Here is a 57,671-nt window from a genome sequence, read left to right as displayed (position 1 = left end):
CCCGATCAGCAGCAGAAGGACGATACATAATAAAAGATACAAATTTCGCAGGGTTAGCGTGTTTTTCATCGTCATAACGGTATAGCCCCTCTAATCCCATTTTTGAAAATCAGGGTCCGAGCGGTAATGTTCATTATAAATAGCCGATACCCGATCCCGAAGGCCGTTCCACGACAAGCCGGGATTGCGGCGCACGATCTGATACAAGCGGAGGAAGCGGTACCTTGGCAATCCATCCGCATAGCGGCTAATGAAATCAGGAAACGTATCGATATATTTTTTCTTCCGTACCGCTGCTCCGGCAGCGTCGATCATAATCTGCCTGCCATGCTCCATCCGTAAAATGTCAGCTTCATGATTGAGCAGGTACCGAATGGCTTTGCTGTTGATCAGCTCGCGTTTAATTTTGGCGATTTCCCCGATATAGGCGGCCAGGTCCGGATCAAACTCGTCCAGAAGCAGGGGCTCGAGTTCAAGATCCATATCCTTCCGGAGGCTGAAGCTTTGCAGAAGGACGATCTGCTGCAGGCGGATCCGGTCACTCCGAACCAAGGAAGCAATTTCCCTGACGATCTCAAAGCCCAGCTGAGCATCTTCCTTGATGGCGGCGGAGGCCGTCGCTTTGTTCAGATCGAGGCCATCCAGAATCTGTTCTCGATGACTTCTTATAAGCTTGTCCAGAGCGTGCAGGGTCTCGGAATGCAGCATTCGCCGCTGGATCAGCCATAACCATACAAGCAGGATCAGCATGCAGGCAAAGGCGATCGCGATCTGCAAGAAGGTCTGACCGAGAAGCACGGCAGAGAGTCCTATAATGTAGAAAAGAAGACGGTCGCTCTGCATGGAACGTTTGGCCATGCTCCCTGCAAATTCCATAACGGGGACCAGGGACTGGCGTTTGCAGTAAGCGCAGCTATCCTCCCAAAGAATCGTGAAATTGTGGCAATGTTTGCAAATCCTTAACTTTTGGTAGACATATCTCGTTTTAGCATAGGGGCGAAGTTGCACCGGCTTTTTCTTATCCATGCTGTTCCCTCTTGGAGTTGGCCGCTTCAAGCAGAGTCTGTTGCAGCTGCTCCGGCGTCGGGGCGTTCTTCTTACGCTTGGAATAGGCCGTGATCTTGATGATGACAAAAAGAAACAAAATCCCGAGACATCCGTATGTAATCATATGTCGGTTCCTTTCGGTATCGAAATTGGTTCAAAAATAGAGGGTGAGCCTTGTGTCCTAAGTCCGGGTGGCGCGACTGATGATGTTGAACTTTGGCAGGTATAATTATATCATATGGACATAGTGCTGGGATATTTTAGTGACTGGCGTGGTATTTTCTATATAAACACAGTAGGAATATGGATATTTGCGATTATTATTTTAAGCTTCCTTTCATGTGATTTTAAGACTTTTTGCCTACAGTTAGACTAGTCTCTGACGAACGAACCGAGACATCCGCCGATGCTCGACTAAATGGATGAAGGAGTAAATCTATGCAACGTAAAAATAAATGGCTGCTCTCTCTGATGGCAGCGGTGCTGCTGATCATGACCTGGAGCGGAGGAGCCTTGCCTAAGGCAGCGGCTGCCTCCCAAGGCTCCAACATCGATGCCGTACTGGTGATGGACGCCAGCAATTCGATGAAAAATAGCGATCCGGAGCGGATTAGCGGCGAAGCGATGAAGATGTTCATCGACATGCTGGCGACAACCGGCGACAAGGTCGGCATCGTTTCCTATACCGACCGGATTCAGCGGGAGAAAGCCTTGCTTGATATTCAGTCGGAGGCGGACAAAACCGCGCTGAAGGAATTTATCGATCAGCTGGATCGCGGACCGTACACCGATATGTCCGTCGGTCTCGATGAAGCCGTGAAGGTGCTGAAGCAGGGGATGGACCCGGCACATGCGCCGATGATCGTTGTTTTGGCCGACGGTAACAATGATTTGGATCCGAATACGGGCAGGACGAGCAAGGAAGCGTCAGAGCAGTTGAACCAAGCCGTCAAGGAGGCCAAAGGAAGCAGTATTCCGATTTATACGATCGGACTCAATGCCGACGGGAAGCTGAACAAAGAAACGCTGGCTGAACTGGCCAACCAAACGGGGGGCAAATCCTTTACGACCAGTTCGGCGGATGACCTTCCGCAAATATTAAGCGAGATTTTTGCCAGCCACCAGCAGCTCAAGATCGTTCCGGTACAGTCGATTACCGGCAACGGAAGCTATCAGGAGGTTACGGTCCGCGTGCCGAATGCCAACGTGTTGGAGGCGAATATTTCCATTATGTCCTCTAGCCCGGTGGACGTGAAGCTGGTAGATCCCGCCGGTGCCGAGCAGAGCATTCCATCGGCTAGTGTGCTGCGCTCCACGTCCAATTCCTATTCGCTGCTCAAGCTGCTGAAGCCGCAGCAAGGCGACTGGAAGCTGCAGGTGAAGGGCGTATCGAAGGACAAAATCGACATCAACCTCGTGTTCAACTACGATCTGGAGCTGGCTATGGATCCTCCGCCGTCTTCCAAGGTAAAGGAAGGGGATACGATTGACATTAACGCGTACCTCGTCAGCAATGGACAGAAGCTGCAGGACCAAGAACAGTACGGCAATATGACGGCCAAGCTGTTGATCAAGGACCTGAACACCGGGGACGAGTCGGAAGTCGAACTAGAGAACAAAGAAGGCAGCTTTGTAGGGGATTACAAGATTCCGCAGAAGCATGACTACGAGCTGAGGGTGCGTGCGGAGGAGCAGAGCTTCTACCGTGAAAGCCCGCCTGTGAAGATTAGCGCGAAAGCGGCAGCCTCCGGCTCCGGCAATGGCGGGAAGGAGATGACCGGGGGCGAGGATGCGAAACCTTTTCCATTATGGCCCGTAATCATTGGCATCGCGGCGCTGCTCATTGTTGGAGCGGCAGCTTATTTCATTCTCGGCGCGATAAAGAAAGCGAACAGGGGCTTTGTCGGCCAAATCGTGATTGAGATCAGGGATGAGAATACCGGGGAGAAGACGTCCCCGCAATACAAGAAGCTGACTTCCTTCAAAGGGAAGTTCAATCTGCATCAGCTTCTGCAGCTTGCTCCGGAGCTCAAGGAAACGGAGAAAATCCTGTTCATGCCGGGCAAGAACGACCGCCTCATACTTAAGAACCTTTCTTCAGCCGTCATCGAGAAGTCCGGACGGGCTCTGGATGCAACGAACGGGACGGAGCTGAAGAACGGAGACCGGCTGAGAGTTTCCCTTCAGCAGGCGGACAAAACGATATTATTCGAATATTTGGCTTAAAGTGCGAGTTCAAAAAGGTCAATTTATCGAAAGCGGACTTTTTGAACAAACCTTTTAATGCCATGACCTATCAGGAGGGGAAGTTATGAAACCGGTAGTTAGAGAACATATACAACAGCTTGACGTTTCACTCGGAGGCGGCATTGTCAGCGAGAAAATACGGGTGGATACCATCGACAATCCGATCCTCATCATTGGACTTGGAGGGACGGGGATCGATGCGCTGCTGCGCTTGAAATATCAGATTAACCGCCGTTTCAAGCTGCCGGAGGATCCGTTGTCCAAGAAAAGAATGGACAAGCCGGATAACGTGGAGTTTCTGGCTTTTGAGACCAACGAACAGGATAAGAATAAGCGCTACAAGGGGATCGGACTGGATCCGATCAATGAATTCGTGCTTCTCTCCAATGCCGAGATCGGAGGCCTTCTCCAGAACCGCAGCATCCTGGAGCCTTACATTACGGATTGGCTGTCACCCGAGCTGAGCATTACCGACGGCATGAACGGGGCCGCAGGCGTACGCCAGGCGGGCCGCTTGCTCCTGTTCACGAAGATTACCCAAGTGGTGCAGGCGATCGACAAGAAGATCAAAACGCTGTCGGTCGGCACGAACAAAAAGCTGATGGTCTTCCTGCTGACGGGGCTCTCCGGCGGTACGGGCAGCGGCTGCTTCTTGGACATCGCCTATATCGTCCGCGGCATTATCGAACGCGATCACGGCTCTGCCGGCATCGACCGCGTGAACACGCTCGGCTATCTGTTTACGCCGGATATCAATCTGGCGAACAAAAGCTTGAGCGAGCACACGCGCGAGTACATCAAGAAGAACGGTTATGCCGCGCTCAAAGAGCTGGACTACTGGATGAACGTGGATGCCAGAGGCGAACGGTTCAAGCAGCAGTACGGCAACATTCTGAACGTGAACTCTCCGCTGCCTCCATTTAATCTATGTCATCTGATATCCGCTACGAATACGGAAGGCAAGCTGCTGGAGAATGCCTACGATTACTGCATGAACGTTACCGCGGAGAACATCACGAACTTCATGGCCAGCGAGGAAAAACAGTCCGGCGAAGAATTTGCGATCCATGACTATATCAGCAACATCCGCACCAATATTGCGCAGATGAACAAGGCGTATCCTGCCAATTACGACTACAACATCATCGGCGCATCTTCGGCCGTACTGCCGATCGAAGAGATGACGACGTATCTGGCATACCGCGTCTTCGGCAAAATGCAAACCATGTTCGAGAAAGCGCCGAGCCAGGAGGACGTCGAGAAATTTGCGAGCAAGCTGGGCATCGACCTGGACTCGATGACCAAGAACTTCGAATCCCGCGTACCGGAGCCGCTGCCCGGATACCAGAACAGCGAGCGGCTCAGCTACGCGAACGTGGTGAAGAACCAGGTCATTAATATGGACACGGAGCTGGAACAGAATTTTCTGGCTAGAGCCCGCGAGGAATACATCAAAGCGAAGAAGCAGCTGCCGGGCGAGATCGTGGCTCAGTTCAGCGATCAAATCCGCCGGATGTTCCTGCATCCGCAGCAAGGACCGTTTTACGTATCGCGGTTGATCTATACGGAGAAGGGCTTTAGCCTGCTGAAGATGCTGCTGTCCTACATCGAAGCGCTGCGGGAGAATCTGACCCGCATACCGCGGGACATCGAGTCGGCCAGAGAACAGGCGATCGATCGTCTGGGCGATGCAAAGAGCGCTTTTGTCTCGAAGGACAAGAAGAAAAACATTTATATCGAAGCCAAAATCAACGAATATTGGCTGGAAGCCGATGTGGAACGCACCGAGCAGATGATTGAATTTTACGAGGATTTATACGATCTGCTGAACCAGGAGAATAACCGGATTTATAGCGTATACACGGAGATTCTGAATGCGCTGAATTCGATTTTCGCCAAGAACGGCGACATTCTCGTGAACGGGGAAGAACAGCAGGATCATAAAGGGAACAAGACGTATTACTGGAACCTGGTCAGCGTGCCCGACATTTCCGACGTCATCAACAAAATCATGGATCAGAAGGATGTGGATGATCTCATCCGCGATTTCGCCCAGGAGCTGCTGAGTCATGCCAATCGTTGGACCCGGGAGCAGGAGATCGATGTCGTCCGTTCCATTTCGGAGTTTCTTACCGATAAATTTGGCGATCTGATCACCCGTTCGATGGAGGATTTCCTGGTCATGAAATTCGGTCAGGAGGATTCCATCGAAAAATTCGTCGAGCGCAGTATCGCCAGCAAGCTGGATGACGAAGCCGTGCCGGTCTTCCATCTGAGCAACAGCGCAGGCAATCTGTACTTCCCTTCCTGGGGCTTCGTGTCCGTGCCGGTACAGGCACCGAGCATTCTAAAGGGGATTCGCAATTATCAGAACAATTCGGTCGGGAAATCCCATTTCACCGTGAAGGAAAGCGAAGTGAAGAACCGGATCTTCTGGCTGAATACGAAGAACGGCGTGCCGCTGTTCGTCTACACGCCGCTGAAGGTTTATGAGGAAAGTTACGAACGCACGATCATGGACAAGGAAGGCGTTGGACGCCACTTGGTGCAGACGGACCGCAACAATTGGACGTACCTGCCGTCGCCGATTCCCGAAAAATCCTGGGGGGATACCTACGTCAACCCGCGGGTTCAGGAGTACAATGCCCGGGTTCGGTCCGAATTCAGCCAAGCGCTTGAGTATAAGGTCGTCATCCAGAAGGACGTTGACCAGAATACGAGCAGCCGTTATGCGGTCGTGTTTACGAAGCCGTTTGACCTGAATGAGCTGCTTCGCGCTTATGATCTGCAGCTCGATAGTCCCAAGCCTAACCTTGGCGAGGTCAAGCGGGCATGGACCGAGCTGAAGCGATTGATGAACGAGGGGCTGGAGCGGGTAGGCTCCAAGGATATTTTCAACAGCATCAACGAGGAAATGGCCAAGGAGAATTTGATCCGTTCTCCGGAAATGATCCGCATCGTCCGGGAAGAGCTGAAGAAATATGCTGCCATCGCGGCCAAAATCACGGAATTCGAGCTCTTGATCAGCGACAATCAGAATGAAGAGAAGTGGCTTGATCAATTCATCGAGGCGTTGTACACCGGGACGATCACCAAGAAGGGTGCGCTCTTCGTTTATGATCGCGATCCGGAGGAAGATTCCTGGGAGCCGTTTGCCAACCTGCTGAAAAGCGTGAACGACGTGGAGTATGAAGTCTACAAGCACTTCCGTCAGCTGGACGAGAAAAGCCGCAGCACGCTGCTTCGCAAATCCTCCCGCCGCGATCAGGAGCTGACCGCTTCCGAGGATATTACGCCGCTGCTCACGAAGCTGGAAGAATTGGCCGAACGGTTCCTGGAAACGCGCGACCGGCTGGAATACGAGAAGGTGGAGCTTGCGGACGGCGAAGAGCGATACCAGTTCTACAGACAGGTATCTTCGAAATTAAATGACATCCGAAGAAGGTTGAAATAGACGATGAGGGAGATTCTTCGCCAGTATGCTGCCGGCTATGCCAAGTCGGAAGAGCAGCTTACCTTGATGGAGGATGATCAGAGCAGCATCCACTACCCGGAGGTATACTTGTTCATAGGCGACAAGACATCGTCCGCCATCGAACCGATCATGGAAATACAGGACCGCAAATGGGATAACAGCGCCAGCGTCGTTTATTTTCATGTAGGCACGGACCGGAGCGAAGGACGAGGGCCCCAAGGCCCCGGACTCTCCGGTCGGCTTCACAGGTACCACCTGCAGCTGCCGGTGTCAGACGCCGCATCCAAATCGATGCGGAAGGAGCTGTACCAGAGCTTCTATCAGAACCAGCATTATCTGTCCGGGTTGAATCAAGCGATTCGGAAGTTAAGCCACCATATTTCAGACTTTGGACGCAGCTATGCTTCGTTTGACCGGGTTCATCTGTCTGTCATTACACGGGTCGATGACCCGTTTAATGTATTTATCCCGGAAATTTCATTGCTGGCCGAATCCATATTCCAGCAGTCGTTCAAGTCGGTGCAGATGGATTTGTATGCGCTCATTAATGAAAGGGAGCAGATTGAATCCTACGGTTATGCAAGCTCTGTAGGCGTTGCGTTTCTGCGGGAACTGGAGCTGATGCAGAGCAGGGAATACAGCTTCTCCGCGCCGCTGCAGGTAACGGAGGACGGGCTGACGATTCCGGTCGTCCACCCGGCATCCCCATTGTTTGATCTCGTCTATGTGCTGTCCGACAAGAATGAACGCGGCATCTCGGGTTACGCCGGCATGCAGGATATCTACGATATCATCTGCCACCTGGGCCTGCTCAAGAACCGGAAGCAGAAGGACGAGACCTATGACGGGATCCGAGGCATTTACAACAATACGTCATTCAAAAGCAATATCATGACCGAATCCGGCCGCCAAGGCTGTGTCTCCGCCGGCTTTGCCCGGGTGAAGAGGCCCAATGAGCCGATTGCGCTAACGGTCCTTTACCATCTGTGCCGCGGACTGCTGCTTCGCATGAAGAACAGGCCGGAGCCGGAGGTTCATGAATGCCTGGCCTATTTCGGTCTCGACTCGGAGGCCGTAACGGCAAGAGCGGACCGGATGCTGCCGGCCCCCGAGCATCTGGACGGACTGAAAGGCATGATGTCGCATCCCGTCAGTTATGCCGGGCTGAAGCGAATGAATATTCGCGAGGCGGAAGAGGCGCTCTTCGGAGATGGCTGCCGGCAGTTTTTTCGCGACAATTACGAGCTGGCGGCCCGAAAGAGACTGAGCGATATGAGCACCGCAGAAGAACTGCATGATGCGCTGCGCCGCTCTTTGGCGACTCACCCGCAAATCGGTTGTTATCAAATTGCAGCGTGGACGAGCGATAAGGCCGGAGCGGGCATTGTGCTTGAAGCGGTTCGATCCCGGATCCGGGATCTCGGCAGCTTGCTTAAGACCGAGCAGGACGGACTAAACCGCTATTATGAGGAAAGCGTCGAAAGCCAGCCGTTTAAGAAGCTTCCTTTTCGGGATAAACAGAATGTGCGCCATTTCATTCGATATTTCGTGGGCGAGGTCTATCGGCGCAAATATGAGCTGCTGCAGCTGGAAACGGAGCTTGAGCTCTACAGGCTGTATGAGACGGAGCTTGAACGTATTCACCGTCAGTACAAACAGCAGGCAGGCATGCTGGATCAGCTGGAGGCGGAGCTGCTGGAGGCGGCCCGTTCCAGCATCCGTGCCGCAGACGATTATATCGGCCAGAACCTGATGGAGTATTACGGCCTCGTGACGGAGGAGCTGATGCTGGAGCTGGAGAGCAAGCGCGGCGAAGGCGTATTCTTCGAGGAACGGTATGTCGGCAATCTCTCCATCGTTACGCATGAAGGGATCGAACCGATCATGTCGAACATGATCCGGGTCTGTCTGAGGGATCTATTGACGGCAGAGCCGTTCGTGCAGACCTTCGAGGAAGAACTGCTGCGGAGGGCGAACGTCACCATCGACTACCATAACAAGCAGGTGCTGGCCAAGGAAGACCTGTTTAAGGTGTTATACCGGATGCTGGAGGAGAACTCCGTTACGCTGGTCAGGCTGCTTGATTATACGCAGGAGCATCGGTATGAGGAAAAATATTTCTTCGGCGATGCCGACAGCGAATTCGTCCGCTATGCGATCCATGCCGATGAAGCTTTACGGGTGTACAAGCTGGGCATCGTGCACGAGAAGCGCTCCAGCGGGGTCGAGAAGCTGAACCTGATGGGAGGTTTCCATCTGGAGGATCTGATGTATTACCGGAATGGCAGAACCTACTACGAGACCTACACGGCAAATGGTTATGAATTTCATGGCATGGAACCGGCGCAGCTTCCCGAGCTGCGTTAGCGTTCTTCGATTCTGATACAGAGAGTAGGCGTGTATTGTGCAACGAAAATTAAACCCTCTCCTGCTGCTGCTTAGCCTGGTCGGTGGGGGACTCGGATTTGCCATTGGGGAGTTTTTGCTTCGCCAGTGGGGGACAGGGCTTCCTGTCATCGTGGTTACGGGGATTTATTTCGGGATTCTGGCCTTATGCATCGGCTTGGCCTGTTTAATCGCAGAACTGATCTCCCCCCGTTTGAGCGGAAGCTCATGGAGACAGCGGTACACGGGCACATCATGGAAGCTGCTGATTCCATCCACGTTGGTGGCCCTGTTCCTCCTTGGCATGCTGTTTGAATGGGCGTACCAGTTGAACCCGGGCAGCGCCAAGCCCGTGAAGGATATCGTGCTGGTCATTGACAATTCGGGCAGCATGAACGAGACGGACCCGAATCAGGACCGGTACACGGCAGCCAAAAATCTGATCAACCGCATGGATCGGGATAACCGCGTATCCGTGATGGTGTTTGATCATGCAACAACGTTACTGCAGCCGTTCACGCGCGTGAAGAACCAAGAAACCAAGGATGAGATCATTGCGGAAATCGACGGTTTGGCAACGAACGATGGCGGTACGGACATCAGTCTTGCGCTGGAGGATACCATGTCGCATATTCAGGAAAGCCGGGATGCCGGCAGAAGCGCCATGGTCATCATGCTGTCGGACGGATTTAGCGAAACCGACCATGATCGTGTGCTTGCGGAGTACAAACAGCAGCAAATCGCGGTAAATACGATTGGCCTCAGCCTTGTCAACCCGGACGGTGCACAGCTGCTTCAGACGATTGCGGCGGAAACGGGCGGACAATATTACGACGTTCAGCATGCGGAGGATTTGTCTTTCGTTTTCCAGAAAATCTATGACGACGTTGGAGACCGTTCGCTGTTGACGAAACGTACGGGCGCTATGGAAGACAGCGTGTATCATCAGATCGGAAGAATCGCTGCGATGCTGCTCATCGGCGCTGCCATGGGCCTGGCCCTCGGCACGGTGTTTGACAATCGCCATCTTGCGCTGAGCTTCAGCATCGGCGGCGCGGTATCGGGCGTACTGGCAGGCGTGGTTCTGGAATACGGCCTCTCCGGCGAGGAAATCGGGGATGCCTCCGTTCGTCTGATTGCCTGCCTTTTGCTCGCGGGGATCATCGCTTTGTTCACGCTGGTGATTCCGGTTAAGGAGAGCAGCAAGATCATCCGCAACGTGCAGCGGCCGGGCCGAACGGGAAGAGGGCAGCGGCCGAATGATTCAACAAGCCGAGGATTTTAAAGCAGGGGGCGTTCGAGATGCGGTTTAAACATGCGGAGCCCGGAGAATGGGTCATTCAGGGATTAAGCTATCAACTAGACGATGGTTACTGCACGCTCCGCTGGAGCTGGCCGCCGGGTCTTCAAGCGGTATACATCCACCGTGCGATGGACGACGGATTCGGCCAGCCTGCAGGCGATTCGCAGCCAGGCGGGATGCGTCTATACACCCGTGACGAGTATAAGGCGAACAACGGGTACCGCGACCGGCTGGAGGGGATCGGTCAGATCACGTACACGGTCTACGCCTTGTCTTCCGAAGACGGAGAGATGGCGTTAATCAGGCAGGAGGATGAATCGAACCGCATTCGGTTCAGTACCGGCAAAGCGAAACTGGTCTACTCCATTCGCGAAAAAAGCCGCTGGCTGCAGCCCTATAAGACGATCGAAATCCAGGTGACGGCAGAGGTGCCGGTACCGAAGGAAGCTTTATGTTACGTGAAGAAGCAGGGCGCTTATCCGGTCAACAAGGAAGACGGCATCTTGTACCCGTTCGTGACGGATTTTGCTGCCGGACGCAACGAACTGCCTGCGATCGAGGTGGGCAAGAACGATTACGTTCGCCTGTTTTTTACGGACGGCAAGAAATACGGACAACGATATGAGCTGGTGTACAGATAGATAGAGACAAAAAGAACACACGGTTAACCATGTGAGCGCATTCGTGTGTATTTTTTCATAGGGTTCAGAGGGAGGTACGAAAGATGGGCATTTTTGATATATTCAAGAAAAAACCGGAGCCGGAGCCAAGGCCGCTGTTCTATGATATTGTCTGCCCTTACTGTTTCAGTAAGTTTGCTCCGAAGGAGGTCGTCTTCCGGGCTGCCCACGACCGCGAGGATGACGAGGATTATGCGCTTGGGGAAGATGAGGAGCTGAATCGGTACCGTGAACGCTTCGGGCTGGATTCGGTGTATGATATCGAAGCGATCATCCGTCCGAGCGACATCCCGGAGGAGCAGCACATTTATTCGGAGCACGTCCTGGTTGGATTGAATGACCGTTACGGCATCGTCACGCGCAGACGGCTGTGCCCGAAATGCCACAATGAGCTGCCGGTTACCGCCGGGAAGGTGCCAAGCAACATTATCTCGATTATCGGTGCTTCGCAAGTGGGCAAATCGGTTTATATGACTTCGCTGATTCATACGCTTCAGCATACGACGGCAGATCATTTCGATGCGGCCTGCATGCCGCTGAATGCCGAGATCAGCCGCAAGTTCCGCACCGGCTATGAGGAGCCGTTGTTTGAACGCGGGGATTTGCTGGCGTCTACACAGAAGGAGAAAATGCAGGAGCCTTTTATTTTCCAATTCGTGTTCAAGGATGAGTCGAAGCCGCCTTTGACGCTCGTATTTTTTGACGTGGCTGGCGAGGGCATGGTGGATGAGGATTATTTGGGGCTGCACGGACAGCATATCAAGAATTCCGCGGGCATTCTGTTTATGGTGGATCCGCTCCAAATCCGCTCCATTCGGGAAAAAATCCGTTTGAAATTCGGCGATCAGCCCGGGGAGTGGGTATCCCAGTATGATGAGCCGCGGGATGTCGTGCTGACCATGTTCGGCGATTTCATCGCGTATGAGGACAAAGGCAAGACGGATATTCCAACCGCCGTCGTCTTGACCAAGAGCGACATGCTTCACGCGCTTAAGGATGAGGATGGCGAATATGTGAAGCTGAACAGCAATATTTTTAACAATGTGGTGCACCGCAAGTTTTTGAATTTGACCGAGTTTGAAAATATTGACGGCGAAATCCGCCGTTTTATCGAAAAGGTCGACCGTCCGTTCAAAGGGACGATGGATGTGTACTTTTCGAATACCGCCTATTTTGCCGTGTCGGCACTGGGCAGCAACCCTGTCGATCAGAAGCTGCAGAGCGTGGTCAGCCCGATTCGGGTGGATGAACCGTTCATCTGGCTTCTGTACAAGCTGAAGTACATTCAGGGGAGGGAAGACTAGTGCCGGAATTCCCAACCCGAAACATACAGCAGCAGATGTACACCCGTGAGCGGCGAGGCATATTCCGCTCGGCCGAAGGTTTTGACACGGTGGCCCGTTCGTCCGGATTGGAGGCTTCCTTTATTAAAAAGGTACTGCATCCCTTCTGCCAATACGAAGCACCTGCCGAGCTGACGGCGCGCAGTGAACGGGACGCTGCGTCTTATCCGGCTGCCCTTCATCTGTTCCATACCGAATCAGGGGAAACGGTGCTGGGTCGAAGCGTGTTTCAGCCTGCGGATTTCACGGGGCTGCGCAGCGCCTTTTTTACGCATCATTACGTCGTTCCGGAAGGCTTCCATCGAGATGATCATAACGCTTACCGGACATGGCTTCAGGCCGCTTTTGCCGATCATTACGATATCGAAGAGGGCGTCGATCTGCCGCAGCTTCCTGCGATTCCGGTACAGGCCGATTCCCGGGCCGCTGTCTCGTCCGAGAGGACGCCGGCCTTGCTGGAGGAGCTCGGGATCAACGAGAAAGTATTCAAGCAGCTGATCTATGCCTGCATATCCGCGGCTGCCGGGAAGAAAAAGGTATACATCGTTCTGGATGTCCCGGTGGAACAGTTGTCCGCGAAGGCGGAGCAGCTGCTCTTTGTGCTGTTTGGCCGATTGCCCTATGCGCTGCGCCGGGTGCTTGGATTCGTAACTTATGCCAAGGAGCCGCAGAGCAAGAAGGGGCTTCATCTCATGTTCGTGGAGAAGGGCAGCCTGCGCCTGAATGACCGGAGCATCGAGAAGGATTATTTGTTTGAGCTCGCAGCAGGCCGGGTCATCAATGCCGATCTGAAATGGTCCGAGCAGCCTTATCTTGATTTTGCTTGGGATACGCTGCTGGACCCGGATCGGTCCGAACGTTTTTTTGCCTTCGCCGAGCTAATGCTTGCGGACATGGAGCCGATACATCAGATCTCGCTGGACAGCTATGATGATTTATGCATGCTGTTCCAGATCGAAGAAGGCCATGAAGGCCTGTACCATGAGCATAAGCATGCCGTGCTGCGTGCTTCACTGCTCTATCTGCAGCCGGCAGGCGCCCTGGATGCGAAGCAACGTCTGGATCAGCTGTTTCTTGCCCTGTTTGCCAAGGAGTTCGAGCTCGTCAAAGGCGGGCATGTTCCGGATGCCGCGATCGCGGGATTCCTGAAGGATTATCATGGCATCAATCCCCGGCAGCATAACGATTGGATCGTGGAATATTTTATCCGCTCCTTAAATAATGCTTTATCGAAGCAGCGTCAGGATACGACCATGGCGATTTACGAGCTGCTGGAGAGCAGCCCGTCTTTAAGCCGAGCCTTTTATGCGAGGGTGCTGACCAGTCCGGGGCTGCCGGCGCTGATGTTCGATCCCTACATGAAAACGCGCATGAAGCAAGCGGCAACGCCTGCAGACCTCGTGGATTTGATCGGCTTGTGGGTTCGGAATCACCCTCTCCTGCTGGAGCAGGAGAATTATGTCCGGCTTGCGGAAGCCCAGCTTATCGATAAGCTTCAGCAGGATTCGGATCCGGTGAGAACGGTCAATGCCGTACTGGATCAATTGGATGCGCTGGAACGCGATCCGCAAAAGGGAATCGGCCGTTATCAAGGCGGACGTGCCTTTGCGGACCGGATGATCTATGCAGCCAATCTCTTTCTCTTGCGTGAGCTGGAGCCTGAGCAATTAAGCCAGAAGCAGTTGATGGACATCGGGTTCCTGCAAATGCCGAAGGAGTTCAAAGGCTGGGTAGAGCGGTTCGATTCCCGGATTCGGTCCAAAGCCGCGGTCATGCTGGCCCTTCACCAGTGGTCCGGCCATGAAGAGGTTAGAGCGGAAGTGCTGGCGGAACTCTCGGCAGAGGAACGGGAGCGCACCCAGCATATCATGCGGAAGTGGCTGCAGCATCATGTGGAACCGTCCAATTTCGAGAGCATAACCTTGGCTTTCTGCACGGATATCAATTCCAGTGCGGTAGACTATCGGAGCTTGCTGGATTACTTGCACAGATACGGCAAGAGCCCGGACGTGGTATACCAATATATTCAGTGGTCTGCCGAGCAGCCGGTATTCGTTAGACCGCGCGGACTTGTTCCCGCTTATGCCGCCGCCATCATCGATTATTTCAAAATCCACGACCGCGAAGCCTTTAAAAATAAGGATTACGTAAAAACTTATTTCAGTTCGCCTGCACCCATCCTCAAACCGGTGTATGCGCAGGTTAAGGCCGAGTTGGCTTCGCCGTTGGTGCGATGGTTTCGCCGGCATTCGCGGTTCGTAAAAATCACTTCTTCCTTGCTTGTGGTAATCGTTGTTGCTGGCGCTGCCTTCATGATGATCCAAAACGGCAAAGGTCCCGCGGACGGCGATGCCGATCCGAATCCGGCCGTTACGCCGCCGGTTACGGTACCGCCGGCTTCTTCCGAGACCGTAGACGAGCAGCCTTTATTAACGGCGACGGTGGTGGAGGAAGGGGAGCAGGGGGGAAGCACCGATCTGAATTTCCATTTTAAACAGCCGGCGGCTTGCCGGGATTTCAGTGTGGACAAATTACAGATTATAGGCAAGGATGGAAGCACGCTGCTTGAAGCGGCCAGTCCTGAATTATTGCGGGTGTGCGCGGATGAAACCACAGGGGAAGCCGATGCTGCTGATCCGTCAGGATCCGAGACGGATTCATCCGGGAACCAAGCGGATCCGAATAGCGGGACAACAGAAGGGGAAAACACGTCTGATCCTGTTGAAGGTGAGGACGTGGAGTCCTCGGATAACGTCGGTACCACTCCGGCAAACCCGGCTGATACGAGTCAGGTCGTCGTGAAGCTGGATCAACCGCTTGACGTGTCCCTGATCGGGAAGGTCGTTGTGGATGGCGTCTCGTATGAGCTGTCCGACGAAAACTCGCTTTCGGAAGAGCAAGAGCAGACTCCCGAGAATGAGACGGATGAAGGGGTTTGAATTATAGAACGAGCAGACGAATGATTGTCTGCTCGTTTTTTTTCGCGCCACTATGTATGCACGACCACTTATTCATGCTGGCGACAGATTTGTTCTTCTCTTTCGAGGTTTTGTACGGTTGCATAGGTGTTGCCCCATTCACACATGGTATGTAGTACAGGCACGAAGGATTGGCCCAGCTCAGTTAAACTGTATTCTACCTTAGGCGGTACTTCTTTAAATACTTCTCTTCGGACAAGCTCATCTTTTTCCAGCTGCTTTAATTGCTCGGTTAAGACTTTCTGCGTAATGGTCGGCATGAGCAGGTAGAACTCCTTAGTTCTCCTTGGCTTTTGACTCAGAAAGAAGAGAATTAAGCATTTCCACTTTCCTCCTACCGTGTTCATAAAAATATTGATTCCCGTATTGAGGCTGTTCATTATGTAATCCTCCTGAATAGGCACATAAAGGTGGCTAACCCACTTTATTGTGCGTTATTTTCTGCCACTGTACGGTCCATTATAATCGGAATGTGAAGCAAATAAAACATTTGGAGTGAGCACAATGAGTGTGAGAGAGATATTAGAGCAAAGACGTTCTGTCAGGCATTATGACCCCCATTATAAAATGGAATCGGAAACGTTGGCGGCTTTGATTGAAGGAGCCAGTAAATCGCCCAACGGAAACAATATTCAAGCCACACGGTACCTGGTTATCGACGAACCGAATTTAAAAAACGTGTTACTCCCCATTGCCTTTCATCAGCAACAGGTAATAGAAGCGTCGGCTCTAATCGTTGTACTGGGCGATTATCAAGCATTTGAAAAAGAGAATATTATACATATCCATGAAGAAGGATTTCAAAAGGGTTATTTTGACGCATCATTAAGAGATTATTTAGCCAGCGCGGCTATTCAATATTATCTAAATAAATCCAAAGAAGATTTAAAGCTCGAATTAGTAAGAGACGCAAGCCTGGCGTCTATGTCGTTAGTCTTACTGGCGAACGAGGCGGGTCTCCATACGATTACCATGTCCGGGTATGATTCCGAACAATTAAAGTCAGCCTTACAGATTTCTGACAGGTATGAAGATGTGATGCTTATAGCCATTGGGAAAGGAATTAAACAAGGTCATAAAACCGTTAGACACGATGTGGGCAAAATCATGTATACAAACAAAATATAATTCATGGCATGAAATATTGGCTCGCTTGTTGTTTGTTCATGCAGCGGGTGGAACAAAATAGGATAAACATCCGTCTAATAGTTACGCCGTCTCCGACGCATTTCTATTAGGAGGGAATAGAAGGATGAGAAAAGGCCTGGTTGCTGCAGCACTTTTAGCGGTATGGATCGTGTCAGGTTGTTTCGAGAAGGTACAGGCAGTTCCGATCATAGATGAGGCTATGGATGTGATCAGCCAACATGGTGGAGGAGCGGGAGGAGTATAAGCGACGGCCTGCTGTGCAAGGATATTACGAATGAGGACCAGGCGATGTCACTCGGCTGCTAGTTCAACCATCATAAGCAGCCGATCACAATGACCGGCTGCCGTTTTCTTTTAGATTGAGTTTTTCGGTTTGCATAAACTTGCGTTTGAGTCTGATGTTATTTTGAAGAAAGAATGGTGAAACGACTACGGAACATGGTTATCTCCAAAATGTAATCTTGTCAGGCTCTAATCGAACGGACTCATGCCCATCTTCTTTGGCTTTTCCTAATGAAATGACCATGACTGGAGCATAGCGTTCTTCATCTACATCGAATGCTTTTGCTAACTGATCAGCTTCAAAGCCTGCCATTGGATTCGTGTCATACCCATGCGCACGAGCTACTAACATGAACTGCATGGCAAAGAGGCTGCTATCGATTTTTGCAATTTCAACTTTCATTTCTCTTGATAGAGTCGGAAACAGGGATAGAATGGTTTCGAGTTGACGATCTCGTACTTCTGCCGGCATTTTTCCTTGTTCCACAGCTGTATTGTAAATTTCTTCAGCATATAAATAGCTTTGGGTATCGCCAAAAATCAATAACATGGCTGATGAAGTATCATTCTGTAACGTATTGAACCTCACAAGAGGTCTTAGCTTTTCTTTTCCTTCCGGAGTATCGACCACAATTACACGCCAAGGCTGCATATTTGCAGAGGATGGAGCCAAACTGGCTTCCGAAATCATGTCGCTCATCTCTTCTTTCGATATTTTATAGTTCTCATCATAATTGCGGACAGAACGTCGGCCCATAACGATATTGGCGAAATCGTTGTTTTGAATATGGTTAAACATAGAACCTCTCCTTTTTGATAACATCGATTTTTTTGACATTGTGGATGTCGTTCGTTATCATATTTCGTATTATGAACTATGAACCTAGGTTTATAGCAAGAAATAAAAGAGGTCCTATGATGAAAATAAACGAAGTTTCAAATTTAACGGGTCTGCCCATATCAACGTTGAGATTCTATGAACGTAAGAACCTGATTCCGGACACATTTGTTAAACGAGATGCAAATAATTATCGAATTTATTCCGAAGAGATTGTGGAGTTTCTAGATGATGTGAAGGTACTTTTATCGGTAGATTTTTCTATAGAAGAATTAAGTTTGTTAGTCAATCAACAACTTAACTTGTCGTACGAGGCAAAGACGAAAATGGTAGAAGAAAAAATCAAAGAAATTGAAGAGATCCAGAAGCGATTGAAAAAGTCGAAGACATTCTTGAATGCCGTCTTGGAAGGAAAGGCGAATTTTCAAACCAAGTGTTAAAGTAAAAGTATGTGAACGATACGATAAGGGCTGCGATATCTTTAGGGATGCTCGCAGCCCTTTCATGTACACGCGGAATCACTCATGGATGTGCCAAATCATGAACTAACAATCTTCGTAACACCATACATTGATCTGGTTGCCATATGGATCGTAGGTGTGGAACATGACAAGAAACTTCGGATTTCCGGCAAAATCGGTAACCTTCCATCCTTGTTCCCGCAAACGTTTATGAGTCTCAAAAAAGTCCGCCTTCTTCCGTATTACCCAATAAGGCCTTGCAGCTACAGTAAGTGCGTCCTTCGTTCGGTCTGCCCGAACGGTTTCCAGATAGAGCGGTGCGCCCTCGGCGGTGATAATTACGGTCGCGGAGGTTCCATCCTCACTGACCCGTTCGACTCTGCCGCCCAGATTAGCCTCGTACCACGCAATGGCTTCATCCAGCCGGTCAACGCCAAAGCGGGGGATCGCTTGGAACGGAAAGCGTGCGTCCGGTGCTTTAGCAACCAACGCCTCCGTACCTGGCTCCGGTTCGATTGCCGTTAAGCGGTTGCCAGCCGGATCGAAGAAATCGAAGGTACGGTCAAAGGGGCCTTGGGTCACATCGGTCACTTGAATATCCTGTTCGCGAAAATAGGCGTGTGCAGCTTCAAGATTCGTTGCGGTGAAGCAGAAGCGAACATTTCCGTTTTGTCCCCAATCGACTGCAAAATGCGGGTGGTCATGCTCCACCGACTTGATATGTATGCATCCCAGTGCCGGGAAAGTAAGGGTGGCCATTTTTTCGACCGGGTAATCCTCTTCGTATGTCACTTTCAGATCCAAATGCGTGCTATACCATTCGATGAGTTCCTTGAACCGATCCCATGGGGCAATGATAAAACCTCCATCGAAATCATCCAGCCGTAATCCAACCATTCGCTTGATCCTCCTATAAGAAAGTTTTGGAAAATGGAACAATCCCAGTATAAACCTTCAAGTAACTTGAAGGTCAAGAGAAGCGAGTTTGCATGACAGGAATCATGATTTCGAATATAGGAGAATCGGGATAATGCCGCTCCAGCCGCTTGCCCGCAGGTTCGAAACCGAACTTCTGAAGGAAGCGGATCGTTCGCATGCATGCGAAGGTGTCCTCCCATGAGCTGTCCACCGATACGAACAAGGTAGGGGGGATGGACTCCAAATAGGCTTCGGAGGGTGTCTTCGGAGGCGTTGGCTTCCGAGAGGATTCCGTACAAATTTGATATCCGACTTCAATTAGCACCGCGTGCGGGAGGGAGTCCATCACCTTGATCAAGCTGGAGCCTTGCGTGCGAATGTTGAGGTCATGGAGTCTGGCTGCCGCTTGTTTCATTTCCCGCGAATAAGAGTTTACTGGTTTGTCTACCAAAAACGGCTGCCATATCACGGTTAGGGGTTGTTCCCAATTGATGAGATGCAGACTGCCGCGACCCGGTTCCATCCCGTTTAAATATTGACTCGCAATTTGGACGGAGAGTAGACGTGCCTCAGCTTCCCGCCGCCAGCGCGCAAGCAGCTCGGAACGCGTACTTTCCTCGGCTTCAAGGAAACACCGGATATCCCCAAGGCTGATGCCTGATTGACGGAGGCTGTTTACAAGCTTGGCTTCGTGAATTTGGTGAAATCCATAATACCGGTAACCGTTCTCTAGCCGTTCAGCCGGAACCAGAATCCCCTTGGATTCATAGAAACGAAGCGCACTGGGGACCATGCCGGTGCGTTCTGCGAATTGAGCGATGCTCATCATGGGCGTTCACCTGTTATTTTTTGTGAATAAAATTGCCTCCATATCATACCATAAAGATTGCTAGAATCGTGGCGTGGATCCTGAAGAATACGTAGGATATAAGATAGGGAGGTGCGAAACAATGTCATATCAAAAAGCCTTTGAGGCCTACATAGCGGCGACGAATACGCATGATTTTGATCAGGTAGCCCGGCTGCTCGATGAGGGAGCGGTGTATTGGTTCTCGGACCGGAGCTGCTGTTGCCTGGAGGAAATCAGGGCCTATTTCGAGCACGCTTGGGACGTCATCCGGGATGAGGTCTACCGGGCGGAGGACGTGGTGTGGATTGCGACTGATGTACATTCGGCTGTCTGCATTTATACTTATCACTACGAGGGGTATTTTCAGGGGGAATACATGACCGGGAGCGGGAGAGCAACGAACGTATTCGTTCGAGATGCCGACGGAGTATGGAAATTAAAGCATGAGCATCTAAGTTCAATTAGATGAATCGGCCGTCACCTGTTACATAGGAAACAGAAGAAGAGCCTTTCGAGGGCTCTTTTTTTTGGATTGAATTTATTAACAGAATATAAAATTACAAGAATTTATCCCATCTCTATGGAAATGTATCCCTTCTCAATCGATGGCGCAGGTTCCATGATACAACTATATGAATATGGATTGAACAACATGGATTTCATTGAAAGGGGGCCGTAGTAGAGCGATACAGCAAGCAAGTGGTGTAGGTATGGAGCGAAAAGGGGGAGGGGATGAATCTTACATAGTTAAGTTTACCTGGATTGGTAACCGCTTTCAAAAACGAGTGGATTTCGAGCGATATGCGAAGCTGGGCAAGTCATCAAGGATACCACCCGGGTGACACCAAGAGGAACAGACATTCATGGAAATGCTGTATCATTTGCAATCGAAATTTAATCGACAGAGGTGAAAACGGTGATACCCTTTATCACGAAAAGACGCCCGAAATGGGTACTGTGTTTTTTGGCCCTTATTCTCATGTTTACCCCACTGCTTCATGCGCCTGCATCCTTTGCAGCAGAAGGCGCATCTCCTTCAGAAATTACCGCAACGAGCTCCGGCATCGAGCCGGTGACGGTAACAGGCTCGACCTATGGCTCCCAGGATCCGCTAGCACCGCAGAATCTGCGAATTGTGCAAGACTCCATCACGGCCACCGAAGCAACGATACTATGGGATTACGACAAAAATAATCCGCAGCATACGTTTGATATTGATGTCTGGAACGCCGTGGATGATACATGGTATACATGGGGGAACGGCGGAAGCCGGACCCTGGATGATTTGAAACCCAACACAACCTATAAATTATACATTACATGGTATGAGAGACCGTCTCAAGGTCCGGACCAACGGCATAAGAGTAATGTAATCGAGTTTACTACGCTGGATGGCGAGGTTAAGCCTCCAAAAACGTCCGCTCCCCAGAATCTGCGATTAGTGGAGGTAACGCATAACCAGGCTACCTTTGAATGGGATTTCCTCAAGGGAGACAAGAACGATATCGATGTCTGGAATGCAGATACGGATGCTTATATCACGTGGGGAAATTTAACCACGCATGCCGTTACAGGGCTTAAGCCCGAGACAACCTACCGCATATATATTACCTGGTATGACCACAGGCCCTCAAAGGATATGAAGAGCAATATTCTTGAATTCACGACCACCGCGGATCAAACCGTATATGAACAAGCTCCGATTTCAACTCCGAGTTACCTGAAAGTAACGGACGTTTCCGAGAAATCGGTGACCTTAAATTGGGGAGCAAGCTCAGGAGCTACCGGATACGAGCTGTATGTGGACGGGAATAAAGTCGATACCTTGGAAACGGTGACGTCGGTCACGTACTCCCTGGACCCAACAGCCAATCGCGATTATATCTTTGAAGTTACTGCTCAAAAAGCATTGCAGGGACAGAACCCGGAAACTTCGGTGAAGAGTAACGCTGTACATTTAAAATGGGGAGAGCTCGCTGCACCAAAGGGGCTGCAGGCTGTTACAGCTACAAGGTCTACCGTCTCCTTGGGATGGGCTCCGGTTCCGGGAGCAACGGGCTATCATATTTATCAGGACGGAAATAAGGTGGCGACAAGCAGCGAGAACCGGTTTGTGGCTGCCGGATTGCAGGAAGGTAAGACGTATTCGTTCCAGATCATCGCTGTTAACCCTTTATGGACATCGCCGATCAGTCAAGCGATTACGGTTGTACCAGGCAGCAATTATAATAATATTACCTACTACACCTCTTGGTCAGCACTACCGGCCGAACGGAATTTCTATCCGTCCGATCTTGACGTTTCTCAAATCACGCATATCAATTACGCGTTTGCTGATTTGTGTTGGAAGAAGTTCGGAAGCACGGTAAGAGCATGTGAAGACCCAAAGGTTCCGCTGCAAAATCGATACGTGTATGATGGCGAGATGATACTTGGCGATCCCGAAAAGGATTTCGAAAATTTCCAAGCTTTCGAATCCGTGAAAGCCGCTAATCCGCATTTGAAGCTTATGATATCGGTTGGCGGCTGGTCCTGGTCCAATCATTTCTCCAACATGGCCAAGACCGAAGAAACACGCCGGGCCTTTGCGAATTCCGCGGTGGATTTCCTCCGAGAATACAAATTCGATGGTTTGGATATCGATTGGGAGTATCCTGTTGAAGGCGGGGAAGACGACAACTCCCGGGGACCGGAGGATACGGAAAACTTCACATTGTTAATGAAGACCGTTCGCGAGGCGCTGGATGCTGCAGGATCAGAAGACGGGAAGTACTATCTGCTGACGATTGCTTCCGGGCAGGGCGATAATTTCGTTAAAAATGCCGATCTTGCGAATTCCGTGACGTTTCTCGATTTCATCAATATCATGACTTACGATTACAGCGGCAGCTGGGAGACGCTGGGTCACCATAATGCACCGCTGTTCTTTGACCACAAGCATCCAAGAGCCGCCTCCTCCGCTCCGAGAAATCATGTGCTCGGCGGTTTGCTGGGCCATCTGAACGGCGGGGTGCCAACGCACAAGCTGATCGCCGGGGTGCCATATTACGGTAAAGGCTGGGATGATTGCCCGCCTACCGGCCAATATCAGACTTGCAAAGGCGGATCCGCGTTAAAGACATGGGAAGCGGGCGTTTTCGATTTCAGCGATCTCGAGAATAACTACATCGACAAGAACGGTTATAAGAGATACTGGAACGAATCCGCCAAAGTTCCATACCTGTACAATGAGCAAAATAAAGTGTTCATCACTTACAACGATAAGGACACCATGAAATATACGGCTTCCATCGTGAAATCGCTGGATATCGCAGGCGTCATGAGCTGGGATATCAGCGGCGACCGCAATAAGACGCTGACGACCCAACTCGTTCACGATCTGCCGATCAACGGCAAAGTCCATGCATCGGCACTCCCGGCTCCAGGGAATCTGGCCAAGGTAAGCGCCGATTCCGGCTCCATCCAGCTGAAATGGGATGCCGTGACGGGAGCAACGGGATATGAAGTGTACGTGAATCATGCGTTGTCCGGCTCGGTGGCAACGAACGGTTATACCGTGAAGGGCCTCAGCCCCCTAACGAATTACAAGATCCATGTGCTTGCCGTGGATCGAACGGGAGATGAGATCAACCGCGTCTCCAGCGCTTCAAATCAGCTGAGCATCACGACTTCGGGCAACGGCTCCGGTGGCTCTGAAGGCGGAGGAGGCTCCGGCGGATCCGGTTCTACAACGCCATCGACGCCACAGCCGCCTAAAGGCAAGGATCAACTCGAAGCCAACGTTGTGCTTGAAGGAGATAAGGCTCTAGTTACCGTGCCTGCGGCTGCGGCGGTTAACGGCATTAACCAATCGGAATCCTCCAACTTCCAGCTCCATGCAGGTGCCGGCGCGAAGCAGGCGGTGCTGGAAATTCCGCAAGAAGTGATTGCGGCCATTGCGAAAAAAGGGGCCAAAGCCAGTCTGTCCGTTTTCCTAAACGGTACGGAATACCGGATTCCGGCTTCGCTCATCTCGGTTTCCGGGCCGGTGAGAGTCTCGATTGTGGCTCCAGACAATAAGGACGCAGCAAGCCTGGCCGCCTTGCTTCAAGGGAAAGAAACACTGGCGAGTCCGCTGCAGTTCAAGCTTGAGCAAGTACACGCGGATAAAACGGCAACCGAGCTGACACGCTTCGGGAAATCCCATGTCAGCGAGTTTGTTACCTTGGATGCGAAAAAGATAAATATAAAACGTGCGACCGGAGTGGTCTATATACCGGGTACAAACGAGCTTCGATCCGTTCCGACATTGTTTAAAGTGAATACGGACGGCACGGTGACCGTTGAAATCAAGAAAACCGGCAGCAGCGTTTATGCGCTGGTACAGCAGGATATCCGATTTAGTGACGCGATTCCTTCATGGGCACGGGAAGACGTGGCGCAAGCTGCCGCCAAAATGATCGTATCCGGAGAAAATAACGGTTCGTTCGGTGCAAATAAAAACATTACCCGTGCCGAGATCATCTCCATCCTGGTGAAAGCGCTGGGTCTATTGCCTGACGACAAGGATTCCAGCTTCAAGGATGTGGATCCGAAATCCCGATACGCCAGAGAAATCGCGGCTGCCAAAGCTGCAGGACTGGTGAAGGGACGCACAGGCGATATCTTTGATCCCAACAGCTTGATTACGCGCGAGGAATTGGCGGTTATTCTAAGCAATGTGCTGGAGTATGCCGGTAAGAAGAATGAAGCTGACCAAGGCCTGTTAAACAAATTCAAGGATCACTCCAGGGTTTCGTCCTATGCGAAGTCTTCCGTCGCCATTGTCGTAGAACGGAAGATAATGCTGGGGGTGTCTGCTACCAAGCTGGATCCGCAATCTCACGTAACCAAAGCGCAAACGGTCTTAACGGTTATGAGATTACTGCGTGCAGCGGAGTTATCGAACTAATATGACGGTATAAGGGAGCGGAGGCCATTTTGACGGATGTGTTTTTCAAGGAATTGGACGAATAATGGCTTGAACATAGCAAGCGAAAAGAAATGCCATGCCGCTGCCCATGCTAAGATGAATCTATCAAATGGATGAGGTGATCGTAGATGGCATTGAAAATCGATAATATTTTTGTGAATCTTCCGGTTAAGGATCTGGAGAAAACGAAAGACTTTTTCTCGAAAATCGGTTTTGAGTTTAATGAGCAGTTTACGGATAAGAATGCGGCCTGCCTGGTCATAGGCGATAACATCTTTGCCATGCTGCTCACCGAGGATTATTTCAAGACGTTCACCAAGAAAGATCTGTCGAATGCGGCCAACACAACGGAAGTGATTCTGGCGCTGTCGGCAGAAAGCCGGGAGCAGGTGGATGACATCGTGAACGCTGCGCTGGCTGCTGGGGGATCGCCTTCCAACGACCCGGTGGATCACGGGTTTATGTACGGATGGAGCTTCCAGGATCCGGACGGACATCTATGGGAAGTCATGTACATGGATCAGAGCCATGTCGAATAAAGCAGCGTTATCCTAAGCAGGATCGCAACCTGAACGACATATCCTAATAGAATGAAGCGGCAGATGACTCCAAGAGACGGGGGGAAACTGCCGCTTTACTTTTATTTCGAAATCCACTATATTTGTATGTGCAAACAATATGAGGCGTTTCAACATGATGAACTTCAGCCCGAAAGAGGTAACCGTTATGCTCAATACGTATATCAAAGAATGCCTTTACTTCACAGCCAATCGCCTTAGCCGGGTCATGACCAAGATGGCCGAAGACGAGTTTGCCGCAAGCGGATTGTCGCCTACGTATGCATATCTGCTTATGGCTGTATATGAGAAGGAAGGGATCTCGCAGAAGGAATTAGGCGAAATTCTACACCTCCAGCCATCCACCGTAACCCGACTGATTGAGAAGCTGGCCGCTAAAGGACTGGTATACAATCGGGTGGAAGGAAGGATGTCGCTGATCTATACGACCGATAAAGGAAAGGCTCTTGAGAAAGTAATACACGAGTGCTGGAACAATCTGCGTAGTCGATACGGAGATGTTTTAGGCAATGCCGAAGGGGATGAACTATCCCTGCGCCTATACGAGGTTAGCGATCGATTAGAGAATAAGGACTGAACGCAAAAAAGGCCCTTCAAGCCAAACTTGAAGGGCCTTTTCTAAGATTAATTGGCTTGGACTTCCGTCGTGACCTGCCATAACACGCCGAACTTGTCTTCCAGCACCCCGAACAGCGCTCCCCAGAATTGAGTCTTCAGCGCATCAATCACCTTGCCGCCCTCGGCCAAGCGGTCAAAAGCTTCATGGGCTTCGGCATCGCTCTCAAACGACAGGCTCAGATGAATCCCGTTCCCACGCTCCAGGGTTTGGAAGATCGAGTCCGACATAAAGATCGGGATTCCTCCGGCTACCAGACTCAGATGCATGACCTTGTCCTTCAATTCTTCCTTGGTTCCGGGAACCTCGCCATGGGTTTGCACGGATAAGATTTCTCCTCCCAGTGCTTGGGTATAAAACTCAGCCTGCGCTTTTGCATCCTCAGAGAAAATATACGGTGTCAGTTTAGCCACGTTCAACATCCTTCCCAGGTTTTAATATGATGGATTCGTTTTCCTTGGTTTTAGTATAAACGGTCTCTGGCCCTCACATTTCTTCTGGATTGCTAAATGATACGGCAGTATCTCGGGGTTGTCCTATAGAATAGGCGACAGCAGGCGGGAGATGGACTCCTTGAACTTGATCCACCGCGAACGCTCCAGATACTGCTTCATCGTAAGCTGGCTGGATACCCGCAGATCCTGGTGGAAGATGTGGGTCAACTGTTTCGATATATGCTCATCGTACAGGAATGCGTTCACTTCGAAATTCAGCTTGAAGCTTCGAACGTCGATATTCGCCGTGCCCACGGACGAAATCTTCTCATCGATGATGATCGTCTTGGCATGAATAAAGCCATTATTGTAGAGATACACATTAGCCCCGGTACCCAGCATTTCCCCGATATAAGATAAGGTAGCCCAATACACGAAGGGATGATCCGGTTTATCCGGAATCATCAGATGCACCTCTACGCCGGAAAGCGCCGCAATGCGCAGTGCATCCAGGAGGCTGGCATCCGGGATAAAATAAGGCGTCTGAATATGAATCGATTTCTTGGCGGACGAAATCATTTTGATATAACCGTTCTTGATGTGTTCATATCGGGAATCCGGACCGCTGGTAACAATCTGAATCCCGACATTGCCGGGCGAATTGATCTTGGGAAACAGATTCGATTCGTAAGTGATATCGTTATGATGCGAAGCCTGATTCCAGTCCAGAATGAAGCGAACCTGCATCGCATAAACGGCCTCGCCTTGGATGCGCAGATGGGTATCCCGCCAATACCCGAACCTGGAGTTGAGGCCCAGGTACTCGTCCCCGACGTTGAAACCGCCGACATACCCGATATTGCCGTCGATGATCGCCAGCTTTCGGTGATTCCGGTAATTCAGCCGCAGGTTAATGAAGCGCAGCTTGGACGGGAAGAAGGCCTCGGCTTCTCCACCGGCTTCGCGGAATGCCTTGAAGAAGCCTTTGGTTAGTTGACGCGAGCCCAGCTCATCGTATAGAACACGGACCTTCACGCCTTCATTAGCCTTTTGGGTCAACAGGGAGATCAGCTTCTTGCCAAGCTCGTCGCGGCGGATAATGTAGTACTGAATATGTATATAGTCTTTGGCTTCCTCGATATCCTGAAACAACCGTTCAAACTTCCTGCGTCCATCCGTAAAAATTTCAACATGGTTGTCGTCCGTAAGGATCGCCTGGTTCTCATTGATATGCATATGGATCAAATCGCTGTTGTCCGCCGCCGCTTGATTGGTGAACGGGTATTCGCCGTTGTTCATCCCTTCCATTTGGGACAGCAATACTTTCTCGATGCCGGTTTTTTGCAGATCGTCCCAATGAAAGAGACGGATTCTTCTTAAATTCTGGGCGAACAGCAAGTACAGCACAAAGCCCAGAATCGGGATAAAGGACAGCACCAGCAGCCATGCCCAGGTGGAGCCGGCATCCCGCCGTTCCCTGAAAACCACGAACATGGAGAACACGATATTCAGAACGATGATCAGACCGAGAATGATGGATGTAACATGCATGTTTATGATATCCTCCTACACTATAGCCTTGCCCTAGCAATCCTTCATATTATACGTGAGGCGTTAGAAGAAGTATATATCGGCGGCATGGAGTGAAACCGAAAGGTCCTAAAACGTTGGCGGGTAGGGTAAGGTCGCTCGCAACGAATATAGAAGGAGCCATTTGAATCCGTACTCGTTGTCATGATACGATGGTGAAAAAATAGGAGAAGGGGCATGCTTTTTGCTGAAAATGAACAAGTTTTTCAAATTGTGTCTTGCCGTGATCCTGGTGCTGACCATCATTTATTTGGGATCGCTGGTGGATTTTATATTCAGACCCGTACTTTCGTTCTTCTCCATCATCCTCGTGCCGTTGATGCTGTCGGGATTCTTCTATTACCTGCTCAGACCGCTGGTTGATCTCCTGGAAAAACGCAAGCTAAATCGCTCGCTGGCCATCCTGCTCCTGTATGTCGTGTTCGCGGGTATCCTTACCGGCTTTATCCTGGGCGTATGGCCATCGCTGCGCGATCAGATCGTGGCTCTCGTACAGAACGCTCCAGCCTTGTTTGCCAAGCTTGGCGAGCAGCTTCAGGAATTGGAGAATAACGGTTTTTTCCAGGATATTTTTCCGGAGAACGCCAACCCGCTTACACAGCTCACCGATTATTTGAATCAAGGCTTCACGTTCCTGACGAATTATATTATGAATCTGTTCTCGTTCGTGTCGAATTTTGCCATCGTATTGTTTACGTTCCCGATTCTCCTGTATTACATGCTGAAGGAAGGCGGGAAATTCGGGAAGATGGTGGTCAGCTTTTTGCCTGACCGATTCAAGGGCGAGGGAGCCTCGGTGCTGGATGAAATCAACAATGCACTCAAAGGCTTTATCGTAGGCCGGGTTCTCGTCAATTTGGCGCTGGGGGTTCTGATGTATATCGGATTCCTGATTATCGGCCTGCCTTATGCGCTGCTGTTGACGGTCGTGGCGGTCATCGCGAATTTCATACCGTTTATCGGCGCCATTCTATCCTCGATCCCGATCGTGATTATCGGCTTTATTCAGTCCCCGGGAACCGCGATCTGGTCCCTTGTCGTCATTCTGGCGGCCCAGCAGATTCAGGACAACCTGATTGGTCCGTATATCTTCGGCAAACAGCTGGCGATCCATCCCATTACCATCATTATCCTGGTGCTGGTAGGACAGGATCTTGGCGGGATTATCGGAATTCTGCTGATCGTACCGATCTATATGATCATTAAAATTATCGTAACCAGAGTGTACCAGCTGTTCTTTAAGGAGAAATGGCAAAAAGCCTAAGCGTGGGATAGGGAGGCGGCCTTTAGCCGCATATTAAAGCTGCCCAAGAGCGAGGAATCGTTCTTGGCGGCTTTTTATAAATTTGGGGTGAACAGGAGCTTGACAACGATAAGAAAATTATTTAATCTTAAATTAAAGATATTAAATATAAAGATTATTTATGATTTATGGCTCATCCATCATGCAAAACGGATCATGAACGGAAATAACGGGTTTCGACACGAAACGGTGAGGGAGAGATGGGATATGACATTACATACGGCAGGCATTCATCATATTACCGCTTATGCGCAGGATCCGCAGAAGAACGTTGATTTTTATACAGGCGTGCTAGGACTCAGAATGGTAAAGAAAACCGTGAATTACGATGCGCCCGAGGTATATCATCTGTATTTCGGGGATGAAGGAGGACAACCCGGAACGATCATCACTTTCTTCCCTTCCTCCGCTTCGCGAAGAGGGCTGCGTGGAGGAGGACAGGCAGGATATACGACCTTTGCCGTTCCTGTAGGGGCCCTGCCTTATTGGGAACAGCGGCTGCGGAGCTTTGGCGTTCCCGTCATGAAGGCTTTCCGGTTTAACGAACAATATCTTCAATTCTCCGATCGGGACGGACTTTCGCTAGAGTTGGTGGAGCGGGAAGGCGGTCCGAATAACGGCTGGTCCGTGGACGATATAACTCCGGATACAGCCATTAAGGGATTCGGCGGCGCGGTTCTGTTCAGCAGCAAATGGGAGGAAACGAAGAAGGCGCTGGAGAACGTCATGGGACTGACCTACATTGGAGAGGACGTCAATTATGCCCGGTTTCAAGCTGCGGGCCCCTTCGGCAACGTGATTGATCTGCCGATGCGGGATATTCCTTTGGGAGCCGGAGGTGCCGGAACGACCCATCATATCGCATGGCGGGCTCAAGATGATGTGGAGCACGGCAAATGGCATGAATGGGTGAAGGAGCAGGGATTTCGCCCTACGGATATCAGGAACCGTAACTATTTCAAAGCGTTATATTTCAGGGAACGTGGGGGGATCCTGTTTGAGATCGCAACCGATCCGCCCGGATTTACGGTGGACGAAGACCTGCACTCGCTGGGGGAACAATTAAAGCTTCCTGCCTGGTTCGAACCGGAGCGTGCCCGAATCGAGCAGGGGTTGGAGCCTATACAAGTCAAAAATACAGGAGAGGGGCAACTCAAGTGATATCCATTGACCCGAATACCCAAAGCGAACGGGACACATACAAGCTGCTGATTGGAAGCGTCGTTCCGCGTCCGGTCGCTTTCGTTACGACATTATCGGCGGATGGCGTGCTGAATGCGGCGCCGTTCAGTTACTTTTCCATTGCGTCGAGCAATCCCCCTTTGCTGTCGGTTTCCGTTCAGCGAAAGAACGGTGCACCCAAGGACACGGCGAGAAATGCCATGCAGAGCGGCGAGCTTGTCATCCACATCGTGGACGAAGATACCGTTGCAGCCGTGAACGAAACGGCGGCGAATCTGCCTCCGGACGAAAGTGAGCTTGACCGAACCCGTTTAACCCCGGTCGTTAGTGACGTTGTTAAGGTTCCCGGCGTTCTGGAATCCAAGATCCGCATGGAATGCGTGCTGGAGCAGGTCGTCACGTTGGATGGCGCGGATCAGCTGCCTGCCGCTGATCTATTGATTGCCCGCGTCGTCCGATTTCACGTGTCCGAGGAGCTCTACGAGCATGGCCGGATTGACGCCTCGAAGTTGAAACCTGTGAGCCGCATGGCAGGAAATATCTATTCGACCCTGGGAGAGATGTTTACGATTGAGCGTCCGGTCTGACAGGGCTTGAGCTTGAATAGGGTTATTGCTTTGCGACTATTTTTAGCGAACATTCTTTTTCTTCGATAGGTTGCCGGTCATTCATTAGGAAACGGGGTATTGGAATATCATGGTCGGTATTTGCCCATTCTACATGAATGGATAGCCGGTTGATGAATTTACAACATAGGAGTGATCAACGCATGAAATTTGATTCCAAGGTTGTCATCGTGACGGGGGGCGCCAGCGGGATTGGCGAAGCGGCAGTCAGACTTTTTGCGAAAGAGGGAGCCAAGGTCGTTATCGCGGATTATTCCGACCAGGGACAAGCGGTTTCCGACGAATTGAGAGGAGCCGGCTTTGAAGCGCTGTTCGTCAAAACGGATGTAACCCAAGAGCAGGAAGTCGCGAATATGGTGAATCAGACGGTGCAGCATTTTGGCCGTGTCGATGTATTGTTTGCCAACGCAGGCATTGCCCATGATGCTCCTGCCGATCAGTTAACGATGGATAACTGGCAGAGAACGATTGATATTAATCTGACAGGGGTCTTCCTGTGCGATAAATATGTTATTCAGCAAATGCTGTCCCAAGGAACCGGAGGGGCAATCGTAAACTGCGGCTCGATCCATAGCCATGTCGGAAAAGCAGGGGTAACCGCCTATGCTTCGGCCAAGGGAGGCGTCAAGCTGTTAACCCAGTCGCTCAGCGCAGACTATGCCTCCAAAGGAATCCGAATCAATGCCGTGTGTCCGGGATATATCGATACGCCGCTGATCAAGGGAAGAACGGAAGCGATCACGCAGCACCTGGTCGGTCTTCATCCGATGGGCCGTTTGGGACAGCCGGAAGAAGTGGCCAAAGCCGTGTTGTTCCTCGCCAGTGAAGATGCCTCCTTCATTACGGGCACGAGCCTGCTGGTGGATGGCGGCTATACCGCGGTATGATGAGAAAAGCCCTGATGCTAAGCATCGGGGCTTTTTTTTAAGTCATTCCAGGCGTTGTTATCAGACTTATTATGGAGTGTTTCAAAAATTTTTTTTCGGTTCCGTATTTCATACGGGCAGACTTCCTGATCCGGGGCTCATTCATGGCATAAAACATATATGGCATGAACGATTTCCGCAAGACCCGTCAAATGCCTGCTATATAGCGGAAAATGGAGCATGGATTCCATGACCAATCCGGTGTATGGACAGCCTTAAATAAGGTGTTCAAAAGGCTCAATATCCTCGTTGCAAAAACGGTGTTTTTTACTTCTGAATTTCCAGAAAAAGCGGTTAAAGGGGTTTGACTTTTCCTGAGCTTCCCTTTATCATGAACACACGCTTAGTTTCCGGCATACATATTCCGGAAAGCGGGGGAACCAGTTTCACCAGGGGCGAGTCACTTGGAATTCACGAGTGTAGGGTACCATCTTACCCGAGTCCGTCAGCTAACCTCGTCAGCAGTGGATGGGTCTTGCATACATAATGGATGTTCATACAAAAGGCCCTTTATTCTCTATAGGGGCCTTTTCTCTATTTTTTGACCCCCTGCTGGCGGAGCTATGTCTAGATCCCCTGTTTGGTGGCCTTTTTGCATTCAATTACAGAGGAGGGGCAGCGCCTGCAAATGTGGAACGAATTGAATCGGTCAGACGGCATTGGGTCAAAGCGTGCAAGGAAGCGGATGAATCATCTTCCCTGAAGCCTCGTCCCATGCACGGGTATCTGAATGTCTATATATCCAAGTTAACGCATGTGCTAACACGGATAATTTCGTCATGCCGTTTTTTTAAGAAAGTGAAAAGCTATTACGAAAGGTTGTGGAAGGTTTTGAAGAAAGTGGTTGTGCTGGTGTTGTCCGTGATGATGGTGGTATTGCTCGCGGCTTGCGGCGACAAAGGAAGTACGCTGGATCGAGCCATTGAGCAGGGATATATCACCGTAGGGTTTGCGAACGAGAAGCCGTATGCCTACAAAGAAGCCAATGGGGAGCTCACGGGCGAAGCGGTTGAGATTGCCCGCGTTATTCTGGAGCGTCTTGGCATCAAGGAGATGAGAGGGGAGTTAACGGAATTCGGTTCGCTGGTCGCCGGATTGCAGGCCGATCGGTTTGATCTGATCACGGCAGGCATGTTCATTAATCCTGACCGCTGCTCTGCCGTCCTGTTCGCGAATCCGGAGTACAGCATCGGGGAAGCCCTTGCGGTAAAGCAAGGGAATCCGATGGAACTCGGAAGCTATGAGGACATTGCCAAGAATGAGCAGGCCAAGGTGGCCGTCATGACCGGCGCGGTCGAAATCGGCTACATGGAGAAATCGGGCATTCCTGCGGACCGGATCGTACAGGTCCCTGACCAGGCTTCGGCGATCAGCGCCCTCCAGGCCGATCGGGTGCAGGCGATTACCATGACGGGGCCGTCCCTGCAGGCGATGCTGGATTCAGCCAGCGACGACAGCATCGAACGCGTGGCTGATTTCGAGCAGCCGGTCATCGACGGCGAAAGCGTTCGCGGTTACGGGGCTACGGCTTTCCGCCAAGCGGATACCGAGTTCCAGGAGGCTTATAATGCAGAGCTTGAAAAGATGAAGGAGTCGGGCGAGCTGCTGGAAATTTTGCAAGAGTTCGGGTTCACGGAAGAAGAGCTTCCGGGTGAGATGACGGCCGCTGCGCTCTGCGGGGAATAGCATGCCGAATTCTTGGATCGATTTTCTTCCGACGCTGCTCAAAGGAGCAGAGATCACGATTATCGTCGCGTTCTTTTCAGCCATCCTGGCTATCGTGATGTCCTTTGCAGCCGGATTGTGCCGGCTGTCGAAGCTGTGGATCGTCCGCACGGCGACGGCCGTGTATGTCGAAGTCTTTCGGGGAACCTCCTTGCTGGTGCAGCTCTTCTGGTTGTATTTTGCCCTTCCGTTCATCGGCATCGAGCTTCCGAAAATGCTGGCGGCGATTCTCGCGATCGGACTTAACTTCGGCGCATACGGCTCCGAGATTGTTCGCAGCGCGGTGCTTGCCGTTCCGAAAGGACAGTGGGAAGCTGCCGTGGCGCTTAACATGAAGCCTTGGCAGAGGCTGTGGAACGTTATACTACCCCAAGCGTCCCTGCGAATGCTTCCCCCGTTCGGGAATCAACTTGTGGAACTCATCAAATCCACCTCGCTCGTTTATTTCATCACGATGGCGGATTTGACGTATCAGGCGATGGTGCTCCGCAACAATTACATCTCCTGGACGACCGAGATTCTGGTGCTGCTGCTCTTCATGTATTTTGTCATCGCCACGCTCGTCTCGATGGCGGTTCGACTGCTGGAGCGCAAACTGACCGCGGGGAGGCTGTAGCGGATGTGGGATTGGAAATATGTGTTTGAAATACTGCCGCAGCTTCTGAGCGCATTAAAAATGACGGTATGGGTCACGCTCTGTGCTTTTGTGGTGGCATTGATTATCGGACTGCTGCTTGCCTTTGCCGCGCGGAGTACATTTAAGCCCTTGTCGCTCATCACCAAAGGAATCATAGAATTTATTCGCAATACCCCCTTGCTGGTACAGGTGTTCTTCCTGTATTACAGCTTGCCGCTGCTGACGGGCATTTCGATTCCGGCCTTCTATGCGGGCGTCATCGGCCTGGGGCTGCATTACAGCACGTATCTGTCGGAGGTGTACCGTTCCGGCATTGAAGGGGTGCCGAAAGGACAGTGGGAAGCCGCAACCGCGCTGAACTACACGAAATCCCAGACCTGGCGGAGCATTATACTGCCGCAAGCGGTGCCGCCGATCATCCCGGTGCTGGGCAATTATTTGATTGTCATGTTTAAGGAAACGCCGATTCTATGCGCCATAACGCTGGTCGAGATGATGCTGACGGCCAAAAATATCGTGTCGCAATCATTTCGCGCTTTCGAACCGTACACGCTGGTCGGGATTCTGTTCCTGATCATCAGTTATATCGCGTCGTTGCTGGTGCAAAGGCTGGAGAAGCGTTTGAATCTGCAGCGTGGAAAATAAGGAGGGAGTCTATTGAATGCCGTTGTAATCGATGAGCAGGCTGAAGAGGCGAAGAAGCCGGGGCGGGAAAGAAATTCCGTTACGGGCTCACAGCCGATCGTGAAATATGCGGGCGTGACCAAGTCGTATGGCGACCTGCAGGTGCTGAAGGGCATCGATCTGGAGATGAAGCCGGGAGAAAAGGTGGCCGTGATCGGACCGAGCGGATCTGGCAAAACGACGATGGGCCGAATGCTGATGACGCTGGAGGAGCCGACCGAGGGGACCATCGAGGTCGATGGCGAGCTGCTCTGGCATATGGAGGAGAAGGGCAGGCTGGTCCGGGCAAACGAGAAGCATCTGCATCGGATGCGGTGCAACGTCGGCATGGTCTTCCAGCACTTCAATCTGTTCCCGCACATGAATGTGCTTCGCAACGTGACGGAAGCCCCGCGCAAGGTGCTGGGGTTGTCCAAGGAGGAAGCGGAGGAGCGGGCCGTCTCGATGCTGGGCAAGGTCGGTTTGTCCGATAAGCTGAAGATGCACCCGTCCAATTTGTCGGGAGGCCAGAAGCAGCGCGTCGCCATCGCCAGAGCGCTGGTCATGCGGCCGAAGGTGATGGTGTTTGACGAAGTAACCTCGGCGCTGGATCCTGAGCTGGTCGGCGAGGTGCTGGAGGTGATCCGGGAAATCGCCGAAGAAGGCGAAATGGCCATGATGCTGATTACGCACGAGATGGATTTTGCGAAGGAAATCGCGGATCGGGTCATCTTCGGAGCCGACGGCAGGATCGTTGAGCAAGGAACACCCGAGGAAATATTCGATCATCCGAAGAGCGAGCGGCTGCAGAGCTTTCTGCAGCGGTTCCGCTCGAACGGAAATTAGTGCTGGAAAGAGGTGTTTATGTAGATGGCTGTGGATACCGGAACCGAAGTGGTTTACCGAAGACCGGAGGCGCGGGACGGAACCCGGGTATGGGAGCTCATACGCGATACCGGATCGCTTGATCTGAACTCGCCTTATTGCTACATGCTGTTAGGGGATTACTTCAACGATACCTGCATGATCGCGGAGCATGAAGGAGACATCGTCGGTTTTATCTCCGCTTTTCGTTCTCCGCGCAATCCGGAGACGCTTTTTGTATGGCAGGTGGCGGTTGCAAGCTCGCACCGGAGGCAGGGGATCGCGAAGGCGATGCTTACCGGCCTCATGAACCAGAAGGCCTGTCATGGCGTCCGTTTCATCGAAACGACGGTATCGCCCAGCAATATGGCATCACGCCGACTGTTTCTCGGTTATGCCGAGGAGAAATCCATTCCGAGCACCGTAACGGTGGGTTACGGAGCAGAGATGTTTCCGGATGGTACGACACATGAAGATGAGCCGTTATTCGTGATTGGCCCCTTTTTCAATGACATTTAAACAAATGGAGGGAACTATGGACAACCAAGTCATGGAGAAACCGAAGCTTACCGTGTTTAACAAGCTGGAATCGGAAGTGAGAAGTTATTGCCGGAGCTTTCAGACGGTCTTTGACAAAGCCCGGAATGCCAAGCTGTGGGATACGCAGGGCAATGAATACATTGATTTTTTTGCCGGCGCCGGCGCCTTGAATTACGGGCACAACAATGAGAGGATTCGCGAAAAGCTGGTCGACTACATCCTGCAGGACGGCGTTACGCACAGCCTGGACATGGCTACGGGAGCGAAGGAAACGTTTCTGACCCGCTTTCAGGAGATTATCCTGAAGCCTCGCGGGTGGGATCACAAGGTGATGTTTCCCGGACCGACCGGCACCAATGCCGTGGAGGCCGCGCTCAAAATCGCCAGAAAAGTGACGGGGCGCAGCACCGTTCTGTGCTTTACGAATGCCTTTCACGGCATGTCGCTGGGATCGCTGGCGGTGACCGGCAATGCCTTCAAGCGCCAGGGCGCCGGCGTGGATCTGAGCCACTCGGTATTTATGCCGTATGACGGTTACTTTGGCAGCGACGTGGATACGATGGCATATATGGAGAAGCTTCTGGATGATCCGGGAAGCGGCATTCCGCTGCCGGCAGCGGTCATCGTCGAGGCGGTTCAGGGGGAAGGCGGATTGAACGCCGCCAGCCGCCAATGGCTGCAGAAGCTGGCGCGCATCTGCAAGGATAAGGGGATGCTGCTCATTCTGGACGATATCCAGATGGGCTGCGGCAGAACCGGTTCGTTCTTCAGCTTCGATGATGCGGGCATCGAGCCGGACATCGTGTGCCTCTCGAAATCGATCGGCGGCTTCGGCTTGCCGATGGCCATCACGCTGATCAAGCCGGAGATCGACATCTGGGAGCCGGGAGAGCATAACGGCACCTTCCGGGGCAACAATCTCGGATTCGTTGCCGCTGCCGAAGCGCTGAGTTATTGGAAGACGGAGGATTTTCAGCTCGATATCGGCATTCGCGAACATCGGATTCGCCAATCGCTCGAAGACGTCATGAGGGATTATCCCCGGCTTAAGGGCGAAATCCGCGGCAGGGGCATGATCCAGGGGGTAGCCTTTGATAAGCCGGAGCACGCAGGAAGGCTATCCGAAATCGCCTTTGAGCAAGGACTGATTATGGAAACGTCAGGACCGCATAGCGAAGTTGCCAAGCTGATGCCGCCGCTGACCATTGAAATGAACACGCTGGCAGAGGGACTGGGGATTTTTGAGAACAGCATGAAACAATTAGCTGCAGAGGAGAGGTTGTCATGATCGTTAAACATTTGGAAGAAATCGTGGATACGAAAGACGACATCGATACAACGACATGGAATTCGAGAAGGCTTCTGCTGACCAAAGACGGCATGGGCTTCTCTCTTAACGACACCCTGATCAAGGCCGGAACGGAGACGCTGATCTGGTACAAAAACCACGTCGAGGCCGTGTACTGCATCGAAGGGGAGGGAGAAATCGAGGTTGTCGGCGGCGAGACCTATCCCATCACCCCTGGCATGATGTATGCGCTGGACGGACACGAGAAGCATTATTTGAGAGCCCGTTCGCAGATGCGGATGGTCTGCGTATTCAATCCGCCGTTAACCGGCGCGGAAGTTCACGATGAGGAAGGAACCTACCCGCTGCTTGCCCCCATTACGGATTAAGGAGATGATATGCGATGAGTAAACATCATGCGTCGGCCCTTCAGGAAAAAGAAATGGACGTTTACCCTTCAAGAATGCATGCGGAGCCCCGGATCTTAAAAAGGCAGGATCCGGTCGTACATTCGGAGTGGACGCCGGATGCGCCGCTAACGCAGGAGCAATCCGACTTCTACGAGCGCAACGGTTATTTATTTCTGGAAGGCTTTTTTGATCGGGAGGAGCTTTCGCGATATCAGGAGGAGGCCCGCAGGCTGCAGATAACGGCACGGGACTCCGAGAAGGACGAGGTGATCCGGGAGCCCGGCGGAGACGAAGTGCGGTCGGTATTCGCGGTGCATGAGAGCCACGAAGTGTTCAAGAAGCTGTCCCAGCATCCTAGACTCCTGGCGATCATGGAATATCTCTTGGGAAGCGAGACGTATATCCATCAATCCCGAATTAATTACAAGCCGGGCTTTACGGGCAAGGAGTTCTACTGGCACTCCGATTTCGAAACGTGGCATGTCGAGGACGGCATGCCGCGCATGAGAGCGCTAAGCTGTTCCATTGCCCTGGAAGATAACTATCCTTATAACGGTCCCCTTATGGTGGTGCCCGGATCGCATAAGGAATTCGTGGCCTGCATCGGTCAAACGCCGGAGGATCATTTCAAGGATTCCCTGCGCAAGCAGGAGTACGGCGTTCCGGATCATGACAGCCTGACGCGGATGGTGAAGGAGGGCGGGATCGACACGCCGGTCGGCAAGGCGGGCTCTATCGTGATTTTTGACTGCAACATTATGCACGGCTCGAACAGCAACATCACCCCGATGCCGCGCAGCAATATATTCATGGTCTATAACAGCGTGGAGAACAAGGTCAAGCAGCCGTATTCGGGCCAGAAGCCAAGACCGGAGTATATCGCTACCCGTGATTCTCTATGATCTCGCTGTCGCTGATCGGCTCCATCATCGGCATCAATGTGGTCTATGTCTCGATTTTTTCATTGCGGCTGATTCTGATGATCAAAGGCAGGAGAGGGATAGCTTCCCTTCTGGCCATGCTGGAGGTATTCGTGTACTTGCTCGGTCTCAATCTCGTCCTGCAAAATCTGGACAATCCCTTTAATATGGCGGCCTACTGCCTGGGCTTTGGCCTGGGCGTGTATGCCGGCAGCCGAATTGAGGAGTATCTGGCACTCGGATACATCGTGGTGCAGGTGATCGTCAATTCCGTTGAGACGAACCTGGCCATGAACCTGCGGGAGAAGGGATACGGCGTGACCGCTTGGGAAGCGGACGGCAAGGATGGCAAGCGGCTGGTGCTTCAAGTGCTCGTGAAACGGAAGAATGAGCGGCGGCTGATGGAGTCACTTTCCAAAATGTCGCCGCAAGCGTTCATTATCTCCCATGAACCGAAAAGCTTCAAAGGCGGCTTCTGGGTGCGATTGACGGAAGGTCGCAAATTGTGACAAGCGTACAAACGGGATGTAGGATAGAAAGCCTGCTTCGGAACCGGGTTCCTGAAGCAGGCTTTTTGGTTTTTGTCGGGCTGAGACCGGCATGGAATTTCAGAGGTCCTGGACTTCCGCCGCTATTCTGAGCGCCATCAGGCGAAGACGGGCTCCGGTTCATTCTGGTACCAAAAAAAAGCGTAATCGGTCATCGCGGAGGAGCTTCCGAGCTGGCGCAGCATGGCGGCAATATTTCCACGATGGTAAGTGCCGTGGTTCACGACATGCAGCATGATCTCGGACAGGCGGGTATCCCGGATGCCGGCATAAGGATTATCCAATCGGATCATCCGCTCCAGGTCAGGCTGCTGGCGGAGAAACGCAGCGTATCGATCCGACAATTCGATAAACCGCAGGTTCAGGTCTTCCAGCGAAATCGCTTCAAGCTCTTCCCGAAGCTGGTAGGCCTCAGCCAATGCAGAGCTCATGTCCTTCCCGGACAAAATGTTCATCCAGCCGAGATCCACCGTGTAGATATGAATCAACGCTTCCGATACGGTCGGAAAGATACTCGTGATGGTCCGATTGTACAATTCGCCCGGAAGTTCCAGCAGACGGTTGAATATGGCCTGGTTGGCCCATACATGGTATTCATACATTTTTACAGGATAGTTCATCGAGATCGTCCCCTTTGGCTTCGTGTTATTTCCTTCTTGGGAACATTGTAAATAAAAAAGTATGACAGCGGACTGTCATACTTTTCCGTACACTTGCAGCATTTTTTCTAATTTGGCTTGCATGCGGATCCTTAAGTCGGCCGGCTCCACAATCTCGATCTCCTCGCCAAAGCTCAGCAGGGTAGACCAGAACCACCAGGAATCCGGATCATTGACCTTGAACGTGAGACGAAGCGAGCCGTCTTCATGAAATTCCCGCTGTACGTCATAGAATTGATCCATCGCTTTGGCCAGGGCCCCGGGGGACACGTGCAGCACGACTTCTACGGCATCGGGCGATGATGCCCAGTTATACCGTTCGCTCCGCCCATATGGATGTTGCTCTTGAAGCTGAGGTCCGTGCGTATGCTCCTCGGAGTGCTGGCGCATAAAGGGCTCGGCGGAGGGGGACAGCTCCGACATTCTCGAGATCCGGAATTCGCGGTAATCGTTCCTCGTTCTGCAGAAGCCGTACAAGTACCAGGATCCGAATTTATACATAAGTCGCAGGGGCTCGACTTTTCGATAAATGCGTTCGTTCTTGGCGCTTATGTATTGAAAGGAGATCACATGCTTGTCCGTAATGGCGCGGCGAAGAAGACGAAGGATTTCGTTGTACGACCGCCAGCTCCCGATATCCATGGACAATCCCTGCGAAGCGGAGTTGGCGGAACGGTCAATGGTCTGCAGGCGCTGAATCGTATCCAGGGCCCGTTCATCCTCGAACACCGTAGACATGCTGTGCAGGATGGTGATCAGGGCGCTGACATCGTAGGAACCGAGCAGGCTTTTATCCATCTTGTATTGCTCCATAATGCCGTATCCGCCGTTGACCCCTTGATAGGATACGACCGGAATGCCGGCGGCGCAGATGGCATCGATGTCGCGGTAGATGGTTCGCTGGGACACGTTATATTTCTCTGCCAAGGCTGACGCGGACAGAATCTCATTGTTCAGCAGCATGTAAATCATGGATATGAGCCGCTCCAGTTTCATCGGTACACTCTCCTATCATAATTGGATCTATTCTCCAATGATTCCGTATTATATCATAGGTTTACGGGAGGGAGAGGATTTACGGATGGGCCGGAACATGAAAAAACTACTATTATTAGGGTTGATCGTATTATCGGTTGTCGGAATGTCCGCTTGCGGCGGCTCGGGCTTGTCGGAGAACGAACGGGAGCAGATCGTGAACCAGGTCGAGAAGCTGGAGACGGCGGAATATAAGCTGCTGCATTTTCAAATGGATTATCCGGAGTATTTGGCCGAGGTGGGCGGGATAGTCAGCGAGTCTTACATGCAGGCTATGAGCGACCGGATTATTTTCGGATATAACGAGAAGGAATATCGTGCAAGCGACATGATAGAGATGTCCGCCGAAGAGTACGAGAAGCATAAGGAGCATATGCGGGGGCTGGTCAAATCTTTGGGAATGAACGAAGAGAAGGCCTCGATTCGCATTTCGGACCCTTATGAGAGTGATCAAAGTGGGGAGGTGTTTGTATATGCATCGGAATCCAGGGAACTGAAAGGAAAAACGCTGACTCAAATGAACCGCAGGTATTCCCTGGATAAAACGGAGGGTTCCTGGGTCATCACCGCCGTAGAACAGGATAAGGTCACGATCGGCAGCGATGAGACGGAGACCGACGCCGAAGCGAAGCTGGATGCACTGAAATACCGGACGCATGAGGGAGTGGATGTCAATTACCGGGATAAGATCCTCACGTTTGAGGGATGGAAATAAACGGGCGTCAAAAGGGTGGGCGGAGTCCCGGCGGCTCCGGTTCCATTCCCTTCGATTTTGCCGTACAATATAGGGAGTTCTATATATAGAAGGAGTGTGAGCCTCATGGCCCGTACCAAAACGCAAAAAGCGCTCCGCAAAGCGGAACGCGCCGGCATATGGTCAGCCGTCTCGATGAGAAAGACCAACGAGGATTATGGCGCGCTGTCACAGCATGTGAGAGTGAAGCCGACGAAACAGGAACAATTGAATAAGGTCAAACATCGAAAGCGGATCGGAGACGATGGCGCTTTTTTTGTTGGTTTCGGAGGATGTGATATAGTACGCTAGAGAGGTTAGTTCCAGGATGGAGGTTTATGATGGCAAAGCAAAAATATTACGTAGTCTGGGTAGGCAAAGTACCCGGAATTTATACAAGCTGGGGCGAATGCCAGCAGCAGGTGAACCAATTTACAGGTGCGAAATTCAAGGCGTTCGAATCCCGAAGCGAAGCGGAACAGGCCTATGCGGCAGGGTATAAAAATTACTGGGGGCAGTCCGGAAGCGGATCAAGCAGCTCGGGCTCCAAGAGCAAGAGCTTTAAGCGCAGCAGCGCCTCCGCGGCCGAGGATCCGGGGGAGATTGATTATGACAGCATCTCCGTGGATGTGGGAACGCGGGGAAACCCGGGACCGGTGGAATATAAAGGCGTGGATACGCAGACGGGAGATATTCTGTTCTCGTGCGGGCCGATCCAGAAGGGGACGAACAATCTCGGCGAGTTCCTGGCGATCGTCCATGCGCTGGCTTATTTGAAGAAGATCGGCAGCACCAAAACGGTGTACAGCGATTCCATGAATGCGCTCAAATGGCTGAAGCAGAAGAAGGTGGTGTCCACGCTGCCGCGCGACGCGTCAACCAAAGAGATATGGGATCTCGTGGATCGGGCCGAGCACTGGCTTCGAACCAATACATACGAGAACAAGGTGCTGAAATGGCAAACGAAGAGCTGGGGAGAGATTAAGGCAGACTACGGGCGCAAATAAAAGAATGATCCTGTCCCGGAATATGCGAAAAAATCCAAATCCCCGGATGTGGATAATTGCATTCTATAAACGGATGGAGTCAGCATGAACTGTGCATAACCTATTCTTACGTTACTTTATACACAGATTTATGAACATCATCCCCATTCATTCAGCGCAAGCTGCATTTTGCTCCCTGATTCCAGGGGAGTTATCCAGCGTTTGTGAACAAATGTGGAGAAGTGCAAGGATAACTTCCTATTAACTTGGAGGGGCGGCGGGTTATCCCCAAGGAAGGAGGGGCGCCCGGAACGTTCGCTATGACTTATCCACGATACGCCAACCATGATGCCGGACGCTGGCCCCCGGTCCCCCGCCTTATTCCTTGTCGCGAACCTGCTTATAGTATTGGTTCGGCGACATGCCGACGTATTTCTTGAACACCTTGCTGAAATAAAAGGGATCATCCAGGCCGGTCAGATATCCGATCTCCCCGAAGCTGAGATGGGTGGCCTCGATTAACTCTTTGGCATGATTGATCCGGACCTGATTCACGTATCGCATGATCGTATGGCCCGTGAGCTTGGCAAACACCCGATTGATATAGTCATAGTTGCATTCGAAGCGCTGTTCGATATCCGAGCTGATGATTTTCTCGGCATAATGTTCGTGGATGTAGTCGAGCAGCGCATGCACTTTCATATAGGACTTGGTGTGCGGGCTGTCCTTCTCCAGTTCATCGAACAGGCTTTCGCGGGACAGCTCGATCAGCATTTCCATGAATTTGAGCGCGGTCAAACTGCGGTTAAAGTGCTTTCTTCTGTAAAGCTGCAGCATTTCACTGAGGGCATGGTACATGTGATGAAGACTTTTTCTCTGGGTTAACGTGCAGGTCTTCGGAAAGTACAGCGGCCTGCCGTCATCCTTGCCTGCCGGCTGATTCTCGCTCATGATCCACTGCTTGGCCAGCAGGGATAAGGGACGTTCGGGCGCCTGCCGAATATCGGGATGCTCAAAATGAATATAGTAGTAGTCGCAGGGATGCTTCTGGGTTCCCTCATGGTCCAGATGCGGCTCAAGCACCAGCATGTCGCCTTTTCGGAGCACATGGGATTCGCCGTTCTCCCGCATATGAAGCTCGCCGCTCTTCACGAAATACAGAATATGCTCGTGGGTGTTCCGTTTGAAATGAATCCAGGGGTTCTTATAGGAGACGAAGCCCATCAGTTTGATTCTAGGCACATAGTCAGCGTTCATCGATAGCACGAGTTCCACCCTCTCTCCTTAAAAAACGCGAAGTCGTTTTTGTACAAAAAGAGTAACTTTCACACATTCCCGTTCATTGTAACACAGCCTATACTTGGGGTGAATGTATAAGAGGTCTTTGGATTTCAATTTAAAGGAGGCCGCCATCCTTGGCTAATATCAATGTAACGGTATGGAACGAATACCGGCACGAAAGACATAATGAACAGATCGCGAAGATTTATCCCGAAGGCATTCACCGGACGATTGCCGATTTTCTGGGGAAGGATGCACAGTTCGTCGTACGCACCGCCGTGCTGGATGATCCGGAACACGGATTGACGGACGACGTGCTCGCTTCAACGGACGTTCTGATCTGGTGGGGGCATGTGGCGCATAGTGAAGTACGGGATGATATCGTGGAAAAAGTGCGCCAGCGCGTATTGGACGGCATGGGGATCATCGTGCTGCATTCCGGCCACGGCTCGAAGATTTTCCAGCGCCTTCTCGGCACGAATACCGGCGCGCTGAAATGGCGCGACGACGGCGAGAAGGAACGGTTGTGGGTCATCGATCCCGGCCATCCGATCGTCAGCGGGCTCGGTGAGTATATCGAGATTCCGCAGGAGGAAATGTACGGGGAGCGTTTTGAGATTCCGGCGCCGGATGAGCTGGTGTTTGTCTCCTGGTTCGAAGGCGGCGAGGTGTTCCGCAGCGGCTGCTGCTACAAGCGCGGACGCGGCAAGCTCTTCTATTTCAGACCGGGTCATGAAGCGTTCCCTACCTATCACCAGCCTGAAATTCAGCAGGTGATTGCCAATGCCGTGGCTTGGGCGGCACCGATTCAAGGTGCGAAGACGTCCTATGGCCGGGTATCTCCGCTCGAATACGTACAGCCGGTATAGGCTCTAAGCTTTTGATGAATTCGTGGGAAGTTTACCTTCATAACGAAGCAGCGTGTCCTGACGGCTGCTTCGTTTTTTATTTGCGTGCAAATTTGGTCAGGGCTTATTTGGCGATCGAGCCCGATACCTGAGTAAACATCAAGTTGCCGGAAGGAACCGTGCTTTCTTCGCGATTTGACGTGTTAGGACCCGTCGCAACAGATGGTGGTTGCACCTTACGGGCTCTTTAGCTATCCTTAGCTAAAGAGTCGTTTATTCGTAAGAGGTGAGCAGATGGCACGGGAACGGAAATTTTCAACGCAGTTATTGTTTCAAACGGGGAAGGACCTGCTGCTGCGGCATGGATATGAAGGGTTCACGTTCGGCATGCTGGCGGACCGGTTGAAGGTAGCCAGGGGAACGATTTATAAATACTACGAGAATAAAGAAGAATTTATTATGGACTATATGGTATATGAAATGCGTCGATTTTTGAAGGATCTGGGGGAATTTGTGAAATCCGAAGGCTTTGAGAAGCAACTAAGGGAACTGCTGGACATCATCCATAAACATAGCAACATCCACCAGATACTTGGTATGAATCAACAGATACCGGCCGAAGCGGGCGATAAGGTCAGATCGAATAAAGAACTGCTGGAGAAACTCCATATGGAGATGTATGGACGATTTCAGGGTTTTATTAAGCAGGGGCGGGACGAAGATCTGCTGAATCCCGGGCTTCCGGATCAGTTGGTCCTGGGGATGATATTCCAAACGATCAACATCCCCAATCATGAGGGCCTCCCCAAAACAGAGTGGCTGGATGCTATTCAGCTGATGATTTGTCACGGAATCTACAAAAATAATTAATTGACACTTGTGTCACTTTGCGGGATACTGTCCATGTGACACAAGGAAGCATGATTTCCATGACGCTCATAAAAGTGACACTTATGTCATATTGGAGTCATTGTCTTCAACGCGGAAATAGAAGCGATTCTATCTCCAAAGTGACACATGTGTCACTTGCAGCTGAATACCACTACTCGATGAAAGTGAGGGTTTCCTAATGTATGAGCTTTCTTATTTTATCCACATTGCAGGAATTATTTTGTGGATAGGGGCTTTTTTTAGCTTTGGTTTACTGTTGACTGGCATGATCAAGAAGGGGGACGCACTTCGAACGGGCGATCAAATCCGCAAAATCGTTAACAGGGTCATTCTTCCCAGCTCCATTATGATTGTACTCAGCGGATCTTACATGATCAGTCAATTTGAAAGGGGCAATCTTCCGTTCTACTTGTCTTTGATGGAGATGGCAGGTTCGATGATTGTGCTGCTCAGCATTACCGTACTCAGTGTGTTGAGCCGCAAAATATCTAAAGCCGTTAATGTTGACAAAAAGTCTTCGTTACTTGGGTATTATCGGACAACGATTATCAGTTCGGCTGTACTCGCCCTCGGAGTCGTTCTGATTACGGCCCTCAGATTGATGTGAAGGAGGAAGATTACCCGTGAAGTCATGGTTAAACTGGCTAACCGACCGCGTGGCGTCAAGACAAGGAATGTGGGTTACCCTGATCATTTGGTTTGCTGCCGCAATGCTGCTGGGTGCCCTTGCTCCAAGCGCCAAAGAATACGAGGTCAGTCGAATAGACTCGCTTCCTAAAGACATGCCGTCTGTAATTGCCAAAGATAAACTTGGTGAATATTTCCCGGACGAAGACAGCATGCCGGCCGTATTCGTCTTTCAATCTAAACAAGGAGAGATTAATCAAGCAGAAATCCAAAAGATGATGGAAGGGATCGAGCATAACCATCAAGAGGCCATACAAGAGTCTGTTCCGCTGGATAAACTGCCGCCGCAGGCATGGGAAAGCCTTTACTCGAAGGATAGGAAGACAGTAGCTATCCCTATGCAGTTTGTCTCTTCTTTGGAATTCAAGGAGCTTAGGGATATCCTTAACCAGATCAAGGATGAGGTTGCGCACAGCTCGAAGCTGGCAATGTACGTTACGGGTCCTGCCGGAATCTCGGCTGATTCACTCGATCTGTTCTCAAGAGCGGATGTGATTCTCCTTCTTTCAACGGTGGGACTGGTGCTGGTTCTCCTGATCATAATTTACCGCTCACCCTTGTTAGCCTTCATCCCGCTGCTGGCCGTCGCTTTTGTTTATGAAGTGGTCAACCAATCGCTTGGGCTATTGGGGAAAGCGGGGCTTCTCCTAAACAATCAATCTTTGTCCATTATGATGATACTGTTGTTCGCGGCCGTCATCGATTATTCGCTGTTTGTGTTTTCCCGGTTCAGGGAGGAACTGAAACGCTGCGACAACAAATATGAAGCGATGAAGTCAGCGATGAGAGAAGTTGGCCTGCCCGTATTTTTCTCGGGCGGCACCGTGCTGGCTGCCATGCTGATCCTCTTTTTCGCGAACTACGGAGAATATCGGAATTTCGCTCCGATTTTCGGGACGGCTATGGTTGTTATCATGCTGGCGTCCGTGACACTGATTCCTGCGTTGTTTACCTTGTTCGGAAGAAGATCATTCTGGCCAAAAATTCCGAAAGTCGGCGATCCGACAGTAGCGCAAAGCTCCGCCTGGGGTAGTATCGGTCGCTTGGTAGTCAAGAGACCTTTACAATCCGTTATTCTTGTGGGCATCATTTTACTATTATCGATTAGCAATCTATTCAATTTGAACTACTCCTTTGACAACATCAAATCCTTTCCAGAGGACATGTCATCGAGAGTAGGCTATGAGGCGTTGGAGAGTGGGTTCGATAAAGGCGATTTAGCTCCTACCACGGTATTGTTCGAATCTGCAGGTCCAATGAAAGAGGACGACATCCGGGAACTGATGGCTATTCTGGAGGGGCAACCGCTTGTCGCAAACATTCGGATGAACGGAATGACGGATTCTGGTGACGCTGTGAGGTACAGCCTTACGTTCGACGAGAGTCCTTACGATACCCGCTCGATGGATGCGTTAAGCGATATTCGTGACCGCGCGGAGGAGTTGGTTAAGCAAAGCGGGATGGAGGGCAAGCTGTACTTTGCCGGGGAAACGGCATCCCAAGTGGATGATCGCTTGGTCAATAACCGGGATCTGGTGGTCATTGTGATCCTTGAGACGCTCATGATTCTGATTCTCCTTATCGTGATGACCCAATCGGTCCGTATCCCCCTTTACATGGTCGGGACGATTCTGGTGTCCTTTCTGGCAGCACTTGGGCTGGGAATGTTTCTTACGCAGATGCTGTTCGGTATCGACTCCATCAGCAACCGGGTTCCGATCTATTCTTTTGTATTTCTGGTCGCACTAGGCATCGATTATAACATCATTCTGATCTCCAGATTTCTGGAAGAGCGCAGGAAATACCCGCTTGCCAAAGCGGTAGAAATTTCGGTTGCGAGCACAGGCGGAGTCATTTCATCCGCCGGTATTATTCTTGCTGCTACCTTTGCGGTTTTAATGACTCAGCCGGTCGAGGTGCTGTTCGTATTCGGATTTATCGTGGCGGTGGGCATTCTTATGGATACGTTTATCATTCGCGGCTTTTTGATGCCGGCATTGCTCGTTCTCCTTGAAAAAAAGAAACCCATCGATCAAGAGAAGCGGCATCCCGCAAAATCAACCGATGTTTAATGGTTCTGTCCATAAGCACGCTGACCATTCATGGAATTAATGCGGCTATCGAAATCCGCAGCATAACGATGTATAATGGACCCAATTCGATTACGACATAATAAAAGTGGGTTGGATCATGGATCAGGATAAACAGCGCCTCAGCATTGAGGCGGCAAGATTGTACTATATGTCGGATTACAGCCAGCAGGATATCGCCACGAGACTCGGCGTTTCCCGCCCTACGGTCTCCAGGCTTCTTCAGCACGCCAAGGAGCAGGGTTATGTGCAGATCAGCATCGTGGACCCTCTCGAGGACCTGGGCGCTTTGGCCGAAAGGGTGAAGAAGGCTTACGGTTTGGAACACGTGCTGGTGAGTTATTCTCCCGTCAACGAATACCGCGAAATCCAGAAGCATATCAGCAAAAAGGCAGCCGATTACCTGCATGAAACGGTCCAGGATGCGGATATCATCGGCGTTACCTGGGGAACGACCATGCATGCCGTGGCGCTTCAGCTGCAGCAAAAGCCCGTTCGGGGCGTCGAGGTCGTGCAGTTGAAGGGCGGCGTCAGCCATTCGCATGTGAACACGTATGCCGCCGAGATCGTCAATCTGTTCGCCGAGGCGTACCACACAATGGCGAGATATTTGCCGCTGCCGGTCATCTTCGACACCACGGAGCTGAAGGAAATGGTGGAGAGGGACCGGCATATCCAGCGGATCATCCAATTAGGCAAACAAGCCAATATTGCCATGTTTACAGTGGGTACCGTTCATGAAGACGCGCTGCTGTTCCGGCTCGGTTATCTGAGCAAGGAAGAACAGAAGCTGCTCCAGCGGATCGGCGCGGGAGATATTTGCTCCCGGTTTTTCGATGCGGAGGGCAGGGTTTGCAGCGAGGATATCAACAATCGTACGGTGGGCATCGATTTGGACGATTTGCGCCACAAGGAGAAATCGATTCTCGTGGCAGGCGGGCAGCGCAAGGTGGAGGCCATCCGAGCTGCGCTGATCGGCAAGTATGCAAACATCCTGGTAACGGACCAGTTTACGGCGCAAGCCTTGCTTCCATGACATGTTCAACATATTGTCCAGTTTTAGTTTTACGGCACCTCGTTCCGGAAGATCGAAGCGGTAATCAGCTTCCTCTTGCCTGGACGGGGTGTTTTTTTGCGTATTGGAAATCGGCTTCCCCAAGCCGTATGGGGCCGATTCTCTGTTTATGTTTACGCTGACAGGGTATAGAGCATAGTAAACGGTGCGAATTGTTAGATTATTCCTGAATGATGAATAGTTCTTCAGCGAACAATGATAAATATCATTGCCATAAATCGGAATGAACATATTTTCAATATATGTTTTACATATGTTCAAGGCTATGATATGATGGTCCCGTCTAAAGGATTGAGCGTTATGATAGCGCTTTTACAAGATTGCATAAAAACAATATAAGGAGTGTTTTAACCAGATGAATATAGCAGGAATGATCGACCACACGCTGTTGAAGGCGGATGCAACCCAGGCTGAGATCACGAAAATTACGGATGAGGCCAAAAAGTACGGATTTGCTTCGGTTTGCGTGAACCCGACTTGGGTATCCTACTGTGCTGAGCAGCTTGCGGGCACGAGCGTCAAAGTATGCACCGTTATCGGCTTCCCGCTGGGGGCTAACACGACGGCTGTAAAGGCTTTTGAAGCGAAGGATGCCATCGATAACGGGGCTACGGAGGTTGATATGGTCATCAACATCGGGGCGCTGAAAGATCGGAACGATGAGCTGGTGCAGCAAGATATTCAGGCTGTCGTGGATGCAGCCAAGGGCAAAGCCCTGGTCAAGGTCATCATTGAGACAAGCCTTCTGACCGAAGAAGAGAAGGTGCGTGCGTGCCAGCTGTCCGTGAAAGCCGGAGCCGATTTTGTCAAAACCTCCACGGGGTTCTCTACAGGCGGAGCTACTCCGGAGGATGTCGCCTTGATGCGCAAGACGGTCGGAGAAAACACGGGCGTTAAGGCTTCCGGCGGCGTGCGCAGCAAGGAAGACATGGATCGCATGATTGAAGCGGGCGCAACGCGTATCGGAGCCAGCTCCGGCGTGAAAATTATGGAGGGCGGCCAATCCAGCTCTTCCTACTAAACCGTTTATTGGGGTATAAGGTTTTCGATAATTCGGTAGCCATGCCATCTATCAAAAAAATTCACCTATGGGGGAACATCGACGATGAAATTTCTAATCGCCATACTAGGTTTGCTGGTCGTATTCGGTCTTGCGTTCCTTATCAGCAATGATAAGCGCAACATTCGTTATCGCCCGCTAGCTGTCATGATTGTGCTGCAGCTGATCCTTGGATTCATACTGCTGAACACCAATGTCGGCGAGTATCTTGTCAAAGGGATAGCGAATACGTTTAAAGCGCTGCTTGACTACGCCGGAGCCGGAATCGAGTTTGTATTTGGCGGCATTGCCAATGAAGGTGCAGGTCCGTTCTTCTTGAATGTCCTGCTGCCAATCGTGTTTATTTCCGCATTGATTGGTATACTTCAATATATTAAGGTACTGCCGTTTATCGTAAGATATATCGGCCTCGTCTTGAGTAAAGTCAACGGCATGGGTAAGCTGGAGTCTTACAATGCGGTAGCTTCCGCGATCCTGGGGCAATCCGAGGTGTTTATCTCGGTCAAAAAACAGATCGCCTTAATTCCGAAGCACCGCATGTATACGCTCTGCGCTTCCGCGATGTCCACGGTATCGATGTCGATCGTCGGCGCATACATGACCATGATCGAGCCGCGGTATGTGGTGACCGCGCTTGTATTGAACCTGTTTGGCGGATTTATCATTGCTTCCATCGTCAATCCCTACAAGGTGGAGAAGGAAGAGGATATTCTGGAGGTGCAGGAGGAGGAGAAGCAATCCTTCTTCGAAATGCTGGGCGAATACATCATGGATGGTTTCAAGGTCGCGATTACCGTTGCGGCGATGCTCCTCGGCTTCGTTGCTTTGATCGCAATGATCAACGGCATTTTTGATATGATTTTCGGAATCACCTTCCAGGAGCTGTTAGGTTACATCTTTGCTCCATTCGCTTTTGTGATGGGCGTGCCTTGGAAAGAGGCGGTGGATGCAGGCAGCATCATGGCTACCAAGCTGGTATCGAATGAGTTCGTCGCGATGCTTGATCTGGCCAACTTCACGAATATGTCCGAACGCACCGTAGGTATCGTATCCGTATTCCTGGTGTCCTTCGCCAACTTCTCCTCGATCGGCATCATTGCCGGCGCGGTCAAAGGCCTGAACGAGAAGCAGGGGAACGTGGTTGCCCGCTTCGGCCTAAAGCTGCTGTACGGGGCGACGCTGGTGAGCGTGCTGTCGGCTACGATTACCGGACTGTTCCTGTAAGCCTGGCAGGAAACGAGCTACTGCAAGCGAGCCTTATGGATAGTTTGATTTAAAAACTCATAAATGAGGGGGAGCACTTGGATATGGAACGTTTTGACCGAATTCACTTGATCGTATTGGACTCCGTTGGCATCGGGGAAGCACCGGATGCGGCTGATTTTGACGACATCGGCTCCGACACGCTGGGGCATATCGCCCGCGAATGCGGCGGGCTGAACATGCCGAACATGGCAGCGCTCGGGCTGTCCAACATCCGGGAGATCGAGGGCGTCCCTGCAACGGATCAACCTCGGGCTTACTATACGAAGATGCAGGAAGCTTCGAATGGCAAAGACACCATGACAGGCCATTGGGAGATCATGGGCTTGTATATCGATACGCCATTTCGCGTATTCCCGGACGGGTTCCCGGACGAGCTGATTCAGCGCATCGAAGAGAAAACCGGACGCAAGGTTATCGGCAACAAGCCGGCCAGCGGAACGGAGATTATCGAAGAGCTTGGCGAAGAGCATGTAAAAACAGGGGCTTTGATCATCTATACCTCTGCCGATTCCGTGCTTCAAATCGCTGCGCATGAGGATGTGGTTCCTCTCAAGGAGCTGTACGAGATTTGCGAGTTCTGCCGCGAAATTACGCTGGAAGATCCGTATATGCTCGGCCGGATTATCGCCCGTCCTTTCATTGGCGAGGCGGGGAGCTTCAAGCGTACGGCGAATCGGCATGACTATGCCTTGAAGCCTTTCGGACGTACGACGATGAACGAGATGAAGGATGCCGGTCTTGACGTCATCGCCCTCGGTAAAATCTCCGATATTTACGACGGGGAAGGTATTACGAAGGCAGTCAGAACCGTATCGAACATGGACGGCATGGACAAAATGGTGCAAACCCTGGATGAATCCTTCAAGGGGCTGAGCTTCCTGAATCTCGTGGATTTCGATGCCGTGTACGGACACCGCCGCGACCCGAAAGGATACGGCCAAGCGCTGGAGGATTACGATCGGCGCCTGCCGGAGGTATTCGAGAAAATGACGGAGAACGATCTCCTGATCATCACGGCCGACCACGGGAATGATCCTACTTACAAGGGCACGGACCATACGCGAGAATACGTGCCGCTGCTTGTATATTCCCCTCGCTTCGCGGAAGGCAAGGAACTGCCGCTTCGCAAGACCTTTGCCGACATCGGCGCCACGGTTGCCGACAACTTCGGCGTGAAGCTGCCGAAGCACGGAACCAGCTTTTTGAATGACTTGAAATAATCGAATAAGTGGAGGAATGGGACATGAGTACACATATTGGAGCGAAACCGGGAGATATCGCGGAGTCGATTCTTCTGCCAGGCGACCCGCTGCGGGCTAAATTCATTGCCGAGACGTATTTGGAGGACGTGACCTGCTACAACGAAGTGCGGGGGATGCTTGGATTTACGGGAACCTATAAAGGAAAACGCATTTCCGTGCAGGGTTCGGGCATGGGCGTGCCTTCCATCGGGATCTATGTCAATGAACTCATTCGGGAATATGGCGTCAAAAACCTGTTCCGCGTCGGAACCTGCGGCGCGATGCAGGAGCACGTCCGGGTGCGCGACGTCATCCTGGCCCAGGCGGCTTGCTCGGATTCCGGCATGAACCGTCACCACTTCAACGGTTATGATTTCTCCCCGATTGCCAGCTTCCCGCTGCTGCTCGGCGCGTATGAGCGTGGCAAGGAGAAAGGCCTGAAGATGCATGTCGGCAACGTGTTCACGTCCGATGTGTTCTACCGCGAGGACAAATCCGTCGTGGAGAAGCTGATGCAGCATGGCGTGCTTGGCGTGGAAATGGAGACGACGGCGCTCTATACGATCGCGGCACGATTCGGCGTGAACGCCCTGACGATCCTGACCGTTAGCGATCACTTGCTCACAGGAGAAGAGACTTCTTCCGAGGAGCGGCAAACGACGTTTAACGAGATGATGGAAGTCGCGCTGGATACGGCGATTTCATTGTAAGGAAACTGCCCTGAGCGCAGAAGGCGGAATTGTTTTGGAGAAGCGACCAGGTCGCCTTTGCCCACGGATTCCAATAATAAGGAGTCTGGGGGCAGCGGCGATCGAAAGAACAGTCCGTATTTGTAGTGATTCCCGTGGAAGGAATACAATCATCGCAAACAGTGAGGAGAATGTACGATGAGAATGGTTGATTTAATTGCGAAGAAACGCGACGGCAAGGAACTGACAACAGAAGAGATCAATTTCTTTATCGACGGATATACCAAGGGAGATATTCCCGACTATCAGGTGAGCGCCATGAACATGGCGATTTATTTCCAGGACATGTCCGACCGGGAACGGGCGGACTTGACGATGGCGATGGTAAACTCCGGCGAAACGATTGATCTGTCCGCAATTGAGGGAATCAAGGTCGATAAGCATTCCACCGGGGGCGTAGGCGACACGACGACGCTGGTGCTGGCTCCGCTTGTAGCGGCTCTGGATATTCCGGTAGCGAAGATGTCGGGACGCGGCCTCGGCCATACCGGAGGAACGATCGACAAGCTGGAATCCATCGAAGGCTTCCATGTGGAGATCAGCAAAGACGAATTTGTGAACCTTGTGAATCAACATAAAATCGCCGTCATCGGCCAAACCGGAAACCTCACGCCGGCGGACAAAAAACTGTACGCGCTCCGGGATGTGACGGCCACCGTCAATTCCATTCCGCTGATTGCAAGCTCGATCATGAGCAAGAAGATTGCCGCCGGTTCGGATGCGATTGTGCTGGACGTTAAAACCGGCGCTGGCGCGTTCATGAAAACGGTGGAGGATGCCAAGGAACTGGCACACGCCATGGTCAGCATCGGCAACAACGTCGGCCGTAAAACGATGGCGGTCATCTCCGATATGAGCCAACCGCTTGGGGCCGCGATCGGCAATTCGCTGGAAGTGCAGGAAGCGATCGATGCGCTTCGCGGCGAGGGTCCGAAGGATCTGGAAGAGCTGTGCCTGGCGCTGGGCAGACAGATGGTGTACCTGGCCCGGAAGGCCGACTCGCTTGAAGATGCCGAAGAGAAGCTAAAAGAGGTGATTCGCAACGGCAAGGCACTGGAGAAGTTCAAGGAATTCATCCAGAACCAGGGCGGAGATTCGTCCGTGGTGGATCATCCTGACCGTCTGCCGAAGGCACAGTATCTCATTGAGCTTCCCGCGCAGCAGGACGGCGTTGTCGCCGAGCTGGTAGCGGATGAGATCGGTACGGCGGCGATGCTGCTCGGGGCCGGCCGCGCGACGAAGGAATCTGAAATTGATTTGGCGGTAGGCCTGATGCTGAACAAGAAGGTCGGCGATGCCGTGAAGAAGGGGGATTCCCTTGTCACGATCCATGCCAACCGCGAGAACGTGGACGACGTGAAGCAGAAGCTGTATGAAAGCATTCGAATCGCTGATCATGCAGATGCGCCTATATTGATCTATGACATCGTGACGGAATAAGGTGAATCCCGATCCGAAGCGAGCCATTAAACGCTGGCGCTGTTTGGAATGAGTGCCTCGTACGCTGTCCGGAATGAGTACCTCGTACCCCGTGCGCTGCCTCTTCCCCCGTGCCTGCGCGATATGCAAACCTGCCCTCGAAAGTTATCTGAACGAGGGCAGTTTTTTTGGCGGTCATCGTCATAAACGGGGGATGAACCCTCATAGGATGGTAATGGGGAAAACGTAAGGCATTTAACGGGAGAGGGAGATGCGTAGTCCGGCAAGAGCCATCCTGCCATTCAAGGAGGCTTTTGGCCATGACCATCGATCAGTTGATTGCTTTGCTGGCACTTATCGTTATGATCATTGGGCTTGCGGTGAAGAAGGAGTCTTAACCGATGAGTCCGAAAAGGGCTGCTGCTAAGTAGAAATTCTACGGATGCGGCGGTCTTTTTCTTTTTGATAGGTTGATAGGATTCGCTATAAGTCATATACTTAGATTGCAATGTTCTCCATTATTCATCATTCATTGGGAGGAAACCATGCTCTATTTTGCAGCGTTTGTCATATCCATGGTGCTGGTGTTGGTATTGATTCCGCCATTTCGCAAACTTGCGATCAAGATTGATTTTGTGGACAAGCCAAGGCCGGACAGCGAGCGGAAAATACACCGCGAGCCGATACCGCTGACGGCGGGAGTCGCCATATTCATCGGATTTTTCATCACTTATTTTGCGCTTACAGGTACCATCTCAAGGGAAGTGGTAGGTATCTTTATCGGTAGCGCGTTGATTCTTGGGATCGGCCTCGTGGACGATTGGTATAAGTCCCAGGGCAAGGAGCTGGCATCGCTGCCGAAGCTCATTGTACAGGTCAGCGCAGCCGTCGTTGTATACAGCTACGGCATCGCGTTCGAAGGATTCAACAATCCGTTTACGGGTCACTATATTAACTTGCCGGAATGGCTGCAGCTGATCTTAACGATTCTGTGGATCTTCGGCGTTACGACGGTTATTAACTTCTCGGACGGCATCGACGGGCTGGCAGGAGGGCTCTCCGCCATATCCGGAGGTACGCTGTTTGTTGTCGCGATTACGATGGGCCGAGGCGAATCCGCCTTGCTCGCCGTCATACTCGTAGGAGCCGCGCTGGGATATTTAAGGTACAACAAGCCGCCGGCCAGAGTGTTCATGGGGGATGCCGGCGCTACCTTCCTCGGGTTCATCCTTGGGATTATTGCTCTGGACGGCGCGTTTAAGGGTGCAACCCTGGCGTCCTTGTTCGTTCCCATCTTTGCGCTGGGCGTGCCGATCTTCGATAATATCATCGTGGTCATCCGCCGAATGCTTCAATCCAAGCCGATCTATCAGGCCGATGCTTCCCAGGCCCATTATCGTTTGCTGGCAACGGGGCTCAACCAGAAGCAGACGCTGGTATTCCTATGCCTGCTGAACCTGTGCTTCGGACTGGCTGCGATCATACTCGCCATGAACGGCGGCGCTTGAGGCGTATAAGCCTGGCATAAGCTTTCTTCAGTACGTAATTGAAGTCTCGTCTCCAGATCGATGTTGGTGGCGGGACTTTTTTTTTAGAGATAAGAAAGTATAAACTGCGGAGTCTTACCACCCTTGTCTCGCAAGAAAAACTTCCGCGAAATGCGGGCTGTCTACTGAGACAGTAAGTCGATAGCCGGTTTTGTTATAGAGATAGAATTGGTACGATATCAGAGAGGCTAATGAACCTATATATCGCCAGATAAACTCCCTCACATCTCGTTTAATCTTCGGATAAAGTACGACGATAACAGATTATGTTAAGCGTGTCACAGGTACACAATGCCAACTAGGGCGTGGATATTTGAGCATGATGAACGAAGATAGACAAAGTGCAG

Annotated in this window: 53 protein-coding genes and 1 riboswitch (1 of these 54 running past the window's edge); of the genes, 41 read left to right on the top strand and 12 right to left on the bottom strand. The window is 51.5% G+C overall.

Annotated elements, in window-relative coordinates; translation table 11 throughout:
• The 3 genes in view from RB298_RS08540 to RB298_RS08530 are tightly spaced (at most 15 nt apart) and all read right to left on the bottom strand, a layout consistent with a single transcriptional unit that may run on beyond the window.
• Positions 1-75: the start of a hypothetical protein gene (locus tag RB298_RS08540; protein ID WP_486046790.1), read on the bottom strand. The gene continues 1,842 nt to the left of window position 1, outside the view; 75 of the gene's 1,917 nt are visible here — the first part of the coding sequence; it begins with the start codon at positions 73-75; its stop codon lies off the left edge, out of view.
• A 15-nt stretch (positions 76-90) separates the two neighbouring features.
• Positions 91-1,026 carry a hypothetical protein gene (locus RB298_RS08535; RefSeq protein WP_486046788.1) on the bottom strand — a complete coding sequence of 312 codons (936 nt, stop codon included), beginning with the start codon at positions 1,024-1,026 and terminating at the stop codon, positions 91-93.
• Positions 1,019-1,171, bottom strand: coding sequence for a hypothetical protein (locus RB298_RS08530; RefSeq protein ID WP_009589533.1), 153 nt, complete (start codon positions 1,169-1,171; stop codon positions 1,019-1,021). The genes RB298_RS08535 and RB298_RS08530 overlap by 8 nt, the downstream gene beginning before the upstream one ends.
• A gap of 314 nt (positions 1,172-1,485) precedes the next feature.
• Between RB298_RS08530 and RB298_RS08525 the strand changes: the two genes are divergently transcribed.
• From RB298_RS08525 to RB298_RS08495, 7 genes are all read left to right on the top strand, one after another.
• A complete protein-coding gene (locus tag RB298_RS08525; protein WP_486046786.1) occupies positions 1,486-3,273 on the top strand; it encodes a vWA domain-containing protein in 1,788 nt (595 codons plus the stop codon).
• Between the two features lie 85 nt (positions 3,274-3,358).
• A complete protein-coding gene (locus RB298_RS08520; RefSeq protein ID WP_213580915.1) occupies positions 3,359-6,748 on the top strand; it encodes a tubulin-like doman-containing protein in 3,390 nt (1,129 codons plus the stop codon).
• A gap of 3 nt (positions 6,749-6,751) precedes the next feature.
• Positions 6,752-9,136: a transcription initiation factor TFIID gene (locus tag RB298_RS08515; RefSeq protein ID WP_486046784.1), complete on the top strand. Its 2,385-nt coding sequence runs from the start codon at positions 6,752-6,754 to the stop codon at positions 9,134-9,136.
• Positions 9,137-9,173: 37 nt separating this feature from the next.
• Positions 9,174-10,439: a vWA domain-containing protein gene (locus tag RB298_RS08510; protein WP_015737598.1), complete on the top strand. Its 1,266-nt coding sequence runs from the start codon at positions 9,174-9,176 to the stop codon at positions 10,437-10,439.
• A gap of 17 nt (positions 10,440-10,456) precedes the next feature.
• A complete protein-coding gene (locus RB298_RS08505; RefSeq protein ID WP_213580918.1) occupies positions 10,457-11,098 on the top strand; it encodes a beta-mannanase in 642 nt (213 codons plus the stop codon).
• 83 nt (positions 11,099-11,181) lie between these two features.
• Positions 11,182-12,441 (top strand): hypothetical protein, encoded by a 1,260-nt coding sequence (locus RB298_RS08500; protein ID WP_009589557.1) that lies wholly within the window; start codon positions 11,182-11,184, stop codon positions 12,439-12,441.
• Positions 12,441-15,419 carry a GAP1-N2 domain-containing protein gene (locus tag RB298_RS08495; protein ID WP_486046781.1) on the top strand — a complete coding sequence of 993 codons (2,979 nt, stop codon included), beginning with the start codon at positions 12,441-12,443 and terminating at the stop codon, positions 15,417-15,419. The genes RB298_RS08500 and RB298_RS08495 overlap by 1 nt, the downstream gene beginning before the upstream one ends.
• A 68-nt stretch (positions 15,420-15,487) precedes the next feature.
• On the opposite strand, the gene RB298_RS08490 is transcribed toward RB298_RS08495, so the two are convergent.
• Complete coding sequence (locus tag RB298_RS08490) at positions 15,488-15,838, bottom strand: winged helix-turn-helix transcriptional regulator (RefSeq protein WP_096776861.1); 351 nt, start codon at positions 15,836-15,838, stop codon at positions 15,488-15,490.
• Positions 15,839-15,962: 124 nt separating this feature from the next.
• Here RB298_RS08490 and RB298_RS08485 point away from each other — a divergent pair, with 124 nt between their 5' ends.
• Together RB298_RS08485 and RB298_RS08480 are read left to right on the top strand one after the other, a co-directional pair.
• Complete coding sequence (locus RB298_RS08485) at positions 15,963-16,586, top strand: nitroreductase family protein (protein ID WP_096776862.1); 624 nt, start codon at positions 15,963-15,965, stop codon at positions 16,584-16,586.
• Positions 16,587-16,710: 124 nt separating this feature from the next.
• Entirely contained in the window at positions 16,711-16,851 is a 141-nt protein-coding gene (locus RB298_RS08480; RefSeq protein ID WP_192570495.1) for a hypothetical protein, read from the top strand.
• 198 nt (positions 16,852-17,049) lie between these two features.
• On the opposite strand, the gene RB298_RS08475 is transcribed toward RB298_RS08480, so the two are convergent.
• A complete protein-coding gene (locus RB298_RS08475) occupies positions 17,050-17,688 on the bottom strand; it encodes a nitroreductase family protein (protein WP_096776863.1) in 639 nt (212 codons plus the stop codon).
• Between the two features lie 119 nt (positions 17,689-17,807).
• On the opposite strand from RB298_RS08475, the gene RB298_RS08470 reads away from it, so the two are divergent.
• Positions 17,808-18,167 carry a MerR family transcriptional regulator gene (locus RB298_RS08470; protein WP_486046778.1) on the top strand — a complete coding sequence of 120 codons (360 nt, stop codon included), beginning with the start codon at positions 17,808-17,810 and terminating at the stop codon, positions 18,165-18,167.
• Positions 18,168-18,272: 105 nt separating this feature from the next.
• On the opposite strand, the gene RB298_RS08465 is transcribed toward RB298_RS08470, so the two are convergent.
• Both RB298_RS08465 and RB298_RS08460 read right to left on the bottom strand, forming a co-directional pair.
• Positions 18,273-19,085, bottom strand: coding sequence for a VOC family protein (locus tag RB298_RS08465; protein WP_096776864.1), 813 nt, complete (start codon positions 19,083-19,085; stop codon positions 18,273-18,275).
• Positions 19,086-19,158: 73 nt separating this feature from the next.
• Positions 19,159-19,935, bottom strand: a complete 777-nt coding sequence (locus RB298_RS08460; protein WP_096776865.1) for a helix-turn-helix domain-containing protein — start codon at positions 19,933-19,935, stop codon at positions 19,159-19,161.
• 121 nt (positions 19,936-20,056) lie between these two features.
• Here RB298_RS08460 and RB298_RS08455 point away from each other — a divergent pair, with 121 nt between their 5' ends.
• The 4 genes from RB298_RS08455 (at position 20,057) to RB298_RS08440 (ending at position 26,062) form a co-directional block, all read left to right on the top strand.
• Positions 20,057-20,425, top strand: a complete 369-nt coding sequence (locus RB298_RS08455; protein ID WP_486046775.1) for a YybH family protein — start codon at positions 20,057-20,059, stop codon at positions 20,423-20,425.
• Positions 20,426-20,872: 447 nt separating this feature from the next.
• Positions 20,873-24,886 carry a glycosyl hydrolase family 18 protein gene (locus tag RB298_RS08450; protein WP_486046773.1) on the top strand — a complete coding sequence of 1,338 codons (4,014 nt, stop codon included), beginning with the start codon at positions 20,873-20,875 and terminating at the stop codon, positions 24,884-24,886.
• A gap of 149 nt (positions 24,887-25,035) precedes the next feature.
• The gene (locus tag RB298_RS08445; protein ID WP_015737586.1) at positions 25,036-25,446 is read left to right on the top strand and encodes a VOC family protein; all 411 of its coding nucleotides are present in this window, start codon (positions 25,036-25,038) and stop codon (positions 25,444-25,446) included.
• A gap of 187 nt (positions 25,447-25,633) precedes the next feature.
• Positions 25,634-26,062: a MarR family winged helix-turn-helix transcriptional regulator gene (locus RB298_RS08440; RefSeq protein WP_213580984.1), complete on the top strand. Its 429-nt coding sequence runs from the start codon at positions 25,634-25,636 to the stop codon at positions 26,060-26,062.
• Between the two features lie 47 nt (positions 26,063-26,109).
• Here the strand turns inward: RB298_RS08440 and RB298_RS08435 are convergent, their stop codons facing one another.
• Entirely contained in the window at positions 26,110-26,514 is a 405-nt protein-coding gene (locus RB298_RS08435) for a VOC family protein (RefSeq protein WP_015737584.1), read from the bottom strand.
• Positions 26,515-26,637: 123 nt separating this feature from the next.
• Positions 26,638-28,086 carry a cardiolipin synthase gene (gene cls / locus RB298_RS08430; protein WP_015737583.1) on the bottom strand — a complete coding sequence of 483 codons (1,449 nt, stop codon included), beginning with the start codon at positions 28,084-28,086 and terminating at the stop codon, positions 26,638-26,640.
• A 223-nt stretch (positions 28,087-28,309) separates the two neighbouring features.
• On the opposite strand from cls, the gene RB298_RS08425 reads away from it, so the two are divergent.
• The 13 genes from RB298_RS08425 to RB298_RS08365 all read left to right on the top strand — a co-directional run bounded on the left by RB298_RS08425 (position 28,310) and on the right by RB298_RS08365 (position 39,718).
• Positions 28,310-29,389, top strand: coding sequence for an AI-2E family transporter (locus RB298_RS08425; protein ID WP_009589554.1), 1,080 nt, complete (start codon positions 28,310-28,312; stop codon positions 29,387-29,389).
• Positions 29,390-29,635: 246 nt separating this feature from the next.
• Positions 29,636-30,589 carry a ring-cleaving dioxygenase gene (locus tag RB298_RS08420; RefSeq protein WP_486046770.1) on the top strand — a complete coding sequence of 318 codons (954 nt, stop codon included), beginning with the start codon at positions 29,636-29,638 and terminating at the stop codon, positions 30,587-30,589.
• A complete protein-coding gene (locus RB298_RS08415) occupies positions 30,586-31,197 on the top strand; it encodes a flavin reductase family protein (RefSeq protein WP_213580927.1) in 612 nt (203 codons plus the stop codon). The genes RB298_RS08420 and RB298_RS08415 overlap by 4 nt, the downstream gene beginning before the upstream one ends.
• Positions 31,198-31,379: 182 nt before the next feature.
• Entirely contained in the window at positions 31,380-32,123 is a 744-nt protein-coding gene (locus RB298_RS08410) for an SDR family NAD(P)-dependent oxidoreductase (protein WP_009589549.1), read from the top strand.
• Between the two features lie 369 nt (positions 32,124-32,492).
• Positions 32,493-32,639: riboswitch (cyclic di-AMP (ydaO/yuaA leader) on the top strand.
• Between the two features lie 354 nt (positions 32,640-32,993).
• Entirely contained in the window at positions 32,994-33,848 is an 855-nt protein-coding gene (gene ehuB, locus RB298_RS08405; protein WP_085981253.1) for an ectoine/hydroxyectoine ABC transporter substrate-binding protein EhuB, read from the top strand.
• Position 33,849: 1 nt separating this feature from the next.
• Positions 33,850-34,503, top strand: a complete 654-nt coding sequence (gene ehuC, locus RB298_RS08400; RefSeq protein WP_486046767.1) for an ectoine/hydroxyectoine ABC transporter permease subunit EhuC — start codon at positions 33,850-33,852, stop codon at positions 34,501-34,503.
• Between the two features lie 3 nt (positions 34,504-34,506).
• A complete protein-coding gene (gene ehuD, locus RB298_RS08395; RefSeq protein WP_090913364.1) occupies positions 34,507-35,169 on the top strand; it encodes an ectoine/hydroxyectoine ABC transporter permease subunit EhuD in 663 nt (220 codons plus the stop codon).
• Positions 35,170-35,181: 12 nt separating this feature from the next.
• Positions 35,182-36,033, top strand: coding sequence for an ectoine/hydroxyectoine ABC transporter ATP-binding protein EhuA (gene ehuA, locus RB298_RS08390; protein WP_486046765.1), 852 nt, complete (start codon positions 35,182-35,184; stop codon positions 36,031-36,033).
• 24 nt (positions 36,034-36,057) lie between these two features.
• Positions 36,058-36,570 carry a diaminobutyrate acetyltransferase gene (gene ectA / locus RB298_RS08385; protein ID WP_015737574.1) on the top strand — a complete coding sequence of 171 codons (513 nt, stop codon included), beginning with the start codon at positions 36,058-36,060 and terminating at the stop codon, positions 36,568-36,570.
• Positions 36,571-36,586: 16 nt separating this feature from the next.
• On the top strand, positions 36,587-37,879 hold the full coding sequence (ectB, locus tag RB298_RS08380) for a diaminobutyrate--2-oxoglutarate transaminase (protein WP_096776875.1): 1,293 nt from the start codon (positions 36,587-36,589) through the stop codon (positions 37,877-37,879).
• Positions 37,876-38,268, top strand: a complete 393-nt coding sequence (locus RB298_RS08375; protein ID WP_009589551.1) for an ectoine synthase — start codon at positions 37,876-37,878, stop codon at positions 38,266-38,268. Before ectB ends, RB298_RS08375 begins: the two co-directional genes overlap by 4 nt.
• Positions 38,269-38,282: 14 nt before the next feature.
• Positions 38,283-39,191 (top strand): ectoine hydroxylase, encoded by a 909-nt coding sequence (thpD, locus tag RB298_RS08370; protein ID WP_192570507.1) that lies wholly within the window; start codon positions 38,283-38,285, stop codon positions 39,189-39,191.
• A complete protein-coding gene (locus tag RB298_RS08365) occupies positions 39,188-39,718 on the top strand; it encodes a DUF2179 domain-containing protein (protein WP_015737571.1) in 531 nt (176 codons plus the stop codon). The genes thpD and RB298_RS08365 overlap by 4 nt, the downstream gene beginning before the upstream one ends.
• 137 nt (positions 39,719-39,855) lie before the next feature.
• Here the strand turns inward: RB298_RS08365 and RB298_RS08360 are convergent, their stop codons facing one another.
• Positions 39,856-40,377, bottom strand: coding sequence for a DinB family protein (locus RB298_RS08360; RefSeq protein ID WP_036663754.1), 522 nt, complete (start codon positions 40,375-40,377; stop codon positions 39,856-39,858).
• Positions 40,378-40,452: 75 nt separating this feature from the next.
• Complete coding sequence (locus tag RB298_RS08355) at positions 40,453-41,412, bottom strand: helix-turn-helix transcriptional regulator (protein WP_192570508.1); 960 nt, start codon at positions 41,410-41,412, stop codon at positions 40,453-40,455.
• 97 nt (positions 41,413-41,509) lie between these two features.
• Between RB298_RS08355 and RB298_RS08350 the strand changes: the two genes are divergently transcribed.
• The 3 genes from RB298_RS08350 (at position 41,510) to rnhA (ending at position 43,191) form a co-directional block, all read left to right on the top strand.
• Complete coding sequence (locus RB298_RS08350) at positions 41,510-42,166, top strand: hypothetical protein (protein ID WP_486046760.1); 657 nt, start codon at positions 41,510-41,512, stop codon at positions 42,164-42,166.
• Positions 42,167-42,271: 105 nt separating this feature from the next.
• Complete coding sequence (locus RB298_RS08345) at positions 42,272-42,496, top strand: hypothetical protein (RefSeq protein ID WP_036663762.1); 225 nt, start codon at positions 42,272-42,274, stop codon at positions 42,494-42,496.
• A 29-nt stretch (positions 42,497-42,525) separates the two neighbouring features.
• Positions 42,526-43,191: a ribonuclease H gene (gene rnhA / locus RB298_RS08340; protein WP_096776881.1), complete on the top strand. Its 666-nt coding sequence runs from the start codon at positions 42,526-42,528 to the stop codon at positions 43,189-43,191.
• Positions 43,192-43,548: 357 nt separating this feature from the next.
• Here rnhA and RB298_RS08335 read toward each other — a convergent pair whose 3' ends face one another.
• On the bottom strand, positions 43,549-44,436 hold the full coding sequence (locus RB298_RS08335) for an AraC family transcriptional regulator (RefSeq protein ID WP_249732912.1): 888 nt from the start codon (positions 44,434-44,436) through the stop codon (positions 43,549-43,551).
• A 149-nt stretch (positions 44,437-44,585) separates the two neighbouring features.
• Between RB298_RS08335 and RB298_RS08330 the strand changes: the two genes are divergently transcribed.
• The 11 genes from RB298_RS08330 to RB298_RS08280 all read left to right on the top strand — a co-directional run bounded on the left by RB298_RS08330 (position 44,586) and on the right by RB298_RS08280 (position 57,285).
• Positions 44,586-45,320, top strand: a complete 735-nt coding sequence (locus RB298_RS08330) for a ThuA domain-containing protein (RefSeq protein ID WP_458715765.1) — start codon at positions 44,586-44,588, stop codon at positions 45,318-45,320.
• A gap of 273 nt (positions 45,321-45,593) precedes the next feature.
• Positions 45,594-46,169 (top strand): TetR/AcrR family transcriptional regulator, encoded by a 576-nt coding sequence (locus RB298_RS08325; RefSeq protein ID WP_486046757.1) that lies wholly within the window; start codon positions 45,594-45,596, stop codon positions 46,167-46,169.
• Between the two features lie 199 nt (positions 46,170-46,368).
• Positions 46,369-46,797, top strand: coding sequence for a hypothetical protein (locus RB298_RS08320; RefSeq protein ID WP_096776884.1), 429 nt, complete (start codon positions 46,369-46,371; stop codon positions 46,795-46,797).
• A 16-nt stretch (positions 46,798-46,813) separates the two neighbouring features.
• A complete protein-coding gene (locus RB298_RS08315; RefSeq protein ID WP_486046755.1) occupies positions 46,814-48,949 on the top strand; it encodes an MMPL family transporter in 2,136 nt (711 codons plus the stop codon).
• Positions 48,950-49,067: 118 nt separating this feature from the next.
• Positions 49,068-50,003, top strand: a complete 936-nt coding sequence (gene deoR / locus RB298_RS08310; RefSeq protein ID WP_096776886.1) for a DNA-binding transcriptional repressor DeoR — start codon at positions 49,068-49,070, stop codon at positions 50,001-50,003.
• Between the two features lie 394 nt (positions 50,004-50,397).
• Complete coding sequence (deoC, locus tag RB298_RS08305; RefSeq protein WP_096776887.1) at positions 50,398-51,063, top strand: deoxyribose-phosphate aldolase; 666 nt, start codon at positions 50,398-50,400, stop codon at positions 51,061-51,063.
• Positions 51,064-51,147: 84 nt separating this feature from the next.
• A complete protein-coding gene (locus RB298_RS08300) occupies positions 51,148-52,326 on the top strand; it encodes a NupC/NupG family nucleoside CNT transporter (protein WP_277747096.1) in 1,179 nt (392 codons plus the stop codon).
• 83 nt (positions 52,327-52,409) lie between these two features.
• Entirely contained in the window at positions 52,410-53,588 is a 1,179-nt protein-coding gene (deoB, locus tag RB298_RS08295) for a phosphopentomutase (protein WP_486046752.1), read from the top strand.
• A gap of 23 nt (positions 53,589-53,611) precedes the next feature.
• Positions 53,612-54,319 (top strand): purine-nucleoside phosphorylase, encoded by a 708-nt coding sequence (gene deoD / locus RB298_RS08290; RefSeq protein ID WP_009589537.1) that lies wholly within the window; start codon positions 53,612-53,614, stop codon positions 54,317-54,319.
• A gap of 177 nt (positions 54,320-54,496) precedes the next feature.
• A complete protein-coding gene (locus RB298_RS08285; RefSeq protein WP_096776890.1) occupies positions 54,497-55,798 on the top strand; it encodes a pyrimidine-nucleoside phosphorylase in 1,302 nt (433 codons plus the stop codon).
• Between the two features lie 524 nt (positions 55,799-56,322).
• A complete protein-coding gene (locus RB298_RS08280) occupies positions 56,323-57,285 on the top strand; it encodes an MraY family glycosyltransferase (protein ID WP_036663778.1) in 963 nt (320 codons plus the stop codon).
• Positions 57,286-57,671: the final 386 nt, after the last annotated feature.

The sequence above is a fragment of the Priestia sp. BR_2 genome, assembly GCF_041954005.1.
Classification (GTDB): domain Bacteria; phylum Bacillota; class Bacilli; order Paenibacillales; family Paenibacillaceae; genus Paenibacillus_AQ; species Paenibacillus_AQ lautus_A.
The sequence above is the reverse complement of the archived record's forward strand: the minus strand, read 5'-3'. Positions and strand labels throughout refer to the sequence as shown.

Bases quoted from the DNA above. Each gene is read 5' to 3' on its own strand.
- RB298_RS08350 (WP_486046760.1), top strand. From the start codon at position 41,510: ATGAAAAAACTACTATTATTAGGGTTGATCGTATTATCGGTTGTCGGA.
- deoD (WP_009589537.1), top strand. From the start codon at position 53,612: ATGAGTACACATATTGGAGCGAAACCGGGAGATATCGCGGAGTCGATT.
- RB298_RS08470 (WP_486046778.1), top strand. From the start codon at position 17,808: ATGAAAATAAACGAAGTTTCAAATTTAACGGGTCTGCCCATATCAACG.
- ectA (WP_015737574.1), top strand. From the start codon at position 36,058: ATGGCTGTGGATACCGGAACCGAAGTGGTTTACCGAAGACCGGAGGCG.
- RB298_RS08325 (WP_486046757.1), top strand. From the start codon at position 45,594: ATGGCACGGGAACGGAAATTTTCAACGCAGTTATTGTTTCAAACGGGG.
- ectB (WP_096776875.1), top strand. From the start codon at position 36,587: ATGGACAACCAAGTCATGGAGAAACCGAAGCTTACCGTGTTTAACAAG.
- RB298_RS08500 (WP_009589557.1), top strand. From the start codon at position 11,182: ATGGGCATTTTTGATATATTCAAGAAAAAACCGGAGCCGGAGCCAAGG.
- RB298_RS08440 (WP_213580984.1), top strand. From the start codon at position 25,634: ATGCTCAATACGTATATCAAAGAATGCCTTTACTTCACAGCCAATCGC.
- RB298_RS08445 (WP_015737586.1), top strand. From the start codon at position 25,036: ATGGCATTGAAAATCGATAATATTTTTGTGAATCTTCCGGTTAAGGAT.
- cls (WP_015737583.1), bottom strand. From the start codon at position 28,086: ATGCATGTTACATCCATCATTCTCGGTCTGATCATCGTTCTGAATATC.
- RB298_RS08285 (WP_096776890.1), top strand. From the start codon at position 54,497: ATGAGAATGGTTGATTTAATTGCGAAGAAACGCGACGGCAAGGAACTG.
- deoR (WP_096776886.1), top strand. From the start codon at position 49,068: ATGGATCAGGATAAACAGCGCCTCAGCATTGAGGCGGCAAGATTGTAC.
- RB298_RS08515 (WP_486046784.1), top strand. From the start codon at position 6,752: ATGAGGGAGATTCTTCGCCAGTATGCTGCCGGCTATGCCAAGTCGGAA.
- RB298_RS08365 (WP_015737571.1), top strand. From the start codon at position 39,188: ATGATCTCGCTGTCGCTGATCGGCTCCATCATCGGCATCAATGTGGTC.
- deoC (WP_096776887.1), top strand. From the start codon at position 50,398: ATGAATATAGCAGGAATGATCGACCACACGCTGTTGAAGGCGGATGCA.
- ehuD (WP_090913364.1), top strand. From the start codon at position 34,507: ATGTGGGATTGGAAATATGTGTTTGAAATACTGCCGCAGCTTCTGAGC.
- RB298_RS08460 (WP_096776865.1), bottom strand. From the start codon at position 19,935: ATGATGAGCATCGCTCAATTCGCAGAACGCACCGGCATGGTCCCCAGT.
- rnhA (WP_096776881.1), top strand. From the start codon at position 42,526: ATGGCAAAGCAAAAATATTACGTAGTCTGGGTAGGCAAAGTACCCGGA.
- RB298_RS08520 (WP_213580915.1), top strand. From the start codon at position 3,359: ATGAAACCGGTAGTTAGAGAACATATACAACAGCTTGACGTTTCACTC.
- RB298_RS08420 (WP_486046770.1), top strand. From the start codon at position 29,636: ATGACATTACATACGGCAGGCATTCATCATATTACCGCTTATGCGCAG.
- RB298_RS08530 (WP_009589533.1), bottom strand. From the start codon at position 1,171: ATGATTACATACGGATGTCTCGGGATTTTGTTTCTTTTTGTCATCATC.
- RB298_RS08375 (WP_009589551.1), top strand. From the start codon at position 37,876: ATGATCGTTAAACATTTGGAAGAAATCGTGGATACGAAAGACGACATC.
- RB298_RS08480 (WP_192570495.1), top strand. From the start codon at position 16,711: ATGAGAAAAGGCCTGGTTGCTGCAGCACTTTTAGCGGTATGGATCGTG.
- RB298_RS08355 (WP_192570508.1), bottom strand. From the start codon at position 41,412: ATGAAACTGGAGCGGCTCATATCCATGATTTACATGCTGCTGAACAAT.
- RB298_RS08505 (WP_213580918.1), top strand. From the start codon at position 10,457: ATGCGGTTTAAACATGCGGAGCCCGGAGAATGGGTCATTCAGGGATTA.
- thpD (WP_192570507.1), top strand. From the start codon at position 38,283: ATGAGTAAACATCATGCGTCGGCCCTTCAGGAAAAAGAAATGGACGTT.
- RB298_RS08320 (WP_096776884.1), top strand. From the start codon at position 46,369: ATGTATGAGCTTTCTTATTTTATCCACATTGCAGGAATTATTTTGTGG.
- RB298_RS08410 (WP_009589549.1), top strand. From the start codon at position 31,380: ATGAAATTTGATTCCAAGGTTGTCATCGTGACGGGGGGCGCCAGCGGG.
- RB298_RS08455 (WP_486046775.1), top strand. From the start codon at position 20,057: ATGTCATATCAAAAAGCCTTTGAGGCCTACATAGCGGCGACGAATACG.
- RB298_RS08490 (WP_096776861.1), bottom strand. From the start codon at position 15,838: ATGAACAGCCTCAATACGGGAATCAATATTTTTATGAACACGGTAGGA.
- RB298_RS08300 (WP_277747096.1), top strand. From the start codon at position 51,148: ATGAAATTTCTAATCGCCATACTAGGTTTGCTGGTCGTATTCGGTCTT.
- RB298_RS08280 (WP_036663778.1), top strand. From the start codon at position 56,323: ATGCTCTATTTTGCAGCGTTTGTCATATCCATGGTGCTGGTGTTGGTA.
- RB298_RS08360 (WP_036663754.1), bottom strand. From the start codon at position 40,377: ATGAACTATCCTGTAAAAATGTATGAATACCATGTATGGGCCAACCAG.
- RB298_RS08525 (WP_486046786.1), top strand. From the start codon at position 1,486: ATGCAACGTAAAAATAAATGGCTGCTCTCTCTGATGGCAGCGGTGCTG.
- deoB (WP_486046752.1), top strand. From the start codon at position 52,410: ATGGAACGTTTTGACCGAATTCACTTGATCGTATTGGACTCCGTTGGC.
- RB298_RS08465 (WP_096776864.1), bottom strand. From the start codon at position 19,085: ATGGTTGGATTACGGCTGGATGATTTCGATGGAGGTTTTATCATTGCC.
- RB298_RS08475 (WP_096776863.1), bottom strand. From the start codon at position 17,688: ATGTTTAACCATATTCAAAACAACGATTTCGCCAATATCGTTATGGGC.
- RB298_RS08485 (WP_096776862.1), top strand. From the start codon at position 15,963: ATGAGTGTGAGAGAGATATTAGAGCAAAGACGTTCTGTCAGGCATTAT.
- RB298_RS08535 (WP_486046788.1), bottom strand. From the start codon at position 1,026: ATGGATAAGAAAAAGCCGGTGCAACTTCGCCCCTATGCTAAAACGAGA.
- RB298_RS08345 (WP_036663762.1), top strand. From the start codon at position 42,272: ATGGCCCGTACCAAAACGCAAAAAGCGCTCCGCAAAGCGGAACGCGCC.
- ehuC (WP_486046767.1), top strand. From the start codon at position 33,850: ATGCCGAATTCTTGGATCGATTTTCTTCCGACGCTGCTCAAAGGAGCA.